The organism is Salmonella sp. 741265055_HSA, assembly GCF_046569525.1.
Classification (GTDB): domain Bacteria; phylum Pseudomonadota; class Gammaproteobacteria; order Enterobacterales; family Enterobacteriaceae; genus Salmonella; species Salmonella enterica.
On sequence record NZ_JBKFSQ010000007.1, the window covers coordinates 56334 to 112787 of the forward strand.

The 56454-nt window shown below is 53.5% G+C and carries 56 protein-coding genes and 1 pseudogene (1 of these 57 cut by a window edge); 34 read left to right on the top strand and 23 right to left on the bottom strand.

Annotated features, from left to right (window positions below):
- Positions 1-381: the 3' portion of an esterase gene (gene yjfP / locus ACLD4K_RS05895; protein WP_411011532.1), read on the top strand. It extends 369 nt beyond the left edge of the window; the window shows 381 of its 750 coding nt (coding positions 370-750); its start codon lies off the left edge, out of view; its stop codon occupies positions 379-381.
- On the opposite strand, the gene ulaR is transcribed toward yjfP, so the two are convergent.
- Together ulaR and ulaG are read right to left on the bottom strand one after the other, a co-directional pair.
- Positions 378-1133: an HTH-type transcriptional regulator UlaR gene (gene ulaR, locus ACLD4K_RS05900; protein ID WP_000133620.1), complete on the bottom strand. Its 756-nt coding sequence runs from the start codon at positions 1131-1133 to the stop codon at positions 378-380. The two genes, yjfP and ulaR, sit on opposite strands and share 4 nt — an antisense overlap.
- 104 nt (positions 1134-1237) lie before the next feature.
- Entirely contained in the window at positions 1238-2302 is a 1065-nt protein-coding gene (gene ulaG / locus ACLD4K_RS05905) for an L-ascorbate 6-phosphate lactonase (protein ID WP_000049161.1), read from the bottom strand.
- A 361-nt stretch (positions 2303-2663) separates the two neighbouring features.
- Here ulaG and ulaA point away from each other — a divergent pair, with 361 nt between their 5' ends.
- The 6 genes from ulaA to ACLD4K_RS05935 are packed head-to-tail and all read left to right on the top strand — an operon-like array spanning position 2664 to position 7070.
- On the top strand, positions 2664-4064 hold the full coding sequence (ulaA, locus tag ACLD4K_RS05910; RefSeq protein WP_183059473.1) for a PTS ascorbate transporter subunit IIC: 1401 nt from the start codon (positions 2664-2666) through the stop codon (positions 4062-4064).
- 12 nt (positions 4065-4076) lie between these two features.
- Positions 4077-4382, top strand: a complete 306-nt coding sequence (gene ulaB, locus ACLD4K_RS05915) for a PTS ascorbate transporter subunit IIB (protein WP_108476136.1) — start codon at positions 4077-4079, stop codon at positions 4380-4382.
- A 9-nt stretch (positions 4383-4391) separates the two neighbouring features.
- On the top strand, positions 4392-4856 hold the full coding sequence (ulaC, locus tag ACLD4K_RS05920) for a PTS ascorbate transporter subunit IIA (RefSeq protein WP_183059432.1): 465 nt from the start codon (positions 4392-4394) through the stop codon (positions 4854-4856).
- A gap of 13 nt (positions 4857-4869) precedes the next feature.
- Positions 4870-5520, top strand: a complete 651-nt coding sequence (gene ulaD / locus ACLD4K_RS05925) for a 3-keto-L-gulonate-6-phosphate decarboxylase UlaD (protein ID WP_000056761.1) — start codon at positions 4870-4872, stop codon at positions 5518-5520.
- A 9-nt stretch (positions 5521-5529) separates the two neighbouring features.
- Positions 5530-6384 (top strand): L-ribulose-5-phosphate 3-epimerase UlaE, encoded by an 855-nt coding sequence (gene ulaE, locus ACLD4K_RS05930; RefSeq protein WP_000949530.1) that lies wholly within the window; start codon positions 5530-5532, stop codon positions 6382-6384.
- Positions 6384-7070, top strand: a complete 687-nt coding sequence (locus tag ACLD4K_RS05935; RefSeq protein ID WP_183059435.1) for an L-ribulose-5-phosphate 4-epimerase — start codon at positions 6384-6386, stop codon at positions 7068-7070. The genes ulaE and ACLD4K_RS05935 overlap by 1 nt, the downstream gene beginning before the upstream one ends.
- A gap of 128 nt (positions 7071-7198) precedes the next feature.
- Here the strand turns inward: ACLD4K_RS05935 and ACLD4K_RS05940 are convergent, their stop codons facing one another.
- Positions 7199-7453: a DUF1471 domain-containing protein gene (locus ACLD4K_RS05940; RefSeq protein ID WP_183059474.1), complete on the bottom strand. Its 255-nt coding sequence runs from the start codon at positions 7451-7453 to the stop codon at positions 7199-7201.
- 194 nt (positions 7454-7647) lie between these two features.
- Here ACLD4K_RS05940 and rpsF point away from each other — a divergent pair, with 194 nt between their 5' ends.
- The 5 genes and pseudogenes from rpsF to ACLD4K_RS05965 all read left to right on the top strand — a co-directional run.
- Positions 7648-8043: a 30S ribosomal protein S6 gene (gene rpsF, locus ACLD4K_RS05945; RefSeq protein ID WP_001216673.1), complete on the top strand. Its 396-nt coding sequence runs from the start codon at positions 7648-7650 to the stop codon at positions 8041-8043.
- 6 nt (positions 8044-8049) lie between these two features.
- Positions 8050-8364, top strand: coding sequence for a primosomal replication protein N (priB, locus tag ACLD4K_RS05950; protein ID WP_001519453.1), 315 nt, complete (start codon positions 8050-8052; stop codon positions 8362-8364).
- A gap of 4 nt (positions 8365-8368) precedes the next feature.
- Complete coding sequence (gene rpsR / locus ACLD4K_RS05955) at positions 8369-8596, top strand: 30S ribosomal protein S18 (RefSeq protein ID WP_000135199.1); 228 nt, start codon at positions 8369-8371, stop codon at positions 8594-8596.
- A gap of 41 nt (positions 8597-8637) precedes the next feature.
- Positions 8638-9087 (top strand): 50S ribosomal protein L9, encoded by a 450-nt coding sequence (rplI, locus tag ACLD4K_RS05960; RefSeq protein WP_001196065.1) that lies wholly within the window; start codon positions 8638-8640, stop codon positions 9085-9087.
- 228 nt (positions 9088-9315) lie between these two features.
- Positions 9316-9705: pseudogene (locus ACLD4K_RS05965) on the top strand (EamA family transporter); the annotation flags it as partial.
- Positions 9706-9754: 49 nt separating this feature from the next.
- Here ACLD4K_RS05965 and ACLD4K_RS05970 read toward each other — a convergent pair.
- Positions 9755-10390, bottom strand: a complete 636-nt coding sequence (locus tag ACLD4K_RS05970; RefSeq protein WP_183059436.1) for an OapA family protein — start codon at positions 10388-10390, stop codon at positions 9755-9757.
- 219 nt (positions 10391-10609) lie between these two features.
- Here ACLD4K_RS05970 and fklB point away from each other — a divergent pair, with 219 nt between their 5' ends.
- Both fklB and cycA read left to right on the top strand, forming a co-directional pair.
- Complete coding sequence (gene fklB / locus ACLD4K_RS05975; protein ID WP_000235161.1) at positions 10610-11230, top strand: FKBP-type peptidyl-prolyl cis-trans isomerase; 621 nt, start codon at positions 10610-10612, stop codon at positions 11228-11230.
- A gap of 295 nt (positions 11231-11525) precedes the next feature.
- Positions 11526-12935, top strand: coding sequence for a D-serine/D-alanine/glycine transporter (gene cycA / locus ACLD4K_RS05980; protein ID WP_000228322.1), 1410 nt, complete (start codon positions 11526-11528; stop codon positions 12933-12935).
- A 111-nt stretch (positions 12936-13046) separates the two neighbouring features.
- Here cycA and ytfE read toward each other — a convergent pair whose 3' ends face one another.
- The 3 genes from ytfE to ACLD4K_RS05995 all read right to left on the bottom strand — a co-directional run bounded on the left by ytfE (position 13047) and on the right by ACLD4K_RS05995 (position 15706).
- Complete coding sequence (gene ytfE, locus ACLD4K_RS05985) at positions 13047-13709, bottom strand: iron-sulfur cluster repair protein YtfE (RefSeq protein WP_000331471.1); 663 nt, start codon at positions 13707-13709, stop codon at positions 13047-13049.
- Positions 13710-13811: 102 nt separating this feature from the next.
- Positions 13812-14777: a DMT family transporter gene (locus ACLD4K_RS05990; protein ID WP_000623290.1), complete on the bottom strand. Its 966-nt coding sequence runs from the start codon at positions 14775-14777 to the stop codon at positions 13812-13814.
- 80 nt (positions 14778-14857) lie between these two features.
- Positions 14858-15706 carry an SDR family oxidoreductase gene (locus ACLD4K_RS05995; protein ID WP_000560616.1) on the bottom strand — a complete coding sequence of 283 codons (849 nt, stop codon included), beginning with the start codon at positions 15704-15706 and terminating at the stop codon, positions 14858-14860.
- Positions 15707-15793: 87 nt separating this feature from the next.
- Between ACLD4K_RS05995 and ACLD4K_RS06000 the strand changes: the two genes are divergently transcribed.
- Entirely contained in the window at positions 15794-16180 is a 387-nt protein-coding gene (locus ACLD4K_RS06000; protein ID WP_001201296.1) for a winged helix-turn-helix transcriptional regulator, read from the top strand.
- 57 nt (positions 16181-16237) lie between these two features.
- On the opposite strand, the gene ACLD4K_RS06005 is transcribed toward ACLD4K_RS06000, so the two are convergent.
- A complete protein-coding gene (locus tag ACLD4K_RS06005) occupies positions 16238-18181 on the bottom strand; it encodes a bifunctional 2',3'-cyclic-nucleotide 2'-phosphodiesterase/3'-nucleotidase (RefSeq protein ID WP_411011533.1) in 1944 nt (647 codons plus the stop codon).
- A 267-nt stretch (positions 18182-18448) separates the two neighbouring features.
- Here ACLD4K_RS06005 and cysQ point away from each other — a divergent pair, with 267 nt between their 5' ends.
- Positions 18449-19189, top strand: coding sequence for a 3'(2'),5'-bisphosphate nucleotidase CysQ (cysQ, locus tag ACLD4K_RS06010; protein ID WP_000893398.1), 741 nt, complete (start codon positions 18449-18451; stop codon positions 19187-19189).
- Here the strand turns inward: cysQ and ACLD4K_RS06015 are convergent.
- The gene (locus ACLD4K_RS06015) at positions 19179-19736 is read right to left on the bottom strand and encodes a YtfJ family protein (protein ID WP_058110528.1); all 558 of its coding nucleotides are present in this window, start codon (positions 19734-19736) and stop codon (positions 19179-19181) included. The two genes, cysQ and ACLD4K_RS06015, sit on opposite strands and share 11 nt — an antisense overlap.
- Before the next feature lie 326 nt (positions 19737-20062).
- On the opposite strand from ACLD4K_RS06015, the gene ACLD4K_RS06020 reads away from it, so the two are divergent.
- On the top strand, positions 20063-20269 hold the full coding sequence (locus ACLD4K_RS06020) for a DUF1107 domain-containing protein (protein WP_000689229.1): 207 nt from the start codon (positions 20063-20065) through the stop codon (positions 20267-20269).
- 84 nt (positions 20270-20353) lie between these two features.
- Here ACLD4K_RS06020 and ACLD4K_RS06025 read toward each other — a convergent pair whose 3' ends face one another.
- Both ACLD4K_RS06025 and msrA read right to left on the bottom strand, forming a co-directional pair.
- Positions 20354-21697: a hemolysin family protein gene (locus ACLD4K_RS06025; RefSeq protein ID WP_000934974.1), complete on the bottom strand. Its 1344-nt coding sequence runs from the start codon at positions 21695-21697 to the stop codon at positions 20354-20356.
- Positions 21698-21879: 182 nt separating this feature from the next.
- Complete coding sequence (gene msrA / locus ACLD4K_RS06030) at positions 21880-22518, bottom strand: peptide-methionine (S)-S-oxide reductase MsrA (RefSeq protein ID WP_076727949.1); 639 nt, start codon at positions 22516-22518, stop codon at positions 21880-21882.
- Between the two features lie 212 nt (positions 22519-22730).
- Here msrA and tamA point away from each other — a divergent pair, with 212 nt between their 5' ends.
- Genes tamA through ACLD4K_RS06045 form a run of 3 tightly spaced genes read left to right on the top strand, consistent with a single transcriptional unit; the run spans position 22731 to position 28587 of the window.
- Positions 22731-24464: an autotransporter assembly complex protein TamA gene (gene tamA, locus ACLD4K_RS06035; protein ID WP_411011534.1), complete on the top strand. Its 1734-nt coding sequence runs from the start codon at positions 22731-22733 to the stop codon at positions 24462-24464.
- The gene (gene tamB / locus ACLD4K_RS06040) at positions 24461-28240 is read left to right on the top strand and encodes an autotransporter assembly complex protein TamB (protein WP_411011535.1); all 3780 of its coding nucleotides are present in this window, start codon (positions 24461-24463) and stop codon (positions 28238-28240) included. The genes tamA and tamB overlap by 4 nt, the downstream gene beginning before the upstream one ends.
- 2 nt (positions 28241-28242) lie before the next feature.
- Positions 28243-28587 carry a gamma-glutamylcyclotransferase gene (locus ACLD4K_RS06045; protein ID WP_001219167.1) on the top strand — a complete coding sequence of 115 codons (345 nt, stop codon included), beginning with the start codon at positions 28243-28245 and terminating at the stop codon, positions 28585-28587.
- Between the two features lie 54 nt (positions 28588-28641).
- On the opposite strand, the gene ACLD4K_RS06050 is transcribed toward ACLD4K_RS06045, so the two are convergent.
- The 4 genes from ACLD4K_RS06050 to fbp all read right to left on the bottom strand — a co-directional run bounded on the left by ACLD4K_RS06050 (position 28642) and on the right by fbp (position 33175).
- Positions 28642-29850 (bottom strand): MFS transporter, encoded by a 1209-nt coding sequence (locus ACLD4K_RS06050; protein ID WP_000203131.1) that lies wholly within the window; start codon positions 29848-29850, stop codon positions 28642-28644.
- A complete protein-coding gene (locus ACLD4K_RS06055) occupies positions 29847-31010 on the bottom strand; it encodes a metallo-dependent hydrolase (RefSeq protein WP_183059441.1) in 1164 nt (387 codons plus the stop codon). Before ACLD4K_RS06055 ends, ACLD4K_RS06050 begins: the two co-directional genes overlap by 4 nt.
- 409 nt (positions 31011-31419) lie before the next feature.
- The gene (gene ppa / locus ACLD4K_RS06060) at positions 31420-31950 is read right to left on the bottom strand and encodes an inorganic diphosphatase (protein WP_000055079.1); all 531 of its coding nucleotides are present in this window, start codon (positions 31948-31950) and stop codon (positions 31420-31422) included.
- Positions 31951-32176: 226 nt separating this feature from the next.
- Positions 32177-33175 (bottom strand): class 1 fructose-bisphosphatase, encoded by a 999-nt coding sequence (fbp, locus tag ACLD4K_RS06065; RefSeq protein WP_000853764.1) that lies wholly within the window; start codon positions 33173-33175, stop codon positions 32177-32179.
- A gap of 174 nt (positions 33176-33349) precedes the next feature.
- On the opposite strand from fbp, the gene mpl reads away from it, so the two are divergent.
- Positions 33350-34723 carry a UDP-N-acetylmuramate:L-alanyl-gamma-D-glutamyl-meso-diaminopimelate ligase gene (gene mpl, locus ACLD4K_RS06070; protein WP_411011536.1) on the top strand — a complete coding sequence of 458 codons (1374 nt, stop codon included), beginning with the start codon at positions 33350-33352 and terminating at the stop codon, positions 34721-34723.
- 106 nt (positions 34724-34829) lie between these two features.
- On the opposite strand, the gene yjgA is transcribed toward mpl, so the two are convergent.
- Entirely contained in the window at positions 34830-35381 is a 552-nt protein-coding gene (yjgA, locus tag ACLD4K_RS06075) for a ribosome biogenesis factor YjgA (RefSeq protein ID WP_000166287.1), read from the bottom strand.
- A 95-nt stretch (positions 35382-35476) separates the two neighbouring features.
- On the opposite strand from yjgA, the gene pmbA reads away from it, so the two are divergent.
- The 11 genes from pmbA (at position 35477) to ACLD4K_RS06130 (ending at position 45021) form a co-directional block, all read left to right on the top strand.
- The gene (gene pmbA, locus ACLD4K_RS06080) at positions 35477-36829 is read left to right on the top strand and encodes a metalloprotease PmbA (RefSeq protein ID WP_000852994.1); all 1353 of its coding nucleotides are present in this window, start codon (positions 35477-35479) and stop codon (positions 36827-36829) included.
- Positions 36830-36927: 98 nt separating this feature from the next.
- Entirely contained in the window at positions 36928-37314 is a 387-nt protein-coding gene (cybC, locus tag ACLD4K_RS06085) for a cytochrome b562 (RefSeq protein WP_001232231.1), read from the top strand.
- Positions 37315-37591: 277 nt separating this feature from the next.
- Positions 37592-37930 (top strand): glycine dehydrogenase, encoded by a 339-nt coding sequence (locus tag ACLD4K_RS06090; RefSeq protein ID WP_001255103.1) that lies wholly within the window; start codon positions 37592-37594, stop codon positions 37928-37930.
- A 10-nt stretch (positions 37931-37940) separates the two neighbouring features.
- A complete protein-coding gene (locus ACLD4K_RS06095; protein WP_000435389.1) occupies positions 37941-38303 on the top strand; it encodes an SFCGS family glycine-rich protein in 363 nt (120 codons plus the stop codon).
- Positions 38303-38605 (top strand): DUF4312 family protein, encoded by a 303-nt coding sequence (locus tag ACLD4K_RS06100; protein ID WP_000975187.1) that lies wholly within the window; start codon positions 38303-38305, stop codon positions 38603-38605. The genes ACLD4K_RS06095 and ACLD4K_RS06100 overlap by 1 nt, the downstream gene beginning before the upstream one ends.
- Positions 38606-38627: 22 nt before the next feature.
- Positions 38628-39404 (top strand): DUF4311 domain-containing protein, encoded by a 777-nt coding sequence (locus ACLD4K_RS06105; protein ID WP_000478578.1) that lies wholly within the window; start codon positions 38628-38630, stop codon positions 39402-39404.
- Positions 39405-39415: 11 nt separating this feature from the next.
- The gene (locus ACLD4K_RS06110) at positions 39416-40060 is read left to right on the top strand and encodes a DUF4310 family protein (protein WP_411011537.1); all 645 of its coding nucleotides are present in this window, start codon (positions 39416-39418) and stop codon (positions 40058-40060) included.
- Positions 40061-40118: 58 nt separating this feature from the next.
- The gene (locus ACLD4K_RS06115; protein ID WP_411011538.1) at positions 40119-41252 is read left to right on the top strand and encodes an amidohydrolase/deacetylase family metallohydrolase; all 1134 of its coding nucleotides are present in this window, start codon (positions 40119-40121) and stop codon (positions 41250-41252) included.
- Positions 41236-42354 (top strand): DgaE family pyridoxal phosphate-dependent ammonia lyase, encoded by a 1119-nt coding sequence (locus ACLD4K_RS06120; protein ID WP_001139182.1) that lies wholly within the window; start codon positions 41236-41238, stop codon positions 42352-42354. Before ACLD4K_RS06115 ends, ACLD4K_RS06120 begins: the two co-directional genes overlap by 17 nt.
- Positions 42351-43091 carry a 2-dehydro-3-deoxy-phosphogluconate aldolase gene (gene dagF / locus ACLD4K_RS06125; RefSeq protein ID WP_411011539.1) on the top strand — a complete coding sequence of 247 codons (741 nt, stop codon included), beginning with the start codon at positions 42351-42353 and terminating at the stop codon, positions 43089-43091. Before ACLD4K_RS06120 ends, dagF begins: the two co-directional genes overlap by 4 nt.
- A 16-nt stretch (positions 43092-43107) precedes the next feature.
- Positions 43108-45021 (top strand): BglG family transcription antiterminator, encoded by a 1914-nt coding sequence (locus tag ACLD4K_RS06130; protein WP_411011540.1) that lies wholly within the window; start codon positions 43108-43110, stop codon positions 45019-45021.
- 60 nt (positions 45022-45081) lie between these two features.
- On the opposite strand, the gene ACLD4K_RS06135 is transcribed toward ACLD4K_RS06130, so the two are convergent.
- The 7 genes from ACLD4K_RS06135 to treR form a co-directional block, all read right to left on the bottom strand.
- On the bottom strand, positions 45082-45498 hold the full coding sequence (locus ACLD4K_RS06135; RefSeq protein ID WP_411011541.1) for a type II toxin-antitoxin system VapC family toxin: 417 nt from the start codon (positions 45496-45498) through the stop codon (positions 45082-45084).
- The gene (gene vapB / locus ACLD4K_RS06140; RefSeq protein WP_183059448.1) at positions 45495-45725 is read right to left on the bottom strand and encodes a type II toxin-antitoxin system VapB family antitoxin; all 231 of its coding nucleotides are present in this window, start codon (positions 45723-45725) and stop codon (positions 45495-45497) included. The genes ACLD4K_RS06135 and vapB overlap by 4 nt, the downstream gene beginning before the upstream one ends.
- A gap of 166 nt (positions 45726-45891) precedes the next feature.
- Entirely contained in the window at positions 45892-46356 is a 465-nt protein-coding gene (nrdG, locus tag ACLD4K_RS06145; RefSeq protein ID WP_411011542.1) for an anaerobic ribonucleoside-triphosphate reductase-activating protein, read from the bottom strand.
- A 216-nt stretch (positions 46357-46572) separates the two neighbouring features.
- A complete protein-coding gene (gene nrdD / locus ACLD4K_RS06150; RefSeq protein WP_000187821.1) occupies positions 46573-48711 on the bottom strand; it encodes an anaerobic ribonucleoside-triphosphate reductase in 2139 nt (712 codons plus the stop codon).
- A 408-nt stretch (positions 48712-49119) separates the two neighbouring features.
- Positions 49120-50772 (bottom strand): alpha,alpha-phosphotrehalase, encoded by a 1653-nt coding sequence (treC, locus tag ACLD4K_RS06155; protein WP_411011543.1) that lies wholly within the window; start codon positions 50770-50772, stop codon positions 49120-49122.
- A 49-nt stretch (positions 50773-50821) separates the two neighbouring features.
- Positions 50822-52240: a PTS trehalose transporter subunit IIBC gene (gene treB, locus ACLD4K_RS06160; RefSeq protein WP_411011544.1), complete on the bottom strand. Its 1419-nt coding sequence runs from the start codon at positions 52238-52240 to the stop codon at positions 50822-50824.
- A 137-nt stretch (positions 52241-52377) separates the two neighbouring features.
- Positions 52378-53325, bottom strand: a complete 948-nt coding sequence (treR, locus tag ACLD4K_RS06165; protein WP_001181297.1) for a trehalose operon repressor TreR — start codon at positions 53323-53325, stop codon at positions 52378-52380.
- A gap of 189 nt (positions 53326-53514) precedes the next feature.
- Between treR and mgtL the strand changes: the two genes are divergently transcribed.
- Complete coding sequence (gene mgtL / locus ACLD4K_RS06170; RefSeq protein ID WP_099374030.1) at positions 53515-53568, top strand: mgtA regulatory leader peptide MgtL; 54 nt, start codon at positions 53515-53517, stop codon at positions 53566-53568.
- A 140-nt stretch (positions 53569-53708) separates the two neighbouring features.
- Positions 53709-56417 carry a magnesium-translocating P-type ATPase gene (gene mgtA / locus ACLD4K_RS06175; RefSeq protein ID WP_411011545.1) on the top strand — a complete coding sequence of 903 codons (2709 nt, stop codon included), beginning with the start codon at positions 53709-53711 and terminating at the stop codon, positions 56415-56417.
- The last annotated feature ends 37 nt before the right edge of the window (positions 56418-56454 follow it).

A 56454-nucleotide genomic window follows, 5' to 3' on the forward strand; every position in this document is an offset into this window, starting at 1 on the left:
ATTATGACGCGTCACCGTGAGGTAAAATGCGGGGCCAGTTTAATGGGGTCGGGCTATTTTACCGGGCTCGCCCGGACGCTTTTCCCGCCGTTATCCCCGCAGAACCCGGCACAGCAGGAGGAATTCGACAATATCATCGCGCCGCTACGTGAATGGGAAGTCACACACCAGTTAGAGCGACTGGCCGACAGGCCGCTTCTGTTGTGGCATGGTCAGGAGGATGACGTGGTGCCTGCTATCGAAACCTTTCGGCTCCAGCAGGCACTCGCCGGGGCGAAGCTGGATAAGCATGTGACCTGTTTATGGGCCGCAGGCGTGCGGCATCGCATTACGCCAGAAGCGTTGTCGGCGACGGTAGCGTTTTTCCGACAGCATCTTTAAACGCGGAGTATGCTTACACCCTGGGCTTCAAGCTGTTGCAAAACCTGCGGATTGGCATTTTTGCCGGTAATCAGCATAGCGATCTGATCGGCGCGGCTGAACAGCATTCCCGCGCGCTCGCCAATTTTACTGCTATCGACCAGCGCGACCAGTTTCCCGACGACGCTGAGCATTTTTTGTTCCGCCATGGCGGTTAGCATATCGGTCTTGTACAGGCCATCCGCGGTTAAGCCCTTTCCGCTGGTAAACATCCAGTGGCCCGCATAGAGACTGTTTTCACTTCCCTGCGGGCTCAGGGTAATCGACTGGCTTTTGTTGTACTGACCCCCCATGATAATCACGCTTTCATGCTCTTGATCGATCAGATAATTCGCCAGCGGCAGATAGTTGGTAATGATCTGTACCGGCTTCCCGCACATTTCGCGCCCCAGCAGGAAAGCGGTGGAGCCGCAGTTAATCACTACGCTTTCACCCGGGTTTACCAGCTGCGACGCCGCTTTCGCGATGCGTACTTTTTCATCGTGGTTTTGCGCCTGGTGCAGATTCATCGGCGTCCAGCGGGGCCGCTGTTGGGTAATGGCCTCTGCGCCGTTGCGCACTTTTTTAAGTTTCCCGCTTTCGTCGAGCTTGTTGATGTCGCGGCGCGCTGTCGCCGGGGAGATCCCCAGACGCTCAATCACGTTTTCGACGGTAACAAAGCCCAACTGTGCCAGCATATCCAGCAGTATTTGATGTCTTTGTGCTTCAGTCATGAGCTATTCCGATACAAATTGATTTGAAAAGATGATATTTGAAATAGCCTGGAAATACTAAAGTAAATGGAAAAAATGCCGGGTAATCCCGGCATGATATCGACTCACAGGAAGGATTTGAACGGTAGATCGGGTTCAATGGTAAAGCAATCGTCAAACCCACGCGGATAGTGGTATTCGAAATTGTCTTTATCCAGCGGCCAGGTAAACTTGCCGCCAACCTGCCAGATAAACGGTTTAAAACCATACTTCAGGCGATCTTTCTTCATTTCCCATAGCACGCGGATCTCCTGCGGATCGGCCTGGAAGTTCGACCAGATATCGTGATGGAACGGGATCACCACTTTGGTATTCAGCGATTCCGCCATGCGTAAAATATCCGCGCTGGTCATTTTGTCCGTAATACCGCGCGGGTTTTCGCCATAAGAACCAAGCGCGACATCAATTTGATGTTCGTTGCCGTGTTTCGCGTAATAGTTGGAATAGTGAGAATCGCCGCTGTGATAGAGATTGCCGCCCGGCGTTTTAAACAGATAGTTAACCGCGCGTACATCCATGCCGTCCGGCAGTACGCCAGCGGCTTTCTGATCGGCGGGCAGGGTGATTAATGCGGTGCGGTCAAAGGCATCAAGCGCATGAATTTCAATATCTTTCACTTTCACGACATCGCCCGGTTTTACCACGATGCAGCGTTCTTTCGGCACGCCCCAGCCAACCCATAAATCCACGCAGGTCTGCGGGCCGATAAACGGAACATCATCGGCGCAATTCTGCATTACGGCAGCCGCGACATTGACGTCAATGTGATCGTTATGGTCGTGGGTCGCCAGTACGGCGTCAATCTGACGGATAGCGAAAGGATCGAGAACAAACGGCGTGGTGCGCAGGTTAGGCTGTAATTTTTTGACGCCAGCCATACGCTGCATCTGATGGCCGGTTTTCATCAACGGATTACCGTGGCTCTGTTTACCGGTACCGCACCAGAAATCGACGCATACGTTAGTGCCGCCTTCAGATTTTAGCCAGATACCGGTACAGCCCAGCCACCACATGGCGAACGTACCCGGCGCGACCTGCTCTTGTTCAATCTCTTCGTTCAGCCAGCTTCCCCACTCCGGAAACGTGCTCAGAATCCATGATTCACGCGTGATGCTTTGTACTTTACTCATCGCATTTACCTTCATGTTTGTTCAAAATGGTTCAAAACGTGATTTGTTTTGATTAATCCTGACACTATTTTCTCAAGAAGGCAATGGGCTATTTTTTGACTTTTTGGCAGGGGATAACGCAGTCAGGAGAAAATTTAATCTTGCCTGGCGTCATGGGGATGTGGTCATCTTTATGATTTTACTTATTTAATGAAAAAATGAGTTACCTATAAGTAAACCATGTATTAAGTGCGCTAATTATTTGCGCGCTACGTCACATTTAATCAAATTCAATCTTGTTGTGATTACTTTTGAAAATTACAGTGAAGGGACATTATCCTGAGCGCCTGTGACTCAGCAAACTCGTCTACCGGAGATCGTTATGGAGATCCTCTACAACATCTTTACCATTTTCTTTAATCAGGTAATGACCAATGCCCCGCTATTACTGGGTATTGTGACCTGCCTGGGCTATATCCTGCTGCGCAAAAGCGTCAGCGTGATCATCAAAGGGACGATCAAAACCATCATTGGCTTCATGCTGCTACAGGCCGGGTCCGGCATTCTGACCAGCACCTTTAAACCGGTGGTGGCGAAAATGTCTGAGGTCTACGGCATCAACGGCGCGATTTCCGATACCTATGCTTCGATGATGGCAACGATCGAACGGATGGGTGATGCGTATAGTTGGGTAGGCTACGCGGTGTTGCTCGCGCTGGCGCTGAATATTTGTTACGTCTTGTTGCGACGCATTACCGGTATTCGCACCATCATGTTGACCGGACACATCATGTTCCAGCAGGCGGGGCTGATTGCGGTCTCTTTCTATATCTTCGGCTATTCCATGTGGACCACCATTATCTGCACGGCGATACTGGTTTCCCTGTACTGGGGTATTACCTCCAACATGATGTACAAGCCGACTCAGGAAGTGACGGACGGCTGCGGTTTCTCTATTGGCCACCAGCAGCAATTTGCTTCCTGGATTGCCTATAAAGTCGCGCCGTTCCTGGGCAAAAAAGAGGAAAGTGTTGAAGATCTCAAACTGCCGGGCTGGCTGAACATTTTCCACGACAACATCGTCTCCACGGCGATTGTAATGACCATTTTCTTTGGTGCCATTCTGCTCTCCTTCGGTATCGATACCGTACAGGCGATGGCGGGTAAAACCCACTGGACAATCTATATCCTGCAAACCGGTTTCTCCTTTGCGGTGGCGATCTTCATCATCACCCAGGGCGTGCGTATGTTTGTGGCAGAACTCTCTGAGGCCTTTAACGGTATCTCCCAGCGTCTGATTCCGGGCGCAGTACTGGCGATTGACTGTGCGGCTATTTATAGCTTCGCGCCGAACGCGGTGGTCTGGGGCTTTATGTGGGGCACCATCGGCCAGTTGATTGCGGTTGGCATCCTGGTTGCCTGCGGCTCCTCGATCCTGATTATTCCTGGCTTTATCCCGATGTTCTTCTCTAACGCCACTATCGGCGTGTTCGCTAACCACTTCGGCGGCTGGCGTGCGGCGCTGAAGATTTGTCTGGTGATGGGCATGATCGAAATCTTTGGTTGCGTCTGGGCGGTGAAACTCACGGGGATGAGCGCCTGGATGGGTATGGCGGACTGGTCGATTCTGGCACCGCCGATGATGCAGGGCATCTTCTCCCTCGGCATCGCTTTTATGGCCGTCATCATTGTCATCGCACTGGTTTATATGATCTTCGCAGGACGCGCGCTGCGTGCTGAAGAGGATGCAGAAAAACAACTGGCAGAAGTTTCTGCTCAATAAGGAGTTTGGATTATGACCGTACGTATTCTGGCTGTATGTGGCAACGGGCAGGGCAGTTCCATGATCATGAAAATGAAAGTGGATCAGTTTTTAACCCAATCCAATATCGACCACACGGTAAACAGCTGCGCGGTAGGGGAATACAAAAGTGAGCTGAACGGCGCGGACATCATCATCGCTTCCACACACATTGCAGGCGAAATCAGCGTGACCGGCAACAAATATGTGGTTGGCGTGCGCAACATGCTGTCGCCTGCGGATTTTGGCCCGAAACTGCTGGAAGTGATCAAAGAACATTTCCCGCAAGACGTGAAGTAAGGATGCAACATGAAATTACGTGATTCACTGGCGGAGAATAATTCTATCCGCCTGCAGGCTGAAGCGAATACCTGGCAGGAAGCCGTCAAGATCGGCGTCGATTTACTGGTGGCTGCCGATGTGGTAGAGCCGCGCTATTACCAGGCCATTCTCGATGGCGTTGAGCAGTTTGGCCCCTATTTTGTGATTGCCCCAGGCCTGGCGATGCCGCATGGTCGCCCGGAAGAAGGGGTCAAGAAAACCGGTTTTTCTCTGGTGACCCTGAAAAAGCCGCTGGAGTTTAATCACGAAGATAACGACCCGGTCGATATTCTGATCACCATGGCGGCAGTAGACGCCAATACCCATCAGGAAGTGGGCATCATGCAGATCGTCAACCTGTTTGAAGATGAAGCCAATTTTGACCGTTTACGCGCCTGCCGCACCGAGCAGGAAGTCCTGGATTTAATTGACCGCACCAGTGCGGCGTCTTAAGAAGGAATTGAAAATGTCATTACCAATGTTGCAGGTCGCGCTGGACAACCAGACTATGGATAGCGCCTATGAAACCACCCGCCTGATTGCCGAAGAGGTGGATATTATTGAAGTGGGCACCATTCTGTGCGTGGGCGAAGGCGTGCGTGCCGTTCGCGACCTGAAAGCACTCTATCCGCACAAAATCGTGCTGGCGGACGCCAAAATTGCCGATGCCGGTAAAATCCTCTCCCGTATGTGTTTCGAAGCCAACGCGGACTGGGTGACCGTGATTTGCTGTGCGGATATCAACACTGCGAAAGGTGCGCTGGATGTGGCAAAAGAGTTCAACGGCGATGTGCAGATCGAGCTGACCGGTTACTGGACCTGGGAACAGGCGCAGCAGTGGCGTGATGCGGGCATTCAGCAAGTGGTTTATCACCGCAGCCGTGACGCGCAGGCCGCAGGCGTGGCGTGGGGTGAAGCGGATATTACCGCGATCAAACGGCTCTCCGATATGGGCTTTAAAGTGACTGTGACCGGCGGGCTGGCGCTGGAAGACCTGCCGCTGTTCAAAGGCATTCCGATCCATGTCTTTATCGCGGGGCGCAGCATTCGCGATGCCGAATCGCCGGTAGAAGCCGCACGGCAGTTCAAACGCTCCATTGCCCAACTGTGGGGCTAAGGAGCGGCTATGCTGTCGAAACAAATTCCGCTCGGCATCTATGAAAAAGCGCTCCCTGCCGGGGAGTGCTGGCTGGAGCGCCTGCGGCTGGCGAAAACGCTGGGTTTTGACTTCGTTGAAATGTCGGTGGACGAGACCGACGCCCGACTGGCGCGGCTCGACTGGAGTCGCGAGCAGCGCCTGGCGCTGGTGAGCGCGGTTGCTGAAACCGGCGTGCGCGTGCCGTCCATGTGTCTGAGCGCGCATCGTCGTTTTCCACTCGGTAGCGAAGATGACGCGGTACGGGCGCAGGGGCTGGAGATTATGCGTAAAGCGATTCAGTTTGCGCAGGACGTCGGGATTCGCGTCATTCAACTGGCGGGGTACGATGTTTACTATCAGCAGGCCAACGACGAAACGCGTTGCCGCTTTCGCGATGGGTTAAAAGAGAGCGTTGATATGGCCAGCCGCGCCCAGGTGACGCTGGCGATGGAAATCATGGACTACCCATTGATGAATTCCATCAGTAAAGCGCTGGGCTATGCTCACTACCTCAATAACCCGTGGTTCCAGCTCTATCCGGATATCGGCAATCTGTCTGCCTGGGATAACGACGTACAGATGGAGCTACAGGCGGGAATCGGGCATATCGTCGCGGTACACGTCAAAGATACTAAACCCGGCGTGTTCAAAAATGTGCCGTTTGGCGAAGGCGTTGTCGATTTCGAACGCTGCTTCGAAACGCTCAAACAGAGTGGCTATTGCGGGCCCTATCTGATTGAGATGTGGAGTGAAACAGCAGAGAACCCGGCGGCAGAGGTAGCGAAAGCGCGTGACTGGGTGAAAGCGCGCATGGCCAGCGCCGGTCTGGTGGAGGCAGCCTAATGCAAAATCTTAAGCAGCAGGTATTTGACGCTAACATGGATTTGCCCCGTTATGGACTGGTGACGTTTACCTGGGGCAATGTCAGCGCTATCGATCGCGAACGCGGGCTGGTGGTGATTAAGCCAAGCGGTGTCGCCTATGAAACCATGAAAGCGAGCGACATGGTTGTCGTGGATCTTGACGGTAACGTAGTGGAAGGGCAGTACCGTCCATCATCCGATACCGCCACTCATCTGGCGCTGTATCGTCGTTATCCATCTCTTGGTGGCATTGTGCATACCCACTCCACCCACGCCACGGCATGGGCGCAGGCGGGGATGGCTATTCCAGCGCTCGGTACCACGCACGCGGACTATTTCTTTGGCGATATTCCCTGTACCAGGGCGTTAAGCGAAGAAGAAGTGCAGGGCGAGTACGAGCTGAACACCGGTAAAGTGATCATCGAAACGCTGGGCGAGGTGGAACCGCTGCATACGCCAGGCATTGTCGTGTATCAACACGGGCCGTTCGCCTGGGGGAAAGATGCGCACGATGCAGTACATAACGCGGTCGTCATGGAGGAAGTGGCGCGAATGGCGTGGATTGCGCGCGGCATTAACCCGGCGCTGAATCCCATCGACGGTTATCTGATGAACAAGCACTTCATGCGTAAGCATGGTCCAAACGCCTATTACGGGCAAAAGTAAAACACGCGCTGCGGAAATTTCCTTCTTCGGGAGATAACTGGTCTAATTCCGCAGCCGTTTTTCAAAAAAAGCCCCCTGAGAAGGGGGCAAAGCAAACTTTGGCAATGTTTCGTTGGTTATACCTGGTGCTAGCGATAAATATCTGCGCTGGCGTGCATGTTGCCGTTACTTCCCGGTTCCCGCATCAGAATCACGTGGTAGTACGTTGCGCCCTGCGCATCTGTCTCTTCATTTAATGCCTGACGTGCTTCACTCTCAGTGGCGAAGTTATGATTGATATAAATCACGCCTAAGCTTTGCACATCATCCATATTTCTGGCCTGGTGATTATTAATTTCAATGGCTGCCCATTGCAGTTGTTCAAAAAAACACCGCAATGGAATGTGATGAACTTCAAATCAGCGTGTTAGTACGATTTGGTGAAAGATGAGATTTATTTGTCGGCTGGCCTTGAGTTTAGTGGGGTATGTCAGTACTATAACGCGTCATTTTTCAGCCGACCTTTAACACGTTCCTTGCCTCCATGGGCCGCGGCTGACCCAGACAGGAGGCTGAATAATCCGTAAGGAGCAATTCGATGCGTCATTACGAAATCGTTTTTATGGTCCATCCTGACCAGAGCGAACAGGTTCCGGGCATGATCGAGCGTTACTCTGCCGCCATCACTGGCGCAGAAGGCAAGATCCACCGTCTGGAAGACTGGGGCCGCCGTCAGCTGGCTTACCCGATCAACAAACTGCACAAAGCGCACTACGTTCTGATGAACGTTGAAGCGCCGCAGGAAGTGATCGATGAGCTGGAAACTACCTTCCGCTTCAACGATGCCGTTATCCGCAGCATGGTTATGCGTACTAAGCACGCTGTTACCGAAGCCTCTCCGATGGTTAAAGCGAAAGACGAGCGCCGTGAGCGTCGCGATGATTTCGCTAACGAAACCGCAGATGATGCTGAAGCTGGGGATTCTGAAGAGTAATTTCTGATGACCAACCGTCTGGCGTTGTCCGGCACCGTGTGCAGGGCCCCCCTTCGAAAGGTCAGTCCATCAGGAATTCCGCATTGCCAGTTCGTGCTTGAGCATCGTTCTGTGCAAGAGGAAGCCGGCTTTCACCGGCAGGCGTGGTGCCAAATGCCCGTTATTGTTAGCGGACACGAAAACCAGGCCATTACTCACAGTATAACGGTCGGCAGCCGCATAACCGTTCAGGGGTTTATTTCTTGCCACAAGGCAAAGAACGGTCTGAGCAAAATGGTTCTGCATGCCGAGCAGATTGAATTGATAGATTCTGGAGACTAGCCATATGGCACGTTATTTCCGTCGTCGCAAGTTCTGCCGTTTCACCGCGGAAGGCGTTCAAGAGATCGACTATAAAGATATCGCTACGCTGAAAAACTACATCACCGAAAGCGGTAAGATTGTCCCAAGCCGTATCACCGGTACCCGTGCAAAATACCAGCGTCAGCTGGCTCGCGCTATCAAACGCGCTCGCTACCTGTCTCTGCTGCCGTACACTGATCGCCATCAGTAATCGGTCACGGTCCATTAATACGACTTTGAGAGGATAAGGTAATGCAAGTTATTCTGCTTGATAAAGTAGCAAACCTGGGTAGCCTGGGTGATCAGGTTAACGTTAAAGCGGGCTATGCTCGTAACTTCCTGGTACCACAGGGTAAAGCTGTTCCGGCTACCAAGAAAAACGTTGAATACTTCGAAGCACGTCGCGCTGAACTGGAAGCTAAACTGGCTGACGTTCTGGCTGCTGCAAATGCACGCGCAGAGAAAATCAACGCCCTGGAAACCGTTACTATCGCGTCTAAAGCAGGCGACGAAGGTAAACTGTTCGGTTCCATCGGTACTCGCGACATCGCTGACGCTGTGACTGCAGCTGGCGTTGACGTGGCTAAGAGCGAAGTTCGTCTGCCGAACGGCGTTCTGCGTACCACTGGCGAACACGAAGTGAACTTCCAGGTTCACAGCGAAGTATTCGCAAAAGTTATCATCAACGTGGTTGCTGAGTAATCAGTCATTCTCGTTTTTGCTAGCAACGAAACGTCGGCCCAGCGCCGGCGTTTTGCTTTTTTAACCCCATCGCTTTTCGACTGGCTATCTCCCCTCTTTTCGCGATAATCAAAAATAAAACATTATTTTAATTTCTTGGTGAAAGAATGGATACCCAACGCCAGGCCTCCCCGTTTGCCCGCAAAAACGTCGTTTATGTGTGTGCCGCATTTTGTTGCCTGCTATGGGGCGGCGCTTATTCTTTCTGCGGCCACGTTGTATGGCAAACGTCTCTCGCAGACGGTCGATCCGATGGTCATGACTGGCTATCAATTGGGGATTGGCGGTCTGGTACTGGTCATTGGCGGTTACGTTTTTGGCGGTACGCTGACGATACATGGCTTCTCGTCGGTAGCGATTTTAGTCTACCTGACGCTGCTCTCGTCGGTCGCTTTTGCGCTATGGAGCATTTTACTCAAATATAACCGCGTGGGGATGATTGCGCCGTTTAACTTTCTGATCCCGGTTTTCGGCGCGGCTCTTTCGGCTATTTTTCTCGGCGAGAATATTCTGGAGTGGAAATATGCGCTGGCGCTGGTGTGTTCGGGGATCTGGTGGGTAAATCAGGTGAAGCGGTAATGCTTCACCTGAACGAATAGGGTATAGGCGGGATAAGGCGCAGCCGGCGTTACTGTGCGCGAATAAAACTGCCGTCAGGCTGACGCGTAAACAGCACCTGTTGACCGTTATCGCCATCTATCGTTAAACCTGTCACCACCCCGCTGTCATTCTGGCGAATTTTAATCATTTGACCATTTTTGAGATTACTCAGCGGATTGCCAGCGCCTTCTACCTGCGCCATTGCATAAACGTCTGTCGGGGGCAGTCCGTGGTCACGGAACAGTTGCGCCAGAGTTTTACCAGGCTCTACCCGGTACGAGCGCCACTGTTGACCGATGCCGCTATCCTGCTGGAAAGGCTGCGTTTGCGGTTGGCTTTGTTCTTCCGGCTGGCCTTCCTGGATAGGTTCCGGCGCAACGGGCGCCACCTGATCCGGATCGTTTTGCGGCGCGACCAGCTGCGCCTGAAGCTGGGCCTCCGTCGGCGGCTGTGATTGCGATTGCAGATCCAATTGCGCTTCTCGCGTGACGACAGGCGAGTCGCTGGTCTCGCTGGCGGGCAGCAGGAAACCGATCACCAGCACGATAGCGGCAATGATAATGCCACGACGATGCATAGGCGGCAGCGGTTCCATGATGCGAAAATTATCCGGCGCGTGCCAGATTTTCGCCAGGGTTGGTTTTAATTCAAAGCGCCCGGGCATGGTTTACCTCCTGCTCCGCATCTCGTTCCTTAATCATAGAGTATAGATGGCTAACGCTATGATACTGGTAGTGCTATCCGCTTTCGTGACATCAATACGGATAATCTATTGTTTCTTTTTCCCTGCGATTTGTCATCCTCCCTGAGACAAAGTTTTACCAGAAGAAGCGTGGCTGTTATGCTGCCCGCTACTTTTTTGATATCCGATGAAGGAAAAATAATGGCCACCCCGACTTTTGACACTATTGAAGCGCAAGCGAGCTACGGCATTGGTTTGCAGGTAGGGCAGCAGCTCAGCGAATCCGGTCTTGAAGGGCTGTTGCCTGAAGCGCTGGTTGCAGGCATTGCTGATGCGCTGGAAGGTAAACACCCGGCGGTTCCTGTTGATGTGGTGCATCGTGCGCTGCGTGAAATTCATGAGCGTGCGGACGCGGTGCGTCGTGAGCGTTTCAAAGCAATGGCGGCCGAAGGCGTGAAATACCTGGAAGAAAACCGCGAAAAAGACGGTGTGAACAGTACTGAATCTGGTTTACAGTTCCGCGTTCTGACGCAGGGCGAAGGCGCGATTCCGGCGCGTACCGACCGCGTACGCGTGCATTACACCGGTAAGCTTATTGATGGCACCGTATTTGACAGCTCCGTCGCGCGCGGCGAACCGGCTGAATTCCCGGTAAATGGCGTGATCGCCGGCTGGATTGAAGCGCTGACTCTGATGCCGGTAGGTTCCAAATGGGAACTGACTATCCCACAGGAGCTGGCCTATGGTGAGCGTGGGGCCGGGGCATCTATTCCGCCATTCAGCACCCTGGTGTTTGAGGTGGAACTGCTGGAAATTCTGTAAGCGCCCCGGGTTTGCCGGATGACGGCGTAAACGTCTTATCCGGCAACCCTGACTTCAGTAGATGCCAATATTTTATTTTGCAAATGGCGTCGTTACGTGTATTTTTGTGAGCTAATTCGCATTATCAAAGTGATATAACACTCATTTTAAACATAAAATTAACATTGTATTTGAATCTTAGTATTCATCCCGCCGATTCTTACCTAATATCGATGAGTCCTGATAACAGGATCGTCGTATCATAGACCAAAGGCCGTAGAGCCCGCACAACACAGACAGGTACAGGAAGAAAAACATGGTAGATCAGGTAAAAGTCGCAGCCGACGAACAGGCTCCGGCTGAACAGTCGCTACGGCGCAATCTTACAAACCGTCATATACAGCTTATCGCTATTGGCGGCGCTATTGGTACCGGTCTGTTTATGGGATCGGGTAAAACGATCAGTCTCGCCGGACCGTCGATCATTTTTGTGTATATGATCATCGGTTTTATGCTTTTTTTCGTGATGCGCGCCATGGGGGAATTGCTGCTCTCGAATCTGGAATATAAATCGTTTAGCGATTTTGCTTCCGACCTGCTTGGCCCCTGGGCGGGATATTTCACCGGCTGGACGTACTGGTTTTGCTGGGTAGTGACCGGTATGGCGGACGTGGTGGCGATTACCGCCTACGCGCAGTTCTGGTTTCCCGGCCTTTCCGATTGGGTCGCCTCGCTGGCGGTAGTGATCCTGCTGCTAAGCCTCAACCTCGCCACCGTTAAAATGTTTGGTGAAATGGAATTTTGGTTTGCTATGGTCAAAATCGTCGCCATCGTGGCGTTGATTGTGGTCGGGCTGGTGATGATTGCGATGCACTTTAAATCGCCGACCGGCGTTGAAGCGTCTTTCGCGCATCTGTGGAATGACGGCGGCTGGTTCCCGAAAGGCATTAGCGGGTTCTTTGCCGGTTTCCAGATTGCGGTATTCGCCTTCGTGGGCATTGAGCTGGTCGGTACTACCGCTGCAGAAACTAAAGATCCGGAAAAATCGCTGCCGCGCGCGATTAACTCAATACCGATCCGTATCATCATGTTCTACGTCTTTGCGCTGATTGTCATTATGTCGGTGACGCCGTGGAGTTCCGTGGTGCCGGATAAGAGCCCGTTCGTTGAGCTGTTTGTACTGGTGGGTCTGCCTGCCGCCGCGAGCGTGATCAACTTTGTCGTATTGACCTCGGCGGCGTCTTCCGCCAACAGCGGCGTCTTCTCGACCAGCCGTATGCTGTTTGGCCTGGCGCAAGAAGGCGTGGCGCCAAAAGCGTTCGCTAAGCTATCGAAACGCGCGGTACCGGCGAAAGGCCTGACCTTCTCCTGTATCTGCCTGCTGGGCGGCGTGGTTATGCTGATGGTCAACCCGAGCGTGATTGGCGCATTCACCATGATCACTACGGTTTCGGCCATCCTGTTTATGTTTGTCTGGACCATCATTCTGTGTTCATACCTGGTGTACCGCAAAAAGCGTCCCCACTTGCATGAAAAATCCATCTATAAGATGCCGCTCGGTAAGCTGATGTGCTGGGTCTGTATGGCGTTCTTTGCGTTCGTGCTGGTATTACTGACGCTGGAAGACGATACGCGCCAGGCGCTGATCGTGACGCCGCTGTGGTTTATCGCGTTGGGTCTGGGCTGGCTGTTGATAGGTAAGAAACGGATGGCGGGAATGCGTTAATTGTTTTGCCCGGTGGCGCTGGCGCTTACCGGGCTTACAGCGTAGCGTTGATTTGGAGGCCGGATAAGGCGCCGTTTACAGCCGCCATCCGGCAAAATGCCCGGCTGGCGATTATTCCCCGGCCAGCGCGCGTGGGAACAGCACGTTATTCTCCAGGCTGATGTGCTCCATCAGATCATCAATCATCTCATTAATGCCGTTATACATCGCTTTCCAGGTGGTACACGCTTCTGGCGGCGGCGTTACATTTTGGGTGACGTGTTTGATGACGTCTACCAGCTCTCCCGCCTCGTCATGCTCGCTTTCCATTACGCTTATCGGGCCCGTTGCCTGGCGACCCATACCCTGTTTGATCATGGGGAACAGGATCTGTTCTTCTTTCATCATATGGCTGGAAAGCTCTTCATGCAGCGCGGTGAGATATTTTGTCAGGCCGCGTGGGACGTTTGGCTTATCCGCGTGGACGCGTTCCACTTTGGTTGCCTGCAGGATAAGCTCCGGCAGTTGCTCGCGGTGTCGGTCATGATAGCGCACAACGATATGGTCAATAATGTCTGCCAGCGGAACGGCGCGCCAGTCTTTTTCGATGGGCTGTTCAGCCAACTGCGCCAGTTGCGCTTCAATGATGTCAATATCGACGTCGTGACGCGCGGCGGCGCGCGCCAGCGTCTGTTTTCCGCCGCAGCAGTAATCCATATCGTACTGGCGAAACAGCGCCGATGCGCGGGGAATAGAGAGCGCCAGTTCGCCTAAAGGTTGATCGCGATAAGCCATAGCCGTTACCTCATTTGCAATAATATAAGTTGTATTTTAAATACATCTTTAAGGCAAGGCTATAACTCTTTCGGGGTGCGTATAATTTAAGCGAGTATGAAATTAGCGTTCCGTGACCGGAACGACGGTCGCTTTTTCCGGTTTCGCTCTCACGGCAATGACCACGCCCGCCACCAGGAGCGCAATGCCGCTTAACGTCAGGAATGGCGGGATTTCCTGGCGCAGAATGAAGGTATAGAGCAGTCCCGCCAACGTCTCAAAAACAATCAGCGGCCCTAAAATAACGGTTGGCAATTTTTGGCTGGCGATATTCCAGCACAGCGCGCCCACCCAGGAACACAGCACTGCGATGGCGATCATCAGACCGATAAACAGCGCGGGATGCGGGCCAAAGGGCAGGGTAAACAACGGTTTCTGGATACTCAGCCACAGACAGACCGCCGCATAGCCGATTAACGAGACCGGCAGCGTAACCAGCGCCTGCGCCGTTGCCCACATCATGGGATGTTTGTCGGGATTTTCCCGCAGCCAGCGGGCGTTGCGCAGCGCATACCATGCCCAGCACGCTACGGAAATCAGCGCCAGCACAATGCCTGAACCATAGCGCCAGCCGCTAACATCGGATAATCCCTGACTAAGTTCAGCAATATTGACGCACAGCAGGCCAAAACCGATAAGCGCCAGCGCGGGCGCTAAACGCCGCCAGGATAATCTGCCGTCTCGTTGGCTATAGAGAACGTTAGCGAAAAGCGGAATGACGACCGGCAATGTCCCGATGATCATCGTCGAAACCGGCGCGCCGGTTCGCTGAATGGCGCTGGCGAGGCAGGCGTAATAGATTACATTGCCCATCAGAGTCAGCGACAGGGCGGTGGACCAGTCTTTGCGCGTCAACTGGCGTAACCGTGTACGGCCTAACCAGGCAATCGGCAGGGCAATCAGCCCCAGCGCCAGATAGCGTCCCATTGACTGTAAGAGGGCCGGGTAATCCGGCACGATTAACGGGCCGACGAAAATCAATCCCCACATTAGCCCTGCCAGCAGGGCGTATAGCACGCCGCTAATCATCAGATTCTCCTCATAAACCGTTCTGTCATTATCAGAGAAGGTCTATGAGGATGCCACATAAATTAACTAAATTTTAACACTTACAGTACGGAGCGAAGGCTTTCTGTGAGCGTCGTCGTCGGGCGACCGATGAGTTTACGCAGCGTATGGCTGTCATCAAACAGGCCGCCTTTCGCCGCGCCAGCGTCAGAATTGGCCAACATATCCGCCAGTCCGTCAGGCAGGCCTGCGCCTTTCAGCGCGGCGGCAAAATCGACTTCGCTCAGGTTCTGGTAGACGATTTTTTTTCCGCTCTGATGAGTAAGTTCATCCGCCAACTGGCTTAATGTCCAGGCGTCATCACCCGCCAGCTCGTAGACATTCCCGGCGTGACCCTCTTCACGGATGACGCGCGCGGCGGCGGCGGCATAGTCAGCGCGCATTGCGGAGGCGATTTTCCCTTCTCCCGCCGCGCCAATAAAGACGCCATGCTTCAGCGCGGCAGGGACGCTCGCGAGGTAGTTTTCCGTATACCAGCCGTTACGTAATAGCGTGTGAGGAATACCTGACTCAGCCAGCATCTTTTCCGTTTCAATATGTTCATCGGCGAGCGCCAGCGGCGATTTATCCGCATGTAGCAGGCTGGTATAGGCGATGAATTTCACCTTCGCGGCAATGGCGGCCTGAATGACGTTGCGGTGCTGCGCGGTGCGTTGTCCCACTTCGCTGGATGAAATGAGCAGCAGTTTATCAACGCCCTGTAAGGCGGTGGTCAGCGCAGCTTCGTTAGCGTAATCCGCCTGGCGAACGGCGATCCCGCGCTGACTGAGCGGGGCGGCTTTTTTCGGGTTACGGACGATCGCGACGAGGTGACTGGCGGGCGTCGTTTTTAGCAGGTTTTCAATAACGTGTTGGCCCAGTTGGCCCGTTGCGCCGGTGATAGCAATCATGGTGAACTCCTCAGTGTTGGTCTTGTGTTTTATTACGCTACCACCTAAACTTACTTTTAGTAAGTACGTACAAAAAGGTAAGTATCAATGCGCGCTCATACTCTTTCCCGGCAGTTGCGTGAAGGCAATCTCTTTGCTGAACAGTGCCCGTCCCGTGAGGTGTTAAAGCATGTCACCAGTCGCTGGGGCGTACTGATTCTGGTCGCGTTACGCGACGGTACACACCGTTTTAGCGACCTGCGCCGCAAGATGGGAGGCGTGAGTGAAAAGATGCTGGCGCAGTCGTTACAGGCGCTTGAACAGGACGGATTTCTTAACCGGGTGTCATATCCAGTTGTTCCGCCGCATGTGGAGTACAGCCTGACGCCGCTTGGCGAGCAGGTGAGTGATAAAGTCGCTGCGCTGGCGGACTGGATAGAACTGAATTTGCCGCAGGTATTGGCGCAGCGGGAGCGTTTATCAGATGACGGCTAGCGCTTTATTCGGCCTGCCAGTCAGGCCGAATAAACGCAGCGCCATACGGGACACACGTTACTTGCTCAAATTCACCTGATAAATGGCAAAACCAATATCATCGACGGCAACCTTCTTCATCGGATACTGCCCTTTCGCTTTAATGAAGGCAGCGGCTTTATCGCCTGGCGATGTTTCAAAGCGGATATCCAGCGCCGTATCGCTGTGGATTGGCGCCAGACGCCAGTTATTATCCGCCGCCGGATGGATTTCGCCCGTGCGTTTTGACTCTGCGCCAATCCATGCCGCCAGCACGGCGCGATTTTCATCCGGAGACGCAAAGGCGATATGGCTGTCGCCCGTGCCGGCAAACTTGCCGCCGTAAGCGCGATAGTTATTCGTGGCGACCAGGAACGTAGCGTTCGGGTCGACAGGCTTACCGTTAAAGGTCAGGTTTTTAATACGTTCCGCCTGCGGATTCACCATCTGGCATTCGCCATCATAGCGGGCGGGCTGTGACACATCGATTTGATAATTCACGCCGTCAATGACATCGAAATTATAGGTGCGAAAGCCATCCCAATTGATCAACGATTGCGGTTTGTTGCTGTGAATATCAATTTGATTAAATTGTCCGGCAGAACATTCCAGCCACTCTTTTACCTCCTTGCCGCTGGCTTTCACCACCACCAGCGTATTCGGATAGAGATAAAGATCGGCGGCGTTACGGAAGGTCAACTGGCCTTTTTCCACTTCGACAAAACTGGCAGGATCGTTCTTACGCCCGCCAACTTTAAACGGCGCGGCGGCGGACAGCACCGGCAGTTTCGCCAGATCCGGATCGCCCTGAATAAAGTGTTCCACATACGCTTTTTGCGCGTTATTCACCACCTGTACGGTAGGATCGTCCTGCACCAGAGCAAGATAACTGTACATGTTATCGGCAGACTTGCCGATGGGCTTGCTGACAAACTCGCGGGTGGCATCGTGATCGGCTTTCAGAATATCGACCAGCTTACGGTCTTCCGCTGCCAGCGACTTTTTAGCGGCGGCGTCGTAAATAGGCCGCGCTTCCGCTTTCGCCTGCGTAACCTGCCATTTGCCGCTGTCGTTATTGAGCACCAGATCGACCACTCCCAGATGGTCGCCCCACATGCCAGGCATTACCGCAGGAATGCCGTTAAGCGTACCTTTGGCGATATCCGCGCCTTTGATGTCGGCAAAATCTTTACCGGGGAAGACGGCGTGGGCGTGGCCAAACATAATCGCGTCGACGCCAGGAACTTCGCTGAGGTAATAAACCGAGTTTTCCGCCATGCTGTGGTACGGATCGGCAGAAAGGCCTGAGTGAGCAATGACTACCACGATATCAGCGCCTTTCTCGCGCATTTCGGGCACATATTTCCGGGCGGTTTCCGTAATGTCATTGACGGTAACTTTGCCGCTCAGGTTCGCTTTATCCCAAATCATGATTTGCGGCGGAACAAAGCCGATATAGCCGATTTTCAGAGTTTGCGGGTTGCCGTCTTTATCAATAACGCTCGTCTCTTTAATCAGATAAGGCGTAAAGCGCGGCTTTTGGGTTTTAACGTCGATAATATTGGCGTTAACATAAGGGAATTTCGCGCCAGCCAGCGCGTTATGCAGATAGTCCAGACCATAATTAAACTCATGGTTGCCGAGGTTTCCAACCGCGTAATCCAGAGTGTTGAGCGCTTTATAGACCGGGTGAACATCACCGTCTTTGAGCCCTTTTGCCGCCATATAATCGCCCAGAGGGCTCCCCTGAATCAGGTCGCCGTTATCCACCAGCACGCTGTTTTTGACTTCATTTCGGGCGGCATGAATCAAACTTGCGGTACGTACCAATCCGAATTTTTCGGTTGCGGTATCCTTGTAATAATCGAAATCCATCATGTTGCTATGTAAATCAGTAGTTTCCATGATACGGAGATCGACGGTGGCCGCATTCACGCTGGCGGCGATCAGCGTAGCCAGAAGCGTTGCACTAAACTTAATCATCAGAGGCACCTTTTAAGAACGCAATAGAAAAGCCGGATAGTGAAAAATAGCGATGATAAACAGTGAAACCCGATATCGTTCCGACCGTCGCCAGAAGACGGCGAAACCGCCCCATCCGGCCGATTTTTTGCGAGTGTTCACAGAAGGGTGAATCATGCCATGAAAGGTATTATCAAAACCGCAGACGGTATCACAGTTGGCGGAACCCTTAACGATCGGGTATAAGTAAAACAACGAGTTAACGCCCCTGTCATAAAGAGGTGGAGAATGTTAGAACAAGTATGCCAGCTTGCACGGAACGCGGGCGATGCCATTATGCAGGTTTATGATGGAGCCAAACCGATGGAGTACGCCCGCAAGCAGGACGATTCTCCAGTCACTGCGGCGGATATCGCTGCACATACCGTGATTCTCGAAGGGTTACGCACGCTCACGCCGGATATTCCGGTGCTTTCAGAAGAAGATCCGCCCGCCTGGGAAGTGCGCCAGCACTGGCAGCGTTACTGGCTGGTCGATCCGCTCGACGGTACCAAAGAGTTCATCAAGCGCAATGGCGAATTCACGGTCAATATCGCGCTGATTGAGCAGGGCAAGCCGGTGTTGGGCGTGGTCTATGCGCCGGTGCTGAAAGTGATGTACTACGCGGCGGAAGGTAAGGCCTGGAAAGAGGAGTGCGGGGTGCGTAAGCAGATTCAGGTCCGGGATGCCCGCCCGCCGCTGGTGGTGATTAGCCGTTCGCATACGGATGATGAACTCACCGAATATCTCCAACAGCTTGGCGAACATCAGACAACCTCTATTGGTTCTTCGCTGAAATTCTGTCTTGTGGCGGAAGGCCAGGCGCAGCTTTACCCCCGATTTGGGCCGACCAGCGTCTGGGACACTGCCGCTGGTCATGCCATTGCCGTTGCAGCCGGAGCGCACGTTCACGACTGGCAGGGAAAAACGCTGGACTATACCCCTCGTGAATCGTTCCTTAACCCCGGCTTCCGGGTGACTATTTACTGAGGAGCTTATGCAGCAGGTCGACCACCTGCTGTACCTCTTGCTGGGTTAACGCGCCATCTTTCACCCATTGAACCCGACCGTCTTTGTCAAGCACGATGACGGCGGACCCCTCTTCTTTTAATTGCCAGGCGTTACGCGCCACGCCATTGCTGTCGACAATAAATTGCGACCACGGGTAGAGCTTTTTATTACTTTCTATACTGCTACGCACGAACATACCGGAGCCTGGGATCGCATCATCGGTGTTCACAATTGTGGTCGTCTGGTATCTGTCATGCGGGAGCCCGGCGGATTTAATCGCTTCAATCAGCGTGGCGTTTTTTTCCTTCGCTGACGTTCGACCCGCAATGTGCAGCAGGACGCGCACTTTTCCCGCCAGCAGCGCGCTATTCCAGTTTTTATAACTAAACTCATCTTTATTCAACGTCAGTTCGCCACGATCGGCAATGCCTACCGGCGGCACCCGTTGGTTAACTTCAAGGTTATGCGCACAAGCCATTATGGGGAGTAGCAGGCACGACATCGCCAGAATTTTACGTAGGGTCATGGTCATTCCTTCTTTATTTTTTTGCAGGTGATCCGACCACTTTGGGCCGATAGTTAATCATATGTGCGATTGATGCTTTTTCCCGCAAAGGGGATGCCAGTTTGCGGGCGGGCGCACACTTCCTGTGAAAAATGAAGGCATATACTGAGAAAAATGAGCTGATGTTTAGATAATTCTGAATAACTGTAATCAAAAGGTAAATATACTTATGCACACTGGAAACGACGTAGATATGGTCTATAGTCATATGGCATTAAAATTTGCGCCTTAAAACTGTTGGGCCGATTGTGGCACCGCAAGGGCGTAATACTCTGCAGGAGACAACAATGAAAATTTTCCAACGCTACAACCCGCTACAGGTGGCGAAGTACGTGAAGATCCTGTTCCGTGGACGGTTATATATCAAGGATGTTGGCGCTTTTGAGTTCGATAAGGGTAAGATTCTTATCCCAAAAGTGAGAGACAAGCAGCACTTGTCTGTGATGTCTGAAGTTAACCGTCAGGTTATGCGTCTGCAAACTGAGATGGCGTAACCAAAAGTGCTATGCAGTAGGTTAAAAAAGTAAAAAAAAACGGCTCCTGAATCAGGAGCCGTTGATGTTTCTGGCAAACGAATTTCAGGCCGCGCTGTCTTCTTTACCTTGCGCATCGGGCAGTTTCGGCGCCGGTACGTTGCTTTTATTGTCGAGACGCGTCACCAGCAACTGATCGATACGGTAGTTGTCGATATCCACCACTTCAAATTTGTAGCCGGAAAACTTCACCGAATCAGTACGTTTTGGGATCTTGCGCAGCATAAACATCATAAAGCCGCCAATGGTTTCATAGTTGCCGGATTGCGGAAACTCATCGATATCCAGCACGCGCATGACGTCGTCAATCGGCGTGCCGCCGTCAACCAGCCAGGAATTTTCATCGCGTGCCACAATTTGCTCTTCCAGTCCCTGGCCGACCAGGTCACCCATTAGCGTGGTCATCACATCGTTCAGCGTAATGATACCGACGACCAGCGCGTATTCATTCATAATGACCGCGAAATCTTCGCCCGCCGTTTTGAAACTTTCCAGCGCCTCAGAAAGGGTCAGCGTATCCGGTACAATCAAGGTATTGCGAATTTGCACGCCGCTATTCAGCGCCATACTTTGGTTCGCCAGCACGCGATTCAGCAGATCTTTGGAGTCTACATAGCCGATGATGTGGTCGATATCTTCATTACACACCAAAAATTTTGAGTGCGGATGTTCGGCGACCTTTTTCTTCAGGCTTTGTTCGTCTTCGTGCAGATCAAACCAGATGATACTTTCGCGCGACGTCATAGAAGACGGTACGGTGCGGGATTCAAGTTCAAACACATTTTCAATCAGTTCGTGCTCTTGCTTGCGCAAGACGCCCGCCAGCGCGCCGGCTTCCACCACTGCGTAAATATCATCAGAAGTAATGTCGTCTTTCCGCACCATTGGAATTTTGAACAGGCGGAAGATGTTGTTTGCCATGCCGTTAAACAGCCACACCAGCGGGCGAAAAACGAACAGGCAGAAGCGCATCGGGTTGATGATACGCAAAGCCACAGCTTCTGGCGCAATCATACCGATGCGTTTCGGGGTTAAATCCGCGAACAGGATAAACAGCCCCGTCACCAGCGAGAAAGAGAGAATAAAGCTCAGCTGCTCGGAGAGTTCTGGCGACATATAGTGCGAGAAAAGGGCGGAAAAGGCGGGCGAAAATGCCGCATCGCCGACGATACCGCCAAGAATAGCGACGGCGTTCAGGCCAATTTGCACAACGGTGAAAAACATGCCGGGATTTTCCTGCATTTTCAATACGCGTTGTGCGTTGATACTGCCTTCATCAGCTAATAACTTAAGTTTAATCTTACGTGATGCGGCAAGCGAGATCTCGGAGATGGAGAAGAACGCACTTACAGCGATCAGGCAGAATATAATGAATATACTGTTTAACATATCTTATCCGGCGAAACGCCAGATCCTCGGAAGGGAAGTTTATAAATCCGTGTGGTAACGTTTAATGAAAACCGGCTCGTAGCAGTGAGCCGATAAGTTCAGGGCTAGTATAGCGTAAGCTACTGTAAAGTCGCCAGAGGGTTCATTTTCAACTCCGACAAGTTCCCCTTACGCCAGCGCCGTCACGCGTCAGGCGGCAGGCAAACGCCGATCCCGCCAATCCCACAGTAACCGTATGTATTTTTGTGCAGATATTGTTGGTGTTCATCTTCGGCGTAGTAAAACGGCGTCGCATGGGCGATTTCCGTGGTAATGGGGCGATGGTCTCCGGCGGCGGCCATTGCCGACTGAAAGCGCTCGCGACTGGCGTGAGCGGCGGCACTCTGTTCCGGCGTTAAGGGATAAATCGCCGAACGGTATTGCGTACCGTGATCGTTACCCTGTTGCATCCCCTGCGCCGGATCGTGATTTTCCCAGAAGATCTGTAAAAGCTGCTCATAACGGATAACGGCAGGATCGTACACTATCCGTACTGCTTCGGCATGACCGGTCTGCCCGGAGCAGACTTCCCGGTAGGTTGGATTAGGCGTGTAACCGCCCGCATACCCTGCTGCGGTGCTATATACGCCGGGCAATTGCCAGAATAAACGTTCTACTCCCCAGAAACAGCCCATAGCGAAGTAGGCGATCTCCATCCCGGCAGGGACATTGGTCATAGAGTGTTCATTTACCGCATGCAGAGTGGCGATCGGCATCGGGGTGTTGCGTCCTGGTAACGCATCTGCTTGAGTAACCAGATGTTTTTTATCAAATAAACTCATGAGCTATTCTCCCGAAAGCGTTAATTGGCGTTAAGGTTGTAACGAGACGCATCTTTGCACACAATAACAACATTAATGTATCTGGATTTAACCATAAGAAATATTTGGGCAGTCGTCTGCTTTTCAATCGAAATTGTTGATTTTATGTTAAGCCGCGGAGCGGTAGTGTGATTTTTTCCAGGGGTGGGAATAGGGGATATTCAGGAGAAAATGTGCCACATATCCGTCAGTTATGTTGGGTTAGCTTACTGTGCCTGAGCAGTTCTGCGGTAGCCGCAAATGTTCGTCTGAAAGTCGAAGGGCTATCCGGAGAGCTGGAAAAAAACGTTCGCGCACAGCTCTCTACGATTCAGAGCGATGAGGTGACGCCGGATCGGCGCTTTCGCGCCCGAGTTGATGATGCGATTCGCGAAGGGCTTAAAGCGTTAGGCTATTACGAACCCACTATCAATTTCGACTTGCTTCCACCGCCTGCGAAAGGACGGCAGGTATTAATCGCCAACGTTACGCCCGGCCAGCCGGTGTTGATTGGCGGTACAGAAGTTATTTTACGCGGCGGCGCGCGTACGGACAAAGATTATCTGGCCTTACTGAAAACGCGTCCGGCAATCGGCACGGTGCTGAACCAGGGAGACTATGACAATTTTAAGAAATCGTTAACCAGCGTGTCGCTACGTAAAGGCTATTTCGACAGCGAATTCGTTAAAAGTCAGTTGGGAATTGCTCTGGGCCGTCATCAGGCGTTTTGGGATATTGATTATGATAGCGGTGAGCGCTATCGCTTCGGACCTGTCACCTTCGAAGGTTCGCAGATTCGTGATGAATATTTACAAAATCTGTTGCCGTTTAAAGAGGGCGATGAGTACGAATCGAAAGATTTGGCGGAACTAAACCGCCGACTTTCCGCTACCGGATGGTTTAATTCTGTCGTGGTGGCGCCGGAATTTGAGAAATCGCGTAAAACAAAAATTCTGCCGTTAAAAGGCGTGGTATCGCCGCGAACCGAAAACACGATTGAAACCGGGGTGGGGTACTCCACCGACGTCGGGCCGCGCGTGAAAGCGTCGTGGAAAAAACCGTGGATGAACTCCTACGGTCATAGCCTGACCACCAGCACCAGTATTTCTGCGCCGGAACAGGTGCTGGATTTTAGTTATAAAATGCCGCTGCTGAAAAACCCGCTGGAGCAATACTATCTGGTCCAGGGCGGTTTTAAACGTACCGATTTGAATGATACGGAGCAGGACTCGACCACGCTTGCCGTGTCGCGTTACTGGGACCTTTCCAGCGGTTGGCAGCGGGCAATTAACCTGCGCTGGAGTTTCGACCACTTTACCCAGGGGAACGTCACCAATACCACCATGCTGTTCTACCCGGGCGTGATGATCAGCCGAACCCGCTCGCGAGGGGGGCTGATGCCAACCTGGGGCGATTCGCAGCGCTACTCGGTAGACTATTCGAATACGGCCTGGGGCTCCGACGTGGATTTCTCCGTGCTGCAGGCGCAAAACGTCTGGATTCGGACTTTGTACGATCGCCACCGTTTTGTGATGCGCGCCAATTTGGGCTGGATAGAAACCGGTGATTTCGACAAAGTTCCGCCGGATTTACGTTTCTTCGCCGGGGGCGACCGCAGTATTCGCGGCTATAAATACAAATCTATTTCGCCTAAAGACAGCGACGGCAATCTTAAAGGCGCCTCAAAACTGGCAACCGGATCGCTGGAGTACCAGTATAACGTCACCGGCAAATGGTGGGGGGCAGTGTTTGTCGATAGCGGCGAGGCGGTGAGTGATATTCGCCGTAGCGATTTCAAAACCGGGACCGGGGTCGGCGTGCGCTGGGCGTCGCCGGTTGGGCCTGTCAAACTCGATTTTGCCGTACCGGTCGGCGACAAAGACGAACACGGTTTACAGTTTTATATCGGTCTGGGGCCTGAATTATGAGTTTATGGAAGAAAATAAGCCTCGGCGTGTTGATTTTCATTGTGGTGTTACTGGCGAGCGTTGCGTTTCTGGTCGGGACGACGACGGGGCTGCATCTGGTATTCAGTGCGGCGAACCGCTGGGTGCCGGGGCTGGAGATTGGGCAGGTCACCGGCGGCTGGCGGGACTTATCGTTAAAAAATATCCGCTATGAGCAGCCGGGCGTTGCGGTGAATGCGGGCGAAATTCATCTGGCCGTCGGGCTTGATTGCCTGTGGCGCAGTAGCCTGTGCGTCAATGATCTGGCGCTAAAAGACATCAATGTCGCTATCGACAGCAAAAAAATGCCGCCTTCCGAACCGGCGCAAGAAGAGGAAGAAAGCGGACCGCTGAACCTCTCCACGCCCTGGCCCATCACGCTGTCGCGCGTGGCGCTGAATAACATCAATATCAAGATTGATGACACTACCGTTTCGGTGCTGGATTTTACCTCCGGGCTGGCATGGCAGGAGAAAAACCTGACCCTGAAACCGACGCGGCTTCAGGGATTGCTGATCGCGCTGCCGAAGGTCGCTGACGTGGCGCAGGAAGAGGTGGTTGAACCCAAAATCGAGAAACCTCAACCGGATGAAAAGCCGCTTGGCGAAACGCTAAAAGATCTGTTTGCAAAACCGGTAATGCCGGAGATGACCGATGTTCACCTGCCGCTCAATCTGAATATCGAGTCGTTTCGCGGCGAGCAGCTACGCATCACCGGCGATACCGATCTGACAGTGCGCACGATGCTGCTTAAAGTCAGCAGTATCGACGGTAATATGAAGCTGGATACTCTGGATATCGACGCCAACCAGGGCACGGTGAAAGCCTCCGGTACGGCGCAGCTCGCCAATAACTGGCCGGTTGATATTACGCTCAACAGTACGCTGAATATCGATCCGCTAAAGGGTGAAAAGATAAAACTCAAGGTCGGCGGCGCGTTACGCGAACAACTGGAGGTCGGGGTGAACCTTTCCGGGCCGATGGATGTCGCGCTTCGCGCCCAGACGCGGCTGGCGGAGGCCGGTTTACCGCTCAATCTTGAGGTCGTCAGCCAACGCATTGCCTGGCCATTGACGGGTGATACCCAGTTTCAGGCTGACGATCTGAAGCTCAAACTGAGCGGTAAGATGACCGACTATACGTTGTCGATGCGAACCGCCGTGAAAGGACAAGATATTCCGCCGGCGACCATCACGCTGGATGCCAAAGGGAATGAGCGGCAGATTAATCTCGATAAACTCACCGTCGCCGCTCTGGAGGGAAAAACCGAACTGAAAGCGCTGGTGGACTGGCAGCAGGCGATTAGCTGGCGTGGCGAACTGACGCTGAATGGCATCAATACCGCTAAAGAGATCCCGGACTGGCCCGCGAAGCTTAACGGCGTCATGAAAACCAAAGGCAGCCTCTACGGCGGCACCTGGCAGATGGATGTTCCGGAGCTCAAGCTGACCGGTAATGTGAAGCAGAATAGCGTTAACGTCAACGGGACGCTAAAGGGCAACAGCTACATGCAGTGGACGATCCCGGGGCTGCACCTTGTGCTGGGCCCAAACAGCGCCGATATAAAAGGCGAGCTTGGCGTTAAGGCGCTGAATCTTGACGCCGCCATCGATGCGCCAGGGCTGGATAATGCGCTGCCAGGGCTGGGCGGCATGGCAAAAGGAATCGTTAAAGTCCGTGGTACGGTAGAAGCGCCGCAGTTGTTGGCGGATATCACCGCCCGCGGTCTGCGCTGGCAGGAGCTGTCTGTCGCCCAGGCGCGCATTGAGGGCGATATTAAATCCACCGATCAGATAGCGGGCCATCTCAACGTTCGCGTAGAGCGGATTTCGCAACCCGACGTTAACATCAATCTGGTGACGCTTGACGCCAAAGGCAGCGAGAAGCAGCATCAGCTACAGCTCCGTGTTCAGGGAGAACCGGTATCCGGTCAACTCTCCCTGACAGGCAGTTTTGATCGCGAGGCGGCGCGCTGGAAAGGGACGTTAAGCGACACCCGTTTCCAGACGCCAGTGGGGCCATGGTCGTTGACCCGCGCGATTGCGCTGGACTACCGTAATAAAGAACAGAAAATCAGTATCGGGCCGCATTGTTGGCTGAACCCGAACGCCGAGCTGTGCATCCCGCAAACCATTGATGCGGGCGCCGCAGGACGGGCGGTGGTCAATCTCAACCGCTTTGATCTGGCGATGCTGAAGCCATTTATGCCTGATACCACTCAGGCCAGCGGGATCTTTAGCGGGAAAGCGGACGTGTCGTGGGACACCACCCAGGAGGGATTGCCGCAGGGGAAGGTCACGCTTTCCGGTCGTAATGTGAAGGTCACGCAGACCGTCAATGACGCGCCGTTACCGGTCGCGTTTGAGACGCTGAACCTCAGCGCCGATCTGCACAATAATCGCGCCGAGCTGGGATGGCTGATTCGCCTGACGAACAATGGTCAATTCGATGGCCAGGTGCAGGTAACCGATCCTCAGGGGCGGCGCAATCTCGGCGGTAACGTCAACATGCGCAATGTCAATCTGGCGATGGTCAACCCTGTCTTTTCGCGCGGCGAAAAAGCGGCGGGAATGTTAAACGCCAGGCTACGTCTGGGCGGCGATGTGCAAAGCCCGCAGTTATTTGGTCAGTTGCAGCTTAGCGCGCTGGATATTGACGGTAATTTTATGCCGTTTGAGATGCAGCCGAGCCAGCTCACCATGAACTTTAGCGGTACGCGTTCGACGCTCGCCGGTATCGTGCGAACACAACAAGGGCAAATTAACCTGAACGGCAACGCCGACTGGAGTCAGATTGACAACTGGCGCGCGCGGGTGACGGCGAAAGGCAGCCGGGTGCGGATTACCGTTCCGCCGATGGTGCGCCTGGATGTCTCGCCGGATGTGGTCTTTGACGCGACGCCTTCGCTGTTCACGTTGGATGGGCGTGTGGACGTTCCGTGGGCGCGAATTGTGGTGCACGACCTGCCGGAGAGCGCGGTCGGCGTCTCCAGTGATGTGGTTATGCTCAATAATGACCTGCAACCAGAAACGCCGCAGACAGCGTCTATTCCCATCAACAGTAATCTGACGGTCCACGTCGGCAACAACGTGCGCATCGACGCCTTCGGGCTTAAAGCGCGTTTGACCGGCGATTTGAAAGTCGCGCAGGATAAGCAGGGACTGGGGCTGAATGGTCAAATCAATATTCCTGACGGCCGATTCCACGCCTACGGCCAGGACCTGCTTGTCCGTAAAGGCGAGCTGCTGTTCTCCGGCCCGCCGGATCAGCCGCTGCTCAATATCGAAGCGATCCGTAACCCTGACGCCACCGAAGACGATGTCATTGCGGGCGTGCGTGTCACAGGCACTGCTGATGAACCCAAAGCGGAAATCTTCTCCGATCCGGCGATGCCGCAGGCTGAAGCGCTTTCTTATCTGCTGCGTGGGCAGGGGTTGGACAGCAATCAGAGTGATAGCGCAGCAATGACCTCCATGCTTATTGGCCTGGGGGTTGCGCAAAGTGGTCAGGTTGTGGGTAAAATCGGAGAGACATTCGGCGTAAGTAATCTGGCGCTGGACACGCAAGGGGTGGGCGATTCGTCCCAGGTTGTGGTCAGCGGCTATGTACTGCCGGGTCTACAGGTGAAGTATGGTGTAGGGATATTTGACTCTCTGGCGACGCTCACGTTACGTTATCGCCTGATGCCTAAGCTATATCTGGAAGCAGTGTCTGGCGTAGATCAGGCACTTGATTTGCTCTATCAGTTTGAGTTTTAGCAATGCGAATATTTGTCTATGGCAGTTTACGACAGAAACAAGGCAACAGTCACTGGATGACCAATGCCCAATTGCTTGGCGATTACCGTATCGATAACTACCAGTTGTATAGTCTGGGCCACTATCCAGGCGCAGTTCCGGGAAACGGAGCGGTATACGGTGAAGTTTATCGAATTGATAACGCCACGCTGGCCGAACTTGATGCTTTGCGCACCAGGGGCGGTGAATACGCACGCCAGTTAATCCAGACGCCTTACGGCAGCGCATGGATGTATGTATATCAACGTCCTGTTGATGGGTTAACTCTGATTGAAAGCGGTGACTGGTTAGACAGAAACCAGCCCTGAACTGAACACGCCACCCTCGGGTGGCGTTGTTTTTTTACATTCTGGCTGATGGCGCTAGCGCCGGGCATGGTGAGCTCTTATTCTGCCGTAGATCAATAATGACGCGCCGCCCAGGATAACAATGCATCCAAGAACCATAAATCCCTGCATATAGCTGCCAGTTGTCCGGTAAAAATAGCCGACCATTAGGCCTGCCAACGTACCGCCGCCGCCAGCGCCGATGCCATTAATAATACCGGAGGCTGGGCCAATCGCATGGGGTTTAACGTTAGACTGGATAATCGACCAGATGTTGGGGGTAAAGCTGGCGGCATAATAACCCATCGCCAGGGTAATGAGCGTGATTTTAAAGCCCGGCGCATCGACAAATGGCAGGAGAAATAACATCACGCCGGGGATTAGTAGGCCCAGTGAAGCAATAAGTACACGCTTTTGTGTCTTATCACTGATCCATGAGATAGGGATTGCCAGTATAACCGCAGTCAGATAAGGCAGAGAACTGACCAATGCTTTACTGAATCCGGTATAGCCGAGAGAATTGACAACCATGGGGATCCATAACGTAATTCCCCAGAACAACATCCCTTGAGTGATGTAGGTAAAAATAAGGAGTAGGAAGGGGGTTCCGCCCAGCGATTCCAGGGTAAGTTTAGTTTTCTCTGTTGGCGCCGGCGCACGATAATAAGGCGCTTCTTCCTGTTTCTTCAGCATTGTTATATAAAGTGGAACCACAACAACAATGCCGATCACACCAGTGATAATAAAAACATTTCGCCAACCGAAGGCAGCATCCAGCGGGGACAAAATCATAAATCCCAGGCCTAATGCCAGGAACTGTCCATAATACTGGATAATGCTGTTCGCCTGCGTCCGTTCTTTGTCTGAAAACCAGTCGCTGGCGAAGCGGGACTGCTGCGGCCAATAAATGCCTTCGGTAATGCCAAGCACCAGCCGACAAATCAAAATAACGTACACTGACGAGGTAAATCCGACAAAAACGGTCGCAATCGACCAGATTAGCACCATCAGAATGACTATTTTTTTCGGATCGTATCGCTGGGTAAATACGCCGCCAAAAATATTTGAAAAGGCATAGCCAATAAGAAATATGGTTAATACAATGCTGGCCGTTGCGCCATCAATATTCAGGTCGTGTGTAATCGTAGGTAACGTAACGGAAAGATTAGAACGGTCAAGATAAGCAACAAAAAGGCCGAACATTAATGTCGCGCCGATCCGTAGCCATTTTTGCATTGAGGTCATTTTTCAACTCCGTTTGGCCGCGCGCCAAAATCAATTTGACGAAATAATATCTCACCGGATTTTATGGTCATTTGTGGTACCAGCACATGCGTCCCCGTGAGCGTTTCACCATGAATATCGGCAAATTCAACATGCCTGTTTTTTAATTTAAAGATGGCGATATCGGCAAATGCCCCAGGGGCCAGCGTACCAATTTCTGCTGCCATGCCCAATAAAACTGCTGGGGTATGGGTACAGGCGTTAATGACATCGGTAAGCGCGACGCCGAGTGCTAAGTATTTCGATAAAATCCATGGTAAAGCGTAAACAGGCCAGGCGAGTTTAGTGATGGTTGAGAGATCGCTACTGATGATATCCGGAAGAAAGCCATTAGCGATGGCCCGGCGTGCCGTGTTCATTGAAAAATGGCTGCGACCATTGGCGGCATCAAATATAACGCCTCGTTCTCTTGCCTGACGGACTTCGGCTAAGACGGCGCCTTCATCAGTAAGAATGGTGCTACCTTTGCCGTGAAACGCATGAGCGATAATATCGCCGCGGCGTAGCAAGGAGACAAGTTCTTTCATGGGAACAACGGGATGAGTCGAGTGTATTGCCACGGGACACCTTAAATCGTTGGCAATACGAAGGGATTCAGTCAGCGGTTTTAAGCCATATTCAGCAATGTCCTCAGTCTGAACCTTGAGTTTTAATCCCTGAAGAACGTTGCGATACTGGCGAAACAGCGCGTGGATCTTATTTTCATCAATATTGTCCGGATCATAATTTTCTTGTGACCAGGTTTGGCCCGGCGGCGACACGGTCAGAAACGCTTTGATTCGAACTTTGCTGGCGCAAATCACCGTTCGGTAGAAGGCATCAAAGTTTGCCGTACCGGCAGAACCTGCATCCACGACGGTAGTGACGCCATTCGGCGGCATGTACATATCAGGCCTGACGCCGCCTTCCGTCGCGTCATAAAAAACATGCGCGTGATAATCGATAAGACCAGGAGTGACGATCATGCCGTCGGCATGGATAATCCGGGTCTCCGAAGTTACAGGATATTTATCGGCATCAACGATAATATCGTTAATGATGCGTAACGTGTTAATCTCATTAATATTACGAGCGGGATCGATGATATGTCCACCGGTAATTAATATATCATTTTTCATCATAATCTCTTAAAATAGTAAATAATTATGGCAGCCCTTGAAAATATATTAAAAAGTGTGTTTTGAGCGGATGTTATGTTGGATTAAAAATACGGTTATTGGTAGGGAGAGCTTAGGATACCTTATTAAAAAGGTAATCGGGCTTATGCACTAAATAAGAATTTAGCGCTTGCTAATATTTAGGGCGTAAGTCCATGGGAGTCTGGGTGCATTCACAAAACAATTATTATCTTAAGCTTTTTAGAGAAAACGTGAGCGTATTCAACCCGTTTTAATAAAAAATAAGGTAAAATCTTATTCATTCCGTGAATGTTAAACTAATAATGATAAAAATTGTGCTCTATTCATTAGCCAATAAAAAGGCCCTCATTACTATGAGAGCCTTTATCTTGACGCTTATGTAAAAGCGAACTTATTTCTTCGCTGCGCGCTCGAAGGAGGCAACGATTTCCGCTTTAGCCGCTTCGGCGTTGTCCCAACCGTCAACTTTCACCCATTTGCCTTTTTCGAGATCTTTATAATGCTCGAAGAAATGAGTGATCTGCGCTTTCAGCAGTTCTGGCAGATCGTTCACATCTTTAATGTGATCGTACTCTTTGCTCAGTTTGGTGTGCGGTACGGCAACCAGTTTCGCATCTTCACCGGATTCGTCGGTCATTTTCAGTACGCCAACCGGACGGCAACGGATGACGGCGCCTGGCTGCAGCGGGTACGGCGTCGGGACCAGAACGTCTACCGGGTCGCCGTCCAGAGACAGGGTGTGGTTGATGTAACCGTAGTTGCACGGATAGAACATCGCGGTGGACATGAAGCGGTCAACGAACAGCGCGCCGCTCTCTTTGTCAACTTCGTATTTGATCGGATCTGCATTAGCCGGGATCTCGATAACGACGTAGATATCTTCCGGCAGTTCTTTACCCGCCGGGACGTTGAGTAAGCTCATGTCTGTTTCCTTTGAATTTATGACAAACAAGTGGCGAGTATTATAGCCAACTCACGCCGAAAGTCTTCGCTTGTTTTCGTTTCCGCCTCATCTGGCGCGTCGTTGCGGAGCATAAACGACAAAGGTTAAGAACCGGAAAAATCACGGGCCTGATAAGGCAACGCCGCCATCGGACATGTTATTGCCTAATGGCGGCTTCATGCGTTATTCCGCATGGTGGTAAAGATTACGCGTCCGGGTATTCGCGGATAAAACGTTCCACATCGTCAACCATATGGCGGTTGCCGACGAAGAACGAGCGGCGCTGGTGCAGGCTTTCCGGAATGATATCCAGAATACGTTCTTTACCATCGCTTGCTTTGCCGCCGGCCTGTTCCGCGAGGAACGCCATCGGGTTGCATTCATACAGCAGACGCAGTTTTCCCTGCGGATGGCTGGCGGTGCTGGGGTAGAGATAGATGCCGCCTTTCAGCAGGTTGCGGTGGAAATCGGCCACCAGAGAGCCAATGTAACGTGAGGTATAAGGGCGACTTGTTGAACTATCCTCTTCCTGGCAGAATTTGATGTACTTCTTCACGCCATTCGGGAACTTAATATAGTTGCCTTCGTTAATGGAGTAGGTTTTACCCTTTTCCGGGAAACGCATACGTTCCTGGCACAGACAGAACACGCCTAACGACGGATCGTAGGTGAAAGCGTGTACGCCGCAGCCGGTGGTGTAAACCAGCATGGTGGACGAGCCATACACGACATATCCCGCAGCGACCTGTTTGTTGCCCGGTTGCAGGAAATCTTCTTCGGTGACCGGCGTGCCGACGGGCGTCACGCGGCGATAAATCGAGAAAATCGTACCGACAGAGACGTTAACGTCGATGTTAGAAGAGCCATCCAGAGGGTCCATCAGCACCACATATTTCGCGTGTTCGCAGCCTTCAAAGACGACAATTTCGTCCTCTTCTTCCGATGCGATGCCCGCTACAATATCGCGCGCTTTTAGTGCAGCTTTCAGTTTCTCGTTCGCGAACAGATCGAGTTTCTGCTGAACCTCGCCCTGTACGTTCTCAGCACCGCTGGCACCCAGGATATCGACCAGACCGGCCTTGTTGATATCGCGGTGGATGATCTTGGCGCCCAATTTTATTGCCGACAGCAAAGCAGTGAGCTCACCGGTAGCCTGAGAGAACTCGTGCTGCTTTTCGACAATAAATTCACCTAACGTTTTCATAACACTTTCCCTGCAATTGATTGGAGTAAAGCGACCGTAACAATCTTAACAAACATTTCAGATGATGCGCTCAGGTGAATCGCGCCAGCAACGTACAGATTTACCTGAAATGCGTTTCTCACTTGCCAGACATGTGCGTAAAATGGCTCGCAGATAAAAAAAGGATAGTGACGTATGCGCATTCATATTTTGGGAATTTGTGGCACTTTCATGGGGGGGCTGGCGATGCTGGCTCGCTCGCTTGGTCATGAAGTAACGGGTTCGGATGCCAATGTGTATCCGCCGATGAGTACCTTACTTGAGAAGCAAGGCATTGATCTGATCCAGGGGTATGACGCCAGCCAGCTCGATCCGCAGCCGGATCTGGTGATTATCGGCAATGCGATGACGCGCGGGAATCCGTGCGTGGAAGCGGTGCTGGAAAAAAACATTCCCTTTATGTCTGGTCCACAGTGGCTGCATGACTTTGTGTTGCGCGACCGCTGGGTACTGGCGGTCGCCGGTACCCACGGCAAAACCACGACCGCAGGCATGGCGACCTGGATACTGGAAGCGTGCGGATACAAACCGGGCTTCGTGATCGGCGGCGTACCGGGCAACTTTGAGGTTTCCGCGCGCCTGGGCGAGAGCCCGTTCTTTGTTATCGAAGCGGATGAGTACGACTGCGCGTTCTTTGATAAACGTTCTAAATTTGTGCATTACTGCCCGCGGACGTTGATCCTCAACAACCTTGAGTTTGATCATGCCGACATCTTCGACGATCTGAAAGCGATCCAGAAGCAGTTCCACCATCTGGTGCGCATCGTGCCGGGGCAGGGGCGCATCATCTGGCCGGAAAACGACATCAACCTGAAACAGACCATGGCGCTGGGCTGCTGGAGCGAGCAGGAGCTGGTGGGCGAGCAGGGACACTGGCAGGCGAAGAAGCTGACTACGGATGCTTCCGCGTGGGAAGTGTGGCTGGACGGCGAAAAAGTCGGCGATGTGAAATGGGGCCTGGTCGGCGAACATAACATGCACAACGGTCTGATGGCGATTGCCGCCGCGCGCCACGTGGGCGTCGCGCCCGCAGAAGCGGCCAGTGCGCTGGGGTCATTTATTAACGCCCGCCGCCGTCTGGAGCTACGCGGCGAAGCGAACGGCGTGACGGTGTATGACGATTTTGCTCACCATCCGACGGCAATTCTGGCCACGCTGGCGGCGCTGCGCGGTAAAGTGGGCGGCACCGCGCGCATTATCGCAGTGCTGGAGCCGCGTTCTAACACGATGAAAATGGGATTATGCAAGGATGACCTGGCACCGTCGTTAGGGCGTGCGGATGAAGTGTTCCTGCTGCAGCCGCCGCATATTCCGTGGCAAGTGGCGGAAGTCGCCGAAGCCTGCGTACAGCCTGCTCACTGGAGTGGAGATGTCGATACGCTGGCGGATATGGTGGTGAAAACCGCACAGCCTGGCGATCATATCCTGGTGATGAGCAACGGCGGTTTCGGCGGCATCCATCAGAAATTGCTGGATGGGCTGGCGAAAAAAGCACTGGTTGTGGAGTAAAAAATGCCCGGTGGCGCTGCGCTTACCGGGCCTACAATAGGTACATTCCCGTAGGCCGGAGAAGGCGCCAGCGCCGCCATCCGGCAGACGCTATCAACGTGTAAAATTACCCTTCGTTTTCCGCCAGCTCGCGCAGATACTGGAAGATCTGACGCGCTGATTTCGGCGGTTTGTTGCCTTCTTTCTCTTTCTTCGCATTGCGGATCAATGAACGAAGCTGTTGACGATCGGCGTGCGGCCACAGGGTCAGTACTTCGGCTACCGCGTCATCGCCTTCGACGATCAGACGATCGCGCAGATGCTCAAGCTTGTGAAACAGCACCACCTGCTGATTATGGCGGTTCTTCAGCTTGTCCAGCGCCTGGCGAATAGGTTCAACGTCGCGTTGGCGCAGCATTTTTCCGATAAGCTGCAACTGGCGGCGGCGTCCTTCCATTTTGATACGCTGGGCCAGTTCAATGGCGTCGCGCAGATCGGCGTCCAGCGGGATCTTATCCAGCGCGTTTTTCCCCAGATCCACCAGTTCCGCGCCCAGGCGTTTTAATTCCTCGGCATCGCGTTTAATTTCACTTTTACTGACCCAGATAATTTCATCGTCTTCGTCTTCGATGTCATCACCGGGAACGTCGTCGAGCCAGTCTTCGGGCTGCTTTGTCATGTCAGGCTCCTTAAAAAAAGAGGCTAATGTTACCAGTTAAGATGCGCACTGAAAAACGGTTCTCTGTTAGACTTCAGAGAAACTCTCTCTACATTATGGCATTTGCAATGAAAGTAATCTCACAAGTTGAAGCGCAGCGTAAGATTCTGGAAGAAGCAGTTTCGACAGCGCTGGAGTTAGCCTCAGGCAAATCGGATGGGGCGGAAGTCGCCGTCAGCAAGACCACCGGCATTAGCGTCAGCACCCGTTATGGTGAAGTAGAGAATGTCGAATTTAATAGCGACGGCGCGCTGGGCATTACGGTGTATCACCAGAACCGCAAAGGCAGCGCCTCTTCGACGGATTTAAGCCCGCAGGCGATTGCCCGTACCGTGCAGGCCGCGCTGGATATCGCGCGTTACACGTCGCCGGACCCGTGCGCAGGCGTGGCGGACAAAGAACTGCTGGCGTTTGACGCGCCGGATCTGGACTTGTTCCACCCGGCAGAGGTTACGCCAGACGAAGCCATTGAACTGGCCGCGCGTGCGGAGCAGGCTTCTCTAAAGGCGGATAAACGCATCACCAATACTGAAGGCGGGAGCTTTAACAGCCATTACGGCATTAAAGTGTTCGGCAACAGCCACGGCATGTTGCAGGGATATTGCTCCACGCGCCATTCGCTCTCAAGCTGCGTCATCGCTGAAGAGAACGGCGACATGGAGCGCGATTACGCTTACACCATCGGTCGGGCAATGGCGGATCTGCAAGCGCCGGAATGGGTCGGGGCCGAGTGCGCGCGCCGCACCTTATCCCGCCTGTCGCCGCGCAAGCTCTCCACCATGAAAGCGCCGGTCATTTTCGCCAATGAAGTGGCGACAGGGCTATTTGGTCATCTGGTCGGGGCGATTGCCGGCGGCGCGGTATACCGTAAATCCACTTTTCTGCTCGACTCGCTGGGCAAACAAATTCTGCCGGAATGGTTAACCATCGAAGAACACCCGCATCTGCTAAAAGGGCTGGCGTCTTCGCCGTTCGACAGCGAAGGCGTGCGTACAGAGCGCCGGGACATTGTGAAGGATGGCGTACTGACGCAATGGTTGCTGACCAACTATTCCGCCCGCAAACTGGGGCTGAAAAGTACCGGTCATGCTGGCGGGATTCATAACTGGCGTATCGCCGGGCAGGGGCTGAACTTTGAGCAGTTGCTAAAAGAGATGGGCACCGGCCTGGTGGTGACGGAACTGATGGGCCAGGGCGTCAGCGGTATTACCGGCGACTACTCCCGCGGCGCTGCGGGATTCTGGGTTGAAAATGGTGAAATCCAGTACCCGGTAAGTGAAATTACCATTGCCGGTAATTTAAAAGAGATGTGGCGTAATATTGTCACCGTGGGTGATGATATTGAAACGCGCAGTAATATACAGTGTGGTTCGGTATTGTTACCGGAGATGAAAATCGCCGGACAATAATACCCGTCATACTTCAGGCTGCAGGCGCGTTGGCTGCCTGCAACTCGAATTATTCAGGGTATTACACTTATCGTTAATAATAAAAAAGGAAGTGAGCAATGCGTAAAAGCCTGTTAGCTATTCTTGCTGTGTCATCGCTGGTATTCGGTTCGGCTGTTTTTGCTGCCGATCTTGAAGATAATATGGATATTCTCAATGATAACCTGAAAGTTGTTGAGAAAACGGATAGTGCCCCTGAACTGAAAGCGGCATTAACCAAAATGCGCGCGGCCGCGCTGGATGCTCAAAAAGCTACGCCGCCAAAGCTGGAAGATAAAGCGCCGGATAGCCCGGAAATGAAGGATTTTCGTCACGGTTTTGACATTCTGGTCGGCCAAATTGATGGCGCGCTGAAGCTGGCGAACGAAGGTAACGTTAAAGAAGCGAAAGCGGCGGCGGAAGCGCTAAAAACCACCCGCAATACGTATCATAAGAAGTATCGTTAATTTTTGTGGGATGGCGGCTTCGCTTTATCCGCAGGTCGCCATCCGGCAAAATGTAATACCCATCACACTTTCTCACTTTATACGGCAACGTCATTGTTTCGCCATTTCCTCTTTATGCCGCGATAGATCTCACACTTTCCCGGCGATAATTCATTAATGCCGCCTTTTCTGTGGCGCAGATCACCTATCCCACTCGCGTTTCCACTTCGAGGTGGAAAATAACTCGCTACAAACTTTTAACCCTTGCCGCTAGTTTTATCTCATTGCCATTAACGGGGTGAGACGCGTGGATAACGGAGCAGTAAAACACGATGCCGGTGAGCGAATTAACGAACTGGCTGAACAGGTGTTAACGCAGGTGGATGGCCTGCTGGGGCGTCATCACATTGTCCCCAATGCGGTACAGACGCAAATGCTGACCTCGCACGTTCGCGCGATGGCGCACCGGTCAATTACCGGCGAGCCTTTACCGGAAGTCGATGCCAGCTTGTTTGATGAAATCTCAGCCGAATCAATGGCGCTCGCCCGCGAAATCGTGGCGGCGTTTGGCAACCTTCCTGACGAAGAAGCCTGGCTATTATCGGTACATTTTGAAGTCGCGAAAGACAACCTCTAAGGAGCAAAAAATGGAACAGATTACCGTCGTGATTGGCGATCGCCTGGGTAAAGGCCAGAAAGTGGCGGCAGGCGTGGAAAAAGCGGGCGGTCGCGCGGTCGTCGTACCGGGCGTCGCGGCAGACATGAAGCTGGGCGATGTGATGAAAGCGGAAAACGCCACCTTCGGCATTTCATTTTGCGGCAGCGGCGGCGCGGGCGCTATCACCGCGCAAAACAAGCATGGCTACAAAGCCAAATATGGAATGCGGTCAGTGGATGAAGGCGTCACCGCTATCAATGAAGGCTGCAACGTGTTGGGTTTCGGCTTTATGGATAAAGAAGAGCTCGGCGAGCGCCTGGTGCAGGCGTGGCAAAAGAAATACGGCGCCTGATGATGAAAGAGCAATTCACCACCACGGTGAGAGTAAAAGGCAAGGGCGACGCCAAAGCACGCGCCTTTGCCGATGCGCTGAACCATGTTCAGTCGGCGGTGATGAGAGAGTCGCCGTATATCTTACTGCGTATTGAGCCACAGGATGTGCGGATTGTTCAGGCGCATGAGTCGGTGCGTAAAGAGGCCTTTCTGTTTTTCTTTTTGCGCCGGGAACGACGCACTTACAGCGTGGAGCTGGATGTGACCGTCAACGTGACCGCCATCAATCTCGACAGGGTGGATTTCGTCGCGAAACGCTGATTTTTATTAAAAAGGCATAGTTATGTTCCTGATAATACTAATTAAATCGCTCATTATCGGCGCGCTGGTCGGCGTAGGGGTGGGCGCTGGGGCTGCACGCATGTTTCACGCGCCAACCACGCAGGGGATGGGCGCGTTCCGTACGTTGGGTGAACTCAACTCTTGTGAAGGCGACCCGGCATCTCACTTCTCCTTTGGACTGGGTTTCTTCTTTAACGCCTGGGCGTCGTCTGTGGCGGCCGGATCGTTCACCCAGGATGTCGATCACCGCATCATCCCTAACTGGGGCGCGGCGGCGCTAATGATCAAAAACCGTAACGTTGGCGAGACGCTGCACGACCCGAAAAAAATGGCGATCGCCTGCGCCGTCATCGGCATGATCGTCGTGACGTTCCTTAACCTGACCGCCTCATCCGTGCCAGAAGCGTTACAGGTGACGGCGGTTAAGGTGCTGGTACCGGCGGCAAACCTGCTGGTCAACATCGTCATGCCTGTGATCTTCTGGTTAGCGGCGATCGACGCCGGTAAAAAATCGGGCTTCTGGGCCACCGTTTTCGGCGGCGCGGCGCAGCTCATCATGGGGAACGCCGTACCGGGGCTGGTACTGGGTATTTTGATCGGTAAAGGCGTAGAAGAGAGCGGCTGGAACCATGTCACCAAAGTGATGATGGTCGCCATCGTTTTGCTGTTTGTGTTGAGCGGCTTCTTCCGCGGCTTCGACATGAAAATGATCGAGTCTTTCAACATGACGGTACCGAACTGGCTTGAACTGATCCACAACTCGCTCAGCGGCAAATAACGGAGGCCACAATGGAAGAGAATAAAGGTTTTTGGTATGCCGACTGGTCGTTCCCGATCTTTGTTGGCCTGCTCTCCTCCGGCGTTTTCGCCGGGACGCATATGTACTATCTGTACGGTATCGGCGCATTTAACGAAGTCGCTTTTGTGGCGATGTTGAAAGCGGGGATGGATACCGGCGTCTACGGCGCGGTCGCCGCTTTCGGCGCCAGCTTTTTATTTGCCCGCATTATCGAAGGTTCGCTGGTCGGGATTCTGGATATCGGCGGGGCAATTCAGACCGGCGTGGGCTTAGGGGTTCCGGCGTTACTGCTGGGAGCTGGCTTTGTCTTCCCGGTGGCGAACTTTATCGCTTCGCTGATAACCGGTCTGGTGATTGGCCTGGCGATTGGCTACATCATTATTCTGGCGCGTAAGTTCACCATTAATCAGAGCGACTCCACGTACGGGGCGGACGTCATGATGGGGGCCGGTAACGCTTCAGGCCGCTTTCTGGGGCCGTTGATTATCCTCAGCGCCATGACGGCGTCGATTCCTATTGGTCTGGGCTCTCTGGTGGGCGCGCTGCTGTTTTATATCTGGCAGAAGCCGATTACCGGCGGCGCGATTTTAGGCGCGATGATCCTCGGTTCCATCTTCCCGGTTGCGATTAGCTAATTGTTGATTTGTAGGCCGGATAAGGCGGTTGCGCCGCCATCCGGCAAAGGAGAGAACGATGTTTGATTTACTCCTGCGCCATGCGCGTCTGGTCGATGACACGCTGACTAATATTGCCCTGCAAGACGGCAAAATCGCGGCGTTGGGTGACGTTGATGGTCCGGCGCTGAAAACCCTCGATCTACGCGGCGAGTGTTACGCCAGCGCGGGTTGGATTGATTCTCACGTTCACTGCTACCCGACATCGCCGATTTACCACGACGAACCGGACAGCGTGGGTATTGCCACTGGCGTTACCACAGTGGTGGATGCCGGTAGCACTGGCGCAGATGATATTGACGATTTTTACACCCTGACCCGTGACGCGGCCACCGAGGTTTATGCGCTGCTGAATGTTTCACGCGTCGGGCTTATTGCCCAAAACGAGCTGGCTAACATGGCCAATATTGACGCCGATGCGGTCCGGCAGGCGGTAAAACGCCACCCGGATTTTATCGTCGGCCTCAAGGCGCGGATGAGCAGCAGCGTGGTAGGCGTTAACGGCATCACGCCGCTGGAACGCGCTAAAGCCATGCAGCAAGAAAACGGCAACCTGCCGTTGATGGTGCATATTGGCAATAACCCGCCGGATCTGGACGAAATCGCGGAGCGTCTGACGGCGGGCGATATCATTACCCACTGTTACAACGGTAAGCCGAACCGTATTCTGACGCCGGAAGGCGAGCTGCGCGCCTCGGTGACACGAGCGCTGGCGCGCGGCGTGCGTCTGGACGTTGGGCATGGTACCGCCAGCCTGAGCTTTGCGGTGGCGAAACGCGCCATTAGCCTGGGGATTTTACCGCATACCATCAGTTCCGATATCTACTGCCGTAACCGCATCAATGGCCCGGTGCATTCGCTGGCTAATGTGATGTCGAAATTCCTCGCCATCGGCATGTCGCTGCCGCAGGTCATTGCGTGCGTGACGGCCAATGCCGCCGATAGCCTGAATCTGAAAACCAAAGGTCGTCTTCAGCCTGGTCTGGATGCCGACCTGACCCTCTTTACGCTTAAACGCCAGCCCACCGTGTTGGTAGACGCGGAAAACGACAGCTTACAGGCTGAAGAATTGCTGACGCCGCTTGCCGCGATACGCGCAGGCAAGGGCTATATGACCGAACAAGGGAGCGCGGAACATGCCTTCGATTTTTGAGAAGTATCAATTAAAACAGGTGATTAACGCCTCCGGGCGTATGACGGCGCTCGGCGTCTCCACGCCGCGCCCGGAAGTGATAGACGCGGCGATGGCCGGAATGAATCAGTATTTCGAGATGAAAGATCTGGTGAATAAAACCGGCGAGTACATTGCGAAATTGCTGGAAGTGGAAGGGGCGACGGTAGTCTCCTGCGCCAGTGCGGGCCTTGCCCAGTCGGTTGCCGCGGTACTGGTTCAGGACAGCGACTGGTTGCTGGAAAACCTGCACGTTACACCGATTGAAAATAACGAAATCGTCCTGCCAAAGGGCCACAACGTCAACTTTGGCGCGCCGGTGGGAACGATGGTGGCGCTGGGCGGCGGCAAACTGGTGGAAGCCGGTTACGCCAACGAATGTTCCGCCGCGCAGTTGGCGGCGGCCATTACGCCGCGCACGGCGGCTATTCTCTATATCAAATCTCACCACTGCGTACAGAAAAGTATGCTCAGCGTGGAGCAGGCTGCGGTGGTGGCGCGCACGCATAATCTCCCGCTGATTGTGGACGCGGCGGCGGAAGAAGATTTGCAGTGCTACTACCGCGTGGGCGCAGATCTCGTTATCTATAGCGGCGCGAAAGCGATTGAAGGGCCGACCAGCGGGCTGGTGATTGGCAAAACGCAGTATGTTGAGTGGGTAAAACGTCAGTCAGCGGGCATTGGCCGGGCGATGAAGGTCGGCAAAGAAGGAATTGTTGGCCTGACCTGCGCCATTGAATTGTACCTGCGGGCGCAAAAAGAGAGCGGCGCGGAGATGGTAGAAAAAATGGCGCCCTTTATCGACACGTTGAACACGTTTAACGGCGTCAGCGCCCGTGTGGTGTGGGACAGCGCCGGACGCGACATCGCGCGCACGGAAATTAAGTTTGATGAAGCCGTTACCGGCATCGCCACAGGCGAACTGGTAGACGCGCTGAAGCAAGGGGAATACGCGATTTACTTTCGCGGATACAAAGCCAACGAAGGGATTATTGAAGCGGATGTCCGCAGCGTCGATCGCGCGCAGTTAGCGATTGTGGCGCGTCGTATTGGCGAGGTGATTAATCAGGAGAAACAAGCATGAAACTGACCCCTAACTTTTACCGCGATCGCGTTTGCCTGAACGTACTGGCCGGTTCGAAAGATAACGCCCGGGAAATCTACGCGGCGGCGGAAGGTCATGTGCTGGTTGGCGTGCTCTCCAAAAACTATCCGGATGTGGCAAGCGCAGTCGCAGATATGCGTGAATATGCGGCGCTTATCGATAATGCGCTCTCCGTCGGACTGGGGGCAGGCGATCCTAACCAGTCGTCGATGGTGAGCGAAATCTCGCGTCAGGTACAGCCGCAGCATGTCAACCAGGTGTTTACCGGCGTAGGGACCAGCCGGGCGCTGCTGGGGCAAAATGAGACGGTGGTGAACGGTCTTGTCTCGCCGACCGGCACGCCGGGGCTGGTGAAAATTTCCACCGGCCCGCTAAGCAGCCGCGCGCCGGACGGCATCGTACCCATAGAAACGGCGATTGCGCTACTCAAAGACATGGGCGGCAGCTCCGTTAAATACTTTCCGATGGGAGGACTCACCTGTCGCGACGAGTATAAAGCGGTGGCTGAGGCCTGCGCCCGCCATGATTTCTGGCTGGAACCGACGGGCGGCATCGTTCTGGAAAACTTCGCCGAGATTCTGCACATCGCCCTTGATGCAGGTGTAAGCAAAATCATTCCTCACATTTATAGTTCGATTATTGATAAGGTGAGCGGCAACACCCGTGCGGACGATGTGCGTCAGTTACTCGCTATCGTCCGGTCGCGTGTCGGCTAATCATGAGGAGAGAGACGTGCGATTCCCCAACCAACGTTTAGCGCAGCTATTTGCGATGCTGCAAAACGAGACGCTGCCGCAGGACGAGCTGGCGCAGCGGTTGTCGGTCTCCACGCGTACCGTTCGGGCGGATATCGCCGCGCTGAACATGTTGCTGACGCCGCATGGCGCGCAATTTACTCTCAGCCGCGGCAACGGGTATCAGCTCAAAATTGATGATCCGGCACGTTATCAATCCCTGCAAACGCAGCAATCTCCCGCCCTGGAGCGCGGTCCGCGCACCAGCCAGGAGCGGATACACTATTTGCTGGCGCGTTTTTTAACCTCCGCCTTCTCGCTGAAGCTGGAGGATTTAGCAGATGAATGGTTTGTCAGCCGTGCGACGTTGCAGAACGATATGGCGGACGTACGCGAGCATTTGCTGCGTTATCATCTGACGCTGGAAACGCGTCCGCGTCATGGCATGAAACTGTTTGGCGGAGAGATGGCGATTCGCGCCTGTCTGACCGACCTTTTATGGACGCTGGCGCAGCAGGAGCCCTCCCATCCGTTAATTGTTAGTACCACGCTGAACACCGAGGTGTCCCAACGGCTGCAGTCTCTTTTGCCGGATATTTTCTCTCATTGTCAAATCCGCCTGACCGATGAGGGCGAGCTGTTTCTGCGTTTATACTGCGCGGTGGCGGTACGGCGTATTCGCGAGGGGTATCCGTTATCGGAATGCGTGGCGGAGGAGGTCGATGAAAAGGTGCGCCATGCGGCACATGAGATTGCGGAGCTACTACAACAGCTGGCCGACAAGCCGCTGTCGGAGCCGGAAGTAAGCTGGCTGAAGGTGCATATTGCCGCCCGCCAGGTACAGGAGATTGCCCCCAGCGCCATTAATGCCGATGATGAAGAGGCGCTGGTACACTATATCCTCAATTTTATTAATACTCAGTACAACTATAACCTGTTGAATGATAAACAGCTTCACGCGGACTTGCTGACCCACATCAAAACGATGATTACCCGCGTGCGCTACCAGATCATGATCCCCAACCCACTACTGGAAAATATTAAGCAGCACTATCCGATGGCGTGGGATATGACGTTGGCGGCGATATCGAGTTGGGGAAAATACACGCCGTATACCATTAGCGAAAACGAAATCGGTTTTCTGGTGCTGCATATTGGCGTTGGGCTGGAACGTAGTTACAACATTGGCTACCAGCGGCAGCCGCAGGTACTGCTGGTGTGCGATGCTGGTAATGCGATGGTGCGGATGATTGAAGCAGTACTGGCGCGGAAATACCCGCAGATTGAGATTGCCCGCACTCTGACGCTACGCGACTATGAGGCGCGGGACAGTATTGTGGAGGATTTTGTGATTTCCACGGCGCGGATCGGCGAAAAAGATAAGCCGGTCATCATGATCGCACCCTTTCCTACCGACTATCAATTGGAGCAGATCGGTAAGCTGGTGCTGGTGGACAGAACCCGTCCGTGGATGCTGGATAAATATTTCGATGCCTCGCATTTTCGCATCGTGGAGGGGGAAATAGATCAACAGACGCTGTTTAAAACGCTGTGCGATCAGTTGCATGAGGAAGGCTTTGTTGATGCGGCGTTTCTCGATTCGGTTATTGAGCGTGAAGCTATTGTCAGTACGTTATTAGGCGACGGGATTGCCTTGCCACACGCGCTGGGGCTGCTGGCGAAGAAAACGGTGGTTTATACGGTACTCGCGCCACAGGGGATTGTCTGGGGTGACGAAACGGCGCACGTTATTTTTTTACTCGCCATCAGCAAAAGTGAATATGAAGAGGCGATGGCCATCTACGATATTTTCGTCACTTTCCTGCGCGAACGCGCCATGACGCGCCTCTGCGCATGTCAGAATTTTACGCAATTTAAAACGGTCGCAATGGAGTGCGTAAGTCGTTTTTGACACTTTCCCGTCACGTCATTGTTAAGAAGATTTATGTGCTTGTCGGTATGCCAGCACGGGTTATTTTACCCAATCTTCGTACTGCAAACCCGGTACCCGCTCAAACTCCCTCACGTTATTAGTGACCAGTATCGCCCCGGACGCAATGGCATGGCCGGCGATAGCCGCATCGTTTGATCCAATCGGCGTACCGGCGGCGGTCAGTACGGCACGGATCTCTGTGGTGGCATCCACTGCCGCCCGGTCCCAGGCCAGCACGGCATCCAGGCGGCTACAGAATGCATCGACCAGTTGGGCATGGCGCGGCGAGGCCTTTTTGCCCGTACAGCCAAAACGCATTTCGGCGTAGGTAATCGCCGACACCACAATACGATGGCGCAGCAGCACTGCCTGCTCAAGGCGTCTCAGCACAGCTTCCGGCTGTTCGCGCATAATGAAAGAACAGATGCAGGTATCCAGCATGTAGGTTTTACTCATAGTTCAAAGCGCCCCTCATCGCTGACGATGTCTTCGCGTTCCGTCAGAAAGTCCGGGCTGGCTTTTTCCTCATGACGGAACGATCCCCAGGAAGGGCGGGCGGGGCGCAGAATAATCGTGTCGCCTTCGCGGAAGATTTCAAGTTCGTTGACGCCGTCAAAATCCAGATCGCGTGGAAGGCGGATCGCGCGGTTATTGCCATTTTTAAATACAGATACGGTTCGCATGGTCGTCTCCTGCCCTTGTGGGCGTGATGTTATAGGCCAGTATCGGAGTTAATTATATGCCTGTGCGTGACATATGTATAGGCATATGCATATCCCTGTAAGCAGGAGGCGAAAGAAGGATATAAAAGTAGCGGACGAGTAACGGTTTTGACCCAATATCCCCGCATCAACGCAAATGATGCACTACCTGGTTGCTGCTACCGCGCCAGATCAGCGCCGGGTCTTTCAGATCCTGCACAAATTTGCCATCGACCAGCACGTTGATGAGATCGACCACCTGCATCTGTGCGGCGTTGAGTTCATCGAGCTTGTAGCCAGTCCACACCCAGATATCTTTCCCCGGGCACTCCGCGTGGATGCGTTTTACCAGTGCCAGGATATCCGGTACGTTTTGCGGATGCAGCGGATCGCCGCCCGACAGCGAGATCCCCTGACGGTGAATGCGCGTGTCGTTCAGATCGGCAATGATCTTATCTTCCATCTCTTTGGTAAACGGCTGGCCGGAATTGAGCCGCCAGGTGCTTTTGTTGTAGCAGCCAGGGCATTCATGCACGCACCCTGACACAAACAGGGTGCAGCGGGTGCCGGGGCCGTTAACGATATCGACGGGGTAGTATTGGTGAAAGTTCATGTTTCCTCGTTGCATTTGGCGCTGTAGCGGCGTTGGCCGCTCTCACTTACCCAGGTCACTTACTTATGTAAGCTCCCTGGGATTCGTTCGTTTGCCGCCTTGCTACAACACCAACTGCTTAGAGGAAACTCATGAAATTGGAACTATAGCCAGCGGTTGTAGGCCGGATAAGGTGTTTACACCGCCATCCGGCATTTACGCATTGCAAACGGAGGATTAACCGATCTGCCCATTGCCTAAATGCTTCACGCGGCGCTTCACTTCTTCTTGTTTGCCGGCGTTAAACGGACGTGCGTCCGGGCTGCCTAAATAACCGCACACGCGGCGGGTGACCGAGACGCGCGCGGCGTCGTGGTTGCCGCATTTCGGGCAGGTGAAACCTTTACTGGTACATTCGAACTCGCCGGTAAAGCCGCACTCGTAGCATTCATCGATCGGCGTGTTGGTGCCGTAATAGGGTACATGCTGATAGCTGTAATCCCAGACATCTTCCAGCGCTTTCAGGTTGTGCTGAATGTTCGGGTATTCGCCGTAGCAAATGAAACCCCCGTTCGCCAGCGGCGGATACGGCGCTTCGAAATCGATTTTGTCGTACGGGTTGACCTTCTTCTCCACGTCGAGGTGGAAGCTGTTGGTGTAGTAACCTTTATCGGTTACGCCCGGCACCACGCCGAACTCGGCGGTATCCAGACGGCAGAAGCGGTCACAGAGGTTTTCACTTGGCGTGCTGTACAGACTAAAGCCGTAGCCGGTCTCTTCTTTCCACTGATCCACGGCCTGGCGCAGACGCTCCACAATCGCGATGCCTTTAGCGCGAAGTTGCTCGCTGTCGTACAGGTGCTCGCCGCCGAACAGCGCATTAATGGTTTCATGGATACCAATGTAGCCCAGAGAGATGGACGCACGACCATTTTTAAAGATTTCAGACACGTCGTCGTCCGCTTTCAGCCGCACGCCGCAGGCGCCTTCCATATACAGGATAGGCGCGACACGGGCTTTCACGCCTTCAAGGCGGGCGATACGGGTCATCAGCGCCTTCCGCGCCAGCGCCAGACGTTCATCCAGCAGTTTCCAGAATGCGGTTTCGTCGCCTTTTGCTTCCAGCGCGATGCGCGGCAGGTTAAGGCTAATCACGCCCAGGTTGTTACGCCCGTCGTGGATCTGCTCGCCGTTTTCGTTCTCCCACACGCCGAGGAAGCTGCGGCAGCCCATTGGCGTTTTGAACGAACCGGTGACTTTGACCACCTGATCGTAGTTGAGGATGTCCGGATACATGCGCTTGCTCGCGCACTCCAGCGCCAGTTGTTTAATGTCGTAGTTCGGATCGCCAAACTTGTGGTTCAAACCGTCGCGGATAGCAAAGACCAGTTTCGGGAACACGGCGGTTTTGCGATTTTTACCCAGACCGGCGATACGGTTACGCAAAATAGACGCCTGAATCAGACGCGACTCCCAACTGGTGCCGAGGCCAAAACCAAAGGTCACGAAAGGCGTCTGGCCGTTAGCGGTGTGCAGCGTGTTAACTTCGTACTCCAGCGACTGGAAGGCGTCGTAGCACTCTTTTTCGGTGCGAGAACGCGCATACCCTTCGGCATCCGGGATCTGCCACTCATCGGCGGTTTTGCGGTGCTTGTTATAGCTTTCGGTGACAAACGGCGCCAGCACTTCGTCGATACGGTTAATGGTGGTGCCGCCATAAATATGGCTGGCGACCTGCGCGATAATCTGCGCGGTAACGGCAGTGGCGGTAGAGATAGATTTTGGCGGTTCGATCTCGGCGTTACCCATCTTAAAGCCCTGGGTCAACATGCCTTTCAGGTCGATCAGCATACAGTTGAACATCGGGAAGAACGGCGAGTAGTCGAGATCGTGATAGTGGATATCGCCGCGCTCATGCGCTTGTACTACGTCACGCGGCAACAGGTGCTGGCGGGCATAGTGTTTGGCGACAATCCCGGCCAGCAAATCGCGCTGGGTGGGAATGACTTTACTGTCTTTGTTGGCGTTTTCATTGAGCAACGCGGAGTTAGTTTGCTCTACCAGGCCGCGAATTTCCTGGTTCAGACGACCACGCTTTTCACGCTGAATGTCGCGATCGTGACGGTATTCGATGTAGGCGCGGGCAAGCTGTTTGTACGGGCCGGACATCAGTTGGTTTTCAACCGCAGTTTGGATCTCGTTAATATCCACCTGACTGCGCGCGTTCATTTGGCTGCTAACGACTTCTGCGACGGTGGCACAGTAATCTGCGTCATCGACTCCCGCTGCTTTAGCTGCACGTAGAATGGCTTCCTTAATGCGCTCTGATTTGAATGGCACTTTACAGCCATCTCGTTTCATCACATGCGGTGTCATGATCACTCCATATTTGTAAGAACAGGTTATCCACAGAGGCCGGGGAAGCCATAACAGGTTTATTCATCTCTTTTCCAACGACTTCCCGCAATCCTGACCCAGGTTATCCACAATTCACCTTGTGTCGAGTGAACGGATGTTGTAGCAATTGTAGTCAATTAATACAACATATTGGGTCGGCGTGCATTTTAAAGTCTATATGTAGTGATTTGCATCAAGGATGTTTGCAATTTTATTGATGTAGAACAAGGTAAAAATCAGAGCGTACAGATGGCGGGCGCTGTAGCGTTTGTAAAAGATAGCAAGAAAAATCTGATTAATTATTCAACAAAAACAGACAGTAACCAGGAGCAACGCCACCGCCCGTGTCAATAGGTCTGTGGCGTTTATCCGTATAAGGACGTCGCGCTAGCGTTGTAACCACCAGATGGCTTCAAATGGGCGGAGCGTCATCGCCGCTGGCTGGCTGGCGACCTCGCCATAATTGTGCAGTAGCGCCTGCCACTGTCCTTTGATATGCGGCGGATGCCACTCCTGACACTGGTCGCTCAGATTGGCGACGACCAGCAGGGTTTGCCCCTGCCACTGGCGGCGATAACACCATACGGATGGGCTATCCGGGAGGAGATCCTGATAATCGCCCCAGATCAGTACAGGCTGGGTTTTACGCAGCGCAATCAGCTTGTGATAGGTGTAAAACACCGAGTTTTCATCGCGTAATGCCGCCTCGACGTTAACCTCCGTATAGTTATCGCACAGGCTTATCCACGGCTCGCCCTGGGTGAAACCGGCGTTTTTACCGTGGTCCCACTGCATCGGCGTGCGGCTGTTGTCGCGGGATTTACTGGCCAGGATAGCCAGCAGTTCGTCGGGGTCGCGTCCGGCGGCGCGTAGCGCGGCAAACATGTTATGGCTTTCCACGTCGCGATAATCGGTGATGCGGGTAAAGTGTGGGTTGGTCATGCCAATTTCTTCGCCCTGATAGATATAAGGCGTCCCTTGCATACCGTGCAGCGCCATCGCCAGCATTTTCGCGGCTGGAACCCGGTATTCCCCCTCGTCGCCAAAGCGGGAAACGATGCGCGGCTGATCGTGATTACACCAGAATAACGCGTTCCAGGCGACGTTATGCATCCCCTGTTGCCAGTGGCGGAACAACGCTTTCAGCGCCACATAATCAGGTTTTGCCAGCGTCCACTTTTCGCCATTGGGGTAATCCACCTTCAGATGATGAAAATTGAAGGTCATTGAGAGTTCGTCGCCGCTAAGCGCGGCATATTGCTGGCAGTTTTCCAGCGTGGTAGAGGACATTTCGCCTACCGTCATCAGATTACGCGGCGTAAAAACGTCACGGTTCATTTCGCGTAAAAACGTATGCGCGCGCGGCCCGTCGGTATAAAAGCGGCGTCCGTCGCCCGTCGGATCGTCAGGAAAATCCTGATCTTTGGCGATCAGATTCACCACGTCCAGACGCAGGCCATCCACGCCGCGATCGGCCCAGAATTCGCAGACCTTTTTCAGCTCGGCGCGCACGGCGGGGTTTTCCCAGTTCAGGTCGGCCTGTTCAGGCGCGAAAAGGTGTAAATAATATTGTTCGCTCTGGCTATGCCAGCGCCAGGCGCTGCCGCCAAATTTAGATTGCCAGTTATTCGGGCAGACATCTGGCGTGCCATCGCGCCAGATATAAAACTGACGGTATGGACTCTCTTTGTTCAGCGCTTCGCGAAACCAGTCGTGCTGGGTAGAAGTATGGTTAAACACCATATCCAGGATGATACGAATACCGCGTGCTTTCGCCTGCGCGACCAGCTCGTCAAAATCATCCAGCGTGCCGTAGGTCGGGTCGATAGCCGTATAATTTGCGACGTCATAACCGTTATCCACCTGCGGCGAGATATAAAACGGCGTGAGCCAGATGGCATCTACGCCGAGTCGCTGTAGATAGTCAAGGCGCTGCGTGACGCCGCGTAAATCGCCGGTGCCGCTGCCGGTCGTGTCCTGAAAACTTTTCGGGTAGATCTGATAAATAACGCCGTTTTGCCACCAGAGGGGAATAGTCATTGTAGTTTCCTGCAAGTGCGTTGGGACGCAACTGCGCCCCGAAGAAGAATTAGACAATTTGTAATGTGCCCTGACGATGCTTACGCTGATAGATAAAGGTGGTCAGAATCATCGGGATAACGATCGCGATAACCATCGCCATGCCGTACACCTGCCAGTAGCGCGGCGGTATAGACAGGATGCCCGGCAGGCCGCCCACGCCGATACCGTTGGCGATGACGCCGTTCAGACCGCAGAGCAGTCCCGCCAGACCAGATCCGATCATCGCGCACAGCATCGGAAAACGATACTTCAGGTTGATACCGTACATCGCCGGTTCGGTTACCCCAAGGTAAGCGGAAATGGCGGCAGGAACGGAGATCTCGCGTTCATTGTGTTTACGGCTGGAGATGATGATGCCCACTACGGCGGAAGCCTGCGCGATATTCGACAGCGCAATCAGCGGCCAGACTGGCGTACCGCCCATGCTCTGGACCATTTGCATATCGATAGCGAGCGTTGTCTGGTGGACGCCGGTAATGACCAACGGGGCATACAGGAAGCCGAACAGCGCCGCGCCTATCGGGGCGAAATTGCCTGTCATCAGATAACGTACCGCAAAGGCCACGCCGTCGCCGATCATACGACCAAAGGGGCCGATAAAAGCGTGGGCGAGAAAGACGGCCAGTATCAACGAACACACCGGGACGACGACCAGGTAGAGATAATCCGGCACGATGCGTTTCAACCGTGTTTCAATAAACCCAAGCGCCAGCCCTGCCAGTAGCGCCGGGATTACCTGCGCCTGGTAGCCCACTTTCTCAATGCTAAATAAGCCGAAGTTCCAGACGTCCGGCGTTTGCTGGCCCAGCAGATACGCATTCATCAACTGCGGCGATACCAGCGTCACGCCGAGCACGATACCAAGAATCGGCGTGCCGCCCATTTTTTTCACCGCCGACCAGCAGATCCCCACCGGCAGATAGAAAAAGATCGCTTCGCCGATCAACCATAAAAAATCATAAAGCGTTTTTAGCGCCGGATGCATCTGCGCCAGCGTTTGGCCGTTGCTCATCGGCACATCGCCAATCACGTTACGAAAGCCTAAGATCAAACCGCCGCTGATCAACGCCGGTAGTAGCGGAAAGAAGATCTCCGCGAAGTGGGAAATTAACTGCTCATGCCACTTCATGTTCTGGCGAGCGGCTTTTTTGGCCTGCTCTTTATCGGTATACGCTTTGCCGGTGGTCTCCAGCAGCGCGTTATAGTAATCGCCAACGTCGGTGCCAATCACCACCTGAAACTGACCGGCGTTGGTGAAACAACCTTTAACCATCGGTAATTGTTCGATCTCTTTTGGTCTGGCGCTCGCGGGCTGGTGGAGCACAAAGCGCAGGCGAGTAATGCAGTGGCTCACCGTGGCGATGTTGTCGCGCCCGCCAACCAGGTCAATCAGCCGGTCAATATCGGCTTGTTTTACTTTGCTCATCGTAAAGCCTCATGGCAGAGGAGATATGTAATTGATTGGCGCAAGAGTATCTCTTCAACGTTGGTTTAAAAATGGGAACGTTCCCGAAACGCAGCGACGATCACAAATTACTCGTGGTATTCCGTTTAATCAGCCACTCAGGCGAGGGTGGAAGGAATGACGATCCGGCGCGGATCGCAGCGGCCATTGATCTGTTCGATCAGCTGCGAAGCCGCCTGCCGTCCGGCTTCAGCATAGCCGGGATCGACAGTGACGATCTCCGGGTGCAGGAATTTTATCAGCGGCGTGTTCCCGACGCTTGCCAGTTGCAGCGTCTCAATACGTTGCTCCTGTAAATACTTACTGGCGCCCAACGCCAGCGTATCGGTGGCGCAGACTAACGCGGTGGTATCCGGCATGATGACACTTGCCGTATGCTCATAGCCCTGCTTCATGGCAAGACCGGGCAGGGCGGCGACGGGATGAAGTTTATGTTTTTTGCAAAACGCCAGGTATGCGTCATGCCGACGTTTGCCGGTGGTAATATCGCTATGGGGAACGCCCAGAAAGCTAATGTTGCGGTGTCCCTGCTCATACAGCCGCTGCATAAGGATATGAATCGCGCCCTCGTCGTCGTAACAGACGGAGGCAAAACCTTGCGCATCTCTTGCCAGCAGCACCAGCGAGGCTTTCCAGGGGGCGATCAACTCTTCTGTGATGCCGGTAAAGCCAAACAGCACCACACCATCAATGTTACGTCGTCTGAGCATGCCCAGATGCTCCATTACCAGCGTCGGCGAGAACTGACTTTCCATCATAATAGGGTCGTAGCCCTGTTCGTAAAACGCAGGCAGCATGGTCTGAACCGCGAGGTTTTCAGACAACGAATCAAGGCGAGTGACGATAATAGCGACCACTTTATCGCTTTGTCCCCGCATCGCACGGGCGGAGCGGGACGGAGAGAAACCGTGTTGATTCATCACCGCTTCGACACGCTCGCGGGTACGTTCGCTTACGCCGCTTTCATTGTTAAGCACGCGGGAAACGGTTGATTTCCCTACGCCGCTCAGGCGGGCGATGTCTTTGATAGTGAGCCGGTTTTGCATCCTGTTTTCTCGTGGCGTGACGCTGATGGTGATAAAAAGAGTAACTTTACTCAAGCGAAGGGCAATGGGCAAAGTCTGGTTTATCGTTGGTTTAATTACGTAACGGTATGATACCGCCATAATTGCCACAAAACTTATGGATTTATGCGTATAATCCGCGGCGCAAATTATTTACTTACCGGAGGCGACATGGACCCTGAACCCACCCCTCTCCCGCGATGGAGAATTTTCCTTTTCCGGTAAGCCTGCCTCTGCTGTCTTACCGGTGTGTAAGACAGTGACACAATAACGTCCCTGTTTTTATTTAAACATTGCTCATCGGGCAAGGCTTTGCCGCGCCTGAAGAATTTTCTGCGCCTGACTTCGGCGCGGAGGGATTACCTATGCTAAAAACCATTACCCGCCAGCTTTTTGCCCGGCTTAATCGTCATTTGCCTTATCGTCTGGTTCACCGCGATCCGCTGCCCGGCGCGCAGACCGCGGTAAATGCGACTATCCCGCCTTCGCTGAGCGATCGCTGTCTGAAAGTCGCGGCAATGGAGCAGGAGACGCTCTGGCGCGTCTTTGATACGCACCCGGAGGGATTAAACGCTGCCGAGGTGACGCGCGCGCGTGAAAAGCATGGCGAAAACCGCCTTCCGGCACAGAAACCCTCGCCGTGGTGGGTGCATCTGTGGGTATGTTATCGCAATCCTTTCAACATCTTACTCACGATTCTTGGCGGCATTTCTTATGCCACGGAGGATCTGTTTGCCGCAGGCGTTATCGCCCTGATGGTCGGTATCTCAACGCTGCTGAATTTTGTGCAGGAAGCGCGCTCGACGAAAGCAGCGGACGCGCTAAAAGCGATGGTGAGCAATACCGCTACCGTACTGCGGGTTATTAATGAAAATGGCGAAAACGCCTGGCTGGAATTACCCATCGATCAACTGGTGCCCGGCGATATTATTAAGCTGGCGGCGGGGGATATGATCCCGGCGGATTTACGGATTATCCAGGCGCGCGATCTGTTTGTCGCCCAGGCGTCGCTGACCGGCGAATCTCTGCCGGTCGAGAAAGTCGCCGCGACGCGTGAGCCCCGGCAAAATAACCCGCTTGAGTGCGACACGCTGTGCTTTATGGGGACCAACGTCGTGAGCGGAACGGCGCAGGCCGTGGTGATGGCGACCGGCGCCGACACCTGGTTTGGTCAATTGGCGGGGCGCGTTTCGGAACAAGATAACGAGCAGAACGCTTTCCAGAAAGGAATTAGCCGCGTCAGTATGTTGCTAATCCGCTTTATGCTGGTCATGGCGCCGGTAGTACTGATTATTAATGGTTACACGAAAGGTGACTGGTGGGAAGCGGCGCTATTTGCGCTTTCGGTCGCGGTAGGACTCACCCCGGAAATGTTGCCGATGATCGTCACCTCCACCCTCGCGCGCGGGGCGGTGAAGCTCTCGAAACAGAAAGTTATCGTGAAGCACCTTGATGCGATTCAGAACTTCGGCGCGATGGATATTCTGTGCACCGATAAAACCGGCACTCTGACGCAGGACAAAATTGTGCTGGAAAATCATACTGATATTTCTGGTAAGCCCAGCGAGCATGTACTGCATTGTGCCTGGCTGAATAGCCATTATCAGACCGGTCTAAAAAATTTACTGGATACGGCGGTCCTGGAGGGAGTAGACGAAACCGCCGCGCGTCAGCTCTCCGGACGCTGGCAGAAAATCGATGAGATCCCGTTTGATTTTGAGCGTCGCCGGATGTCGGTGGTGGTGGCCGAAGATTCGAACGTGCATCAACTGGTCTGCAAAGGCGCGTTACAGGAGATCCTGAACGTGTGTACTCAGGTGCGCCACAACGGCGATATTGTGCCGCTGGACGACAATATGCTGCGCCGGGTGAAACGCGTTACCGACATGCTGAACCGTCAGGGGCTACGCGTGGTCGCCGTCGCGACCAAATATCTGCCTGCGCGTGAGGGCGATTACCAGCGTATCGATGAATCTGATCTGATTCTGGAAGGGTATATCGCTTTTCTCGATCCGCCGAAAGAGACCACCGCACCGGCGCTGAAAGCGCTGAAGGCGAGCGGAATTACGGTGAAAATTCTCACCGGTGACAGCGAGCTGGTAGCAGCGAAAGTTTGCCATGAAGTTGGGCTGGATGCGGGCGATGTCGTTATTGGCAGTGATATTGAAGGGTTAAGCGACGACGCGCTGGCGGCGCTGGCCGCCCGTACGACGTTGTTTGCGCGTCTGACGCCGATGCATAAAGAGCGCATCGTCACTTTGCTCAAACGCGAGGGGCATGTGGTCGGTTTTATGGGCGACGGGATTAACGATGCTCCGGCGTTGCGGGCGGCGGATATTGGTATCTCGGTAGATGGCGCGGTGGACATCGCCCGTGAAGCGGCCGATATTATTCTGCTGGAAAAGAGCCTGATGGTGCTGGAAGAAGGCGTCATTGAAGGTCGTCGTACTTTTTCTAATATGTTGAAATATATCAAGATGACGGCCAGCTCAAATTTCGGTAACGTGTTTAGCGTACTGGTGGCGAGCGCCTTTTTGCCGTTCCTGCCAATGCTGCCGCTGCACTTGCTGATTCAAAACCTGCTGTACGATGTATCCCAGGTGGCGATTCCGTTTGATAATGTCGATGAAGAACAAATTCAAAAGCCGCAGCGCTGGAATCCGGCGGATTTGGGGCGCTTTATGGTCTTTTTCGGTCCGATCAGCTCGATTTTCGACATTTTGACCTTTTGTCTGATGTGGTGGGTATTTCATGCGAATACGCCAGAAACGCAAACCTTGTTCCAGTCCGGCTGGTTTGTGGTGGGATTACTGTCGCAAACGCTGATTGTGCATATGATCCGTACCCGTCGTCTGCCGTTTATTCAAAGTCGCGCCGCCTGGCCGCTGATGGCGATGACGTTGTTGGTGATGGTCGTGGGAATTTCGTTGCCGTTTTCGCCGCTGGCGTCTTACCTGCAGTTGCAGGCGCTGCCGTTAAGCTATTTCCCGTGGCTGATTGCTATTCTGGCGGGCTATATGACGTTAACCCAGTTGGTGAAAGGGTTTTACAGCCGACGTTATGGCTGGCAGTAAGCGTCGAAGTATTGTGCATTATCGGCCTGGATGGCAT

Coding starts and splice junctions, on each gene's coding strand:
- ulaR (WP_000133620.1), bottom strand. CDS start 1,133: ATGACTGAAGCACAAAGACATCAAATACTGCTGGATATGCTGGCACAG.
- ulaG (WP_000049161.1), bottom strand. CDS start 2,302: ATGAGTAAAGTACAAAGCATCACGCGTGAATCATGGATTCTGAGCACG.
- ulaA (WP_183059473.1), top strand. CDS start 2,664: ATGGAGATCCTCTACAACATCTTTACCATTTTCTTTAATCAGGTAATG.
- ulaB (WP_108476136.1), top strand. CDS start 4,077: ATGACCGTACGTATTCTGGCTGTATGTGGCAACGGGCAGGGCAGTTCC.
- ulaC (WP_183059432.1), top strand. CDS start 4,392: ATGAAATTACGTGATTCACTGGCGGAGAATAATTCTATCCGCCTGCAG.
- ulaD (WP_000056761.1), top strand. CDS start 4,870: ATGTCATTACCAATGTTGCAGGTCGCGCTGGACAACCAGACTATGGAT.
- ulaE (WP_000949530.1), top strand. CDS start 5,530: ATGCTGTCGAAACAAATTCCGCTCGGCATCTATGAAAAAGCGCTCCCT.
- ACLD4K_RS05935 (WP_183059435.1), top strand. CDS start 6,384: ATGCAAAATCTTAAGCAGCAGGTATTTGACGCTAACATGGATTTGCCC.
- rpsF (WP_001216673.1), top strand. CDS start 7,648: ATGCGTCATTACGAAATCGTTTTTATGGTCCATCCTGACCAGAGCGAA.
- priB (WP_001519453.1), top strand. CDS start 8,050: ATGACCAACCGTCTGGCGTTGTCCGGCACCGTGTGCAGGGCCCCCCTT.
- rpsR (WP_000135199.1), top strand. CDS start 8,369: ATGGCACGTTATTTCCGTCGTCGCAAGTTCTGCCGTTTCACCGCGGAA.
- rplI (WP_001196065.1), top strand. CDS start 8,638: ATGCAAGTTATTCTGCTTGATAAAGTAGCAAACCTGGGTAGCCTGGGT.
- ACLD4K_RS05970 (WP_183059436.1), bottom strand. CDS start 10,390: ATGCCCGGGCGCTTTGAATTAAAACCAACCCTGGCGAAAATCTGGCAC.
- fklB (WP_000235161.1), top strand. CDS start 10,610: ATGGCCACCCCGACTTTTGACACTATTGAAGCGCAAGCGAGCTACGGC.
- cycA (WP_000228322.1), top strand. CDS start 11,526: ATGGTAGATCAGGTAAAAGTCGCAGCCGACGAACAGGCTCCGGCTGAA.
- ytfE (WP_000331471.1), bottom strand. CDS start 13,709: ATGGCTTATCGCGATCAACCTTTAGGCGAACTGGCGCTCTCTATTCCC.
- ACLD4K_RS05990 (WP_000623290.1), bottom strand. CDS start 14,777: ATGATTAGCGGCGTGCTATACGCCCTGCTGGCAGGGCTAATGTGGGGA.
- ACLD4K_RS05995 (WP_000560616.1), bottom strand. CDS start 15,706: ATGATTGCTATCACCGGCGCAACGGGCCAACTGGGCCAACACGTTATT.
- ACLD4K_RS06000 (WP_001201296.1), top strand. CDS start 15,794: ATGCGCGCTCATACTCTTTCCCGGCAGTTGCGTGAAGGCAATCTCTTT.
- ACLD4K_RS06005 (WP_411011533.1), bottom strand. CDS start 18,181: ATGATTAAGTTTAGTGCAACGCTTCTGGCTACGCTGATCGCCGCCAGC.
- cysQ (WP_000893398.1), top strand. CDS start 18,449: ATGTTAGAACAAGTATGCCAGCTTGCACGGAACGCGGGCGATGCCATT.
- ACLD4K_RS06015 (WP_058110528.1), bottom strand. CDS start 19,736: ATGACCCTACGTAAAATTCTGGCGATGTCGTGCCTGCTACTCCCCATA.
- ACLD4K_RS06020 (WP_000689229.1), top strand. CDS start 20,063: ATGAAAATTTTCCAACGCTACAACCCGCTACAGGTGGCGAAGTACGTG.
- ACLD4K_RS06025 (WP_000934974.1), bottom strand. CDS start 21,697: ATGTTAAACAGTATATTCATTATATTCTGCCTGATCGCTGTAAGTGCG.
- msrA (WP_076727949.1), bottom strand. CDS start 22,518: ATGAGTTTATTTGATAAAAAACATCTGGTTACTCAAGCAGATGCGTTA.
- tamB (WP_411011535.1), top strand. CDS start 24,461: ATGAGTTTATGGAAGAAAATAAGCCTCGGCGTGTTGATTTTCATTGTG.
- ACLD4K_RS06045 (WP_001219167.1), top strand. CDS start 28,243: ATGCGAATATTTGTCTATGGCAGTTTACGACAGAAACAAGGCAACAGT.
- ACLD4K_RS06050 (WP_000203131.1), bottom strand. CDS start 29,850: ATGACCTCAATGCAAAAATGGCTACGGATCGGCGCGACATTAATGTTC.
- ACLD4K_RS06055 (WP_183059441.1), bottom strand. CDS start 31,010: ATGATGAAAAATGATATATTAATTACCGGTGGACATATCATCGATCCC.
- ppa (WP_000055079.1), bottom strand. CDS start 31,950: ATGAGCTTACTCAACGTCCCGGCGGGTAAAGAACTGCCGGAAGATATC.
- fbp (WP_000853764.1), bottom strand. CDS start 33,175: ATGAAAACGTTAGGTGAATTTATTGTCGAAAAGCAGCACGAGTTCTCT.
- mpl (WP_411011536.1), top strand. CDS start 33,350: ATGCGCATTCATATTTTGGGAATTTGTGGCACTTTCATGGGGGGGCTG.
- yjgA (WP_000166287.1), bottom strand. CDS start 35,381: ATGACAAAGCAGCCCGAAGACTGGCTCGACGACGTTCCCGGTGATGAC.
- pmbA (WP_000852994.1), top strand. CDS start 35,477: ATGGCATTTGCAATGAAAGTAATCTCACAAGTTGAAGCGCAGCGTAAG.
- cybC (WP_001232231.1), top strand. CDS start 36,928: ATGCGTAAAAGCCTGTTAGCTATTCTTGCTGTGTCATCGCTGGTATTC.
- ACLD4K_RS06095 (WP_000435389.1), top strand. CDS start 37,941: ATGGAACAGATTACCGTCGTGATTGGCGATCGCCTGGGTAAAGGCCAG.
- ACLD4K_RS06100 (WP_000975187.1), top strand. CDS start 38,303: ATGATGAAAGAGCAATTCACCACCACGGTGAGAGTAAAAGGCAAGGGC.
- ACLD4K_RS06105 (WP_000478578.1), top strand. CDS start 38,628: ATGTTCCTGATAATACTAATTAAATCGCTCATTATCGGCGCGCTGGTC.
- ACLD4K_RS06110 (WP_411011537.1), top strand. CDS start 39,416: ATGGAAGAGAATAAAGGTTTTTGGTATGCCGACTGGTCGTTCCCGATC.
- ACLD4K_RS06115 (WP_411011538.1), top strand. CDS start 40,119: ATGTTTGATTTACTCCTGCGCCATGCGCGTCTGGTCGATGACACGCTG.
- ACLD4K_RS06120 (WP_001139182.1), top strand. CDS start 41,236: ATGCCTTCGATTTTTGAGAAGTATCAATTAAAACAGGTGATTAACGCC.
- dagF (WP_411011539.1), top strand. CDS start 42,351: ATGAAACTGACCCCTAACTTTTACCGCGATCGCGTTTGCCTGAACGTA.
- ACLD4K_RS06135 (WP_411011541.1), bottom strand. CDS start 45,498: ATGAGTAAAACCTACATGCTGGATACCTGCATCTGTTCTTTCATTATG.
- vapB (WP_183059448.1), bottom strand. CDS start 45,725: ATGCGAACCGTATCTGTATTTAAAAATGGCAATAACCGCGCGATCCGC.
- nrdG (WP_411011542.1), bottom strand. CDS start 46,356: ATGAACTTTCACCAATACTACCCCGTCGATATCGTTAACGGCCCCGGC.
- nrdD (WP_000187821.1), bottom strand. CDS start 48,711: ATGACACCGCATGTGATGAAACGAGATGGCTGTAAAGTGCCATTCAAA.
- treC (WP_411011543.1), bottom strand. CDS start 50,772: ATGACTATTCCCCTCTGGTGGCAAAACGGCGTTATTTATCAGATCTAC.
- treB (WP_411011544.1), bottom strand. CDS start 52,240: ATGAGCAAAGTAAAACAAGCCGATATTGACCGGCTGATTGACCTGGTT.
- treR (WP_001181297.1), bottom strand. CDS start 53,325: ATGCAAAACCGGCTCACTATCAAAGACATCGCCCGCCTGAGCGGCGTA.
- mgtA (WP_411011545.1), top strand. CDS start 53,709: ATGCTAAAAACCATTACCCGCCAGCTTTTTGCCCGGCTTAATCGTCAT.